A 57,671-nucleotide genomic window follows, 5' to 3' on the forward strand; every position below is an offset into this window, starting at 1 on the left:
CTGTGGTGGAGGAGGTGGTTGAGCAAGGTGGTCTTGCCCGAACCCAGGAATCCGGCGAGGACCACGACCGGAATCTGCTGCGGACCCGACGACCGACTCACGGTGCTGCCCCTTCTCGTACGACGTCCAGGCGCGAAAAATGCCGCCCCAGGATACGAGGGGCGGCCCCGCGAGGTGACCGCCGGTCAGCGGCGCCCGCGGGGCCGCGTGGGCCGGGCCTAGGCGGAGGTCAGGCAGCCGGTACGGCCACCGGTGGGACGGCGCCCACATACCGGGCGGCCGGACGGATGATCTTCGGGTCTTCCGCCTGCTCCAGAATGTGGGCGCTCCAGCCGACCACGCGCGCCGTGGCGAAGGTCGGGGTGAACATCTCACGCGGGAGACCGCAGAGTTCCATGACCACGCCCGCGTAGAACTCGACGTTGGTGTGCAGTTCGCGGCCGGGCTTCAGTTCGGCCAGGAGGGCCTCCACACGGCGCTCGGCCTCGATCGCGAAGTCGACGAGCGGGCCGCCCAACTGCTCCGCGATGCCCCGCAGCATCCGCGAACGCGGGTCCTCGGTGCGGTAGACGGGGTGGCCGAAGCCCATGATGCGGTCGCCGGCGAGAACGCGTTCGCGGATCCAGGAGTCGATACGGTCCGGTGTGCCGATCGCGTCGAGGGCGTCGAGGGCCCGGCTCGGCGCACCGCCGTGGAGCGGACCGGACAGGGCACCGACGGCACCCGTCAGAGCGGCCGCCACATCCGCGCCGGTCGACGCGATCACCCGCGCCGTGAATGTTGACGCATTGAATCCATGGTCGATGGTTGAGATCAAGTACTGCTCGACAGCCCGCGCCCGCGCTTCGTCCGGTTCCGAACCGGTCAGCATGAACAGGTAGTTGGCGGCGTGCGGGAGATCCTCCCGCGGCTCGACCGGCTCCAGGCCCCGGCTCAGCCGGTACAGCGCCGTCAGCAGCGTGGGGACGGTCGCGGCCGCCGCGAGGGTGTCCTCACGGCGGCGCTCCGCGTCGATGTCGTAGACCGGCCGGAAGCCCTTGGCCGCACCGACCAGGGACAGTGCGGTGCGAAGTCCCGACAGCGGTCCGGACCGGCCGCCGGCCGCCGCTACCGCGGGGAGCACGGCCCGCACCTCGTCGGGCAGGCGGCGCAGTGCGGCGGTCCGGGCGGCGAACGCGGACGCCTGTGCCGCGTCCGGCAGTTCGCCGTGGACCATCAGATGCCAGACGTCCTCGAAGCCGCGGGTCCGCGCGAGTTCGACGGCCGAGTACTGGCGGTAGTGGTAGAACCCCTCGAGCCCCCTGACGTCACCCAATGCGGTGTCGGTGACGACGACGCCCGCGAGCCCCCGCGGCAGGTCGACGGAGGTCGACGCGGCCCTGTTGATCGACATGTGCCCTCCCTGTAGTTGACTCGACTGTCCATGATTGATTCACTGGCTGTCAATATTGATTGAATCAATACATCGTCCATGGATACGGTTGCGACCATGAGGGATCAAGAAGCGGCTTACGGTCAGGACGGGACCCGGCTCTCCACCAGGGAGGCGGCCGAGCTGCTCGGCGTGAAACCCGAGACCGTGTACGCCTACGTGAGCCGCGGCCAGCTCAGCAGCAGGCGCGAGCCGGGAGGCCGCGGCAGCACCTTCGACGCCAAGGAGGTGGCGGCCCTCGCACGGCGCAACAGGCGTGACCCGGGAGGAAGTCCACCCGCCGGCGGTGATCTGTCGGTCCGTACGGGCATCACGCTGATCGACAAGGACCGCTACTACTTCCGCGGCGTCGACGCGACCGAGTTGGCCGCGCGCCACTCCTACGAGGAGATCGCCGAGTGGCTGTGGACCGGACGGCTGCGGCCCGGAGTGACCTTCACCGCCCCGGACACCGCCGTCACCGTCGCGCGCCGCGCGGTGAACGCGCTGCCCGAGCACAGCGGCCCCACGGACCGGCTGCGGGTGGCGGCGGTCGCGGCGGCCACCGCGGATCCGCTCCGCTTCGACCTGTCGCCGGACGCGGTCCTCGGCGTCGCCCGCACCCTCATCCCCACCCTCGTCGCCGCCCTCCCGACGCGGCGGCGCGACCATCGCGACGATGGTCCGCTCGCCCGGCGCTTGTGGGGGCGGCTCACCGGCCGGCTCCCCGACGAGGCGTCACTTCGGGTGCTGGACACGGCGCTGGGGCTGCTCGTCGACCACGACCTGGCCGCCTCGACCCTCGCGGTCCGTGTCGCCGCATCCGCCCGCGCGCACGCGTACGCCGCCGTCTCCGCGGGCCTCGGCGTGCTGGAGGGACCGCTGCACGGGGCGGCCGGCGGCCTCGCGCACCGGATGCTGCTGGATGTCCTGGACCGGGGCACCGCGGCCCCCGTGATCGCCGACGAACTGCGCGCCGGACGCCGGATCCCCGGGCTCGGCCACCGGCTGTATCCCGGCGAGGACCCGCGCGCACGTGCCCTGTTCGCCCTCCTGAAGGACGTCCCGGGTGCGGAACCGGCCCTGGCCGCCGCCCGGGACATCGTCTCGACGACGGCCCGCCACACCCCACTGCACGCCAATGTCGACCTGGCACTGGCCGTCCTCACGGTCGCCTCGGGCATGGACGCCACGGCGGGCGAGACGGTCTTCGCCGTCGCGCGTACGGCGGGCTGGATCGCTCACACCCTGGAGGAGTACGACGAACGCCCGCTACGTATGCGCCCGAGCGGCCGTTACGTGGGAGCGCGTCCGCCGCAGCCGCTCCCCCGCTGAGCCCCAAAGGGCGCCCGGTGCCCGCACCGCGCCGTCGGGCAGGCGGGTGCGTATACGCCCGCGACCCGCGCCGCCGGCGCCCTCCCGGGTGCCGCGCCGCACCCCCGACACGTTTCCCTGCGCCGGGCTGGAAGTGACCATGCGGCGAGTCAGGTTAGGCTCACCTGTGTGAGTACGTGCACGAGCGCGTCCCGGGACCTCGACGAGCCCCTCGCGGGGACCGCGGCGACCGCGAGGACATGGCTGCTCCTGGAGCAGCCCGGGCCCTGGGGTCCCAAGGCGCTCACCTCGAGCCACCTGGATCCCGGGCTCGGCCGTGCCCTGGAGGCGGCCGCGGAGGGCACCGGTGTGCGCATCGCGCTCATCCGCCGCCCCGGCCGGCACGCCGACTGCGGCACCGCTTCCGAACGGCAGGTGTATGCGGCCCACACCGTCCCCGGAAAGACCTGGCTGCACGCCGCCACGACATCCGAGCCGGCACAGTTGCTGGACCTGGACCTCACGGCGCTCGGCGGGGGCGATCCCTCCACCTTCGACGCATCACTCCAGGGCAGGCCCCACACAGGCGATCCCCTCGCGCTCGTGTGCACCAACGGCAGACGGGACCGCTGCTGCGCCCTTCTCGGCCGCCCGCTCGCGACCGAGCTGACGGCCTCCGGTGTCGACGGTGTCTGGGAGGTCACCCACCTCGGCGGCCACCGCTTCTCGCCCACGCTCCTCGTCCTCCCGTTCGGCTACGCGTACGGCAGGGCCCAGGCGCCGCACGTCAAGGAGGTCCTCCACGGCGTACGCGAAGGGCGGGTCGTGGTCGAGGGCTGCCGCGGCAGCTCCGCCTGGGAACGGCCCGCGCAGGCGGCGGAACTCGCGGTGCGCACATCGGCCCACGAGTACGCGGCGGACGCGCTGACCGTCGTCCGCACGGACGGTGCCGCACCGCGCTGGGAGGTCACCGTCGCCCACACCGACGGCCGGCTGTGGCGCGTGCTCGTGGCACAGGGCGCCTCCCTGCCGCCGCGCGCGGAGAGCTGCGGTTCGGCGCTGGGTTCGCCGGCGCGTATGGACGTGGTGTCGGTACGGGAGCTGCGTTCCGCGGCGGTGGCCGACCCCGCGCACTGCTGAGACACACGGCCCGCGCGGCGCTCCCGGACCCCCGTCGGGGCCCCACGCGCGCCCCCACAGGAGATCCACGCCACACCCCTACGGCACGGCACGCCCGTGCCCGTACCGTCGTACGCATGAGCCCCTCTCCCCCTGCGCGACGGCTGCGCCTCGGCCTGCCGCGGCGGATGTTCTCGCAGCTCCTGCTCATGCAGGTGGCGATCGCCGCGGGCGTCGCCGTGCTCGCGACCGGGCTGTTCCTGGCCCCGCTCGGTCACATGCTGGACGACCAGGCGATGCGCCAGGCCCTGGCGATCGCGCAGTCCACGGCGGCCCAGCCACAGATCGCCAGGGACCTTCAGTCGACACGGCCGTCCCCCGACGGGCCCGTGCAGGCCGAGGCGGAACGCATCCGCAAGGCCAGCGGGGCCGAGTACGTCGTGGTGATGAACATGCGGCACGTGCGCTGGTCGCACCGGGACCCCTCGCGGATCGGCAAGCCGGTCTCGACCGATCCGAGGGAGGCCCTGGCCGGCAAGGAGGTCATGGAGATCGACAGCGGCACCCTGGGGCGTTCGGCCCGTGGCAAGGTGCCGCTGCGGGACGCGCACGGCAGGATCATCGGCGCGGTCTCCGTAGGCATCGAGTACAACAGCGTGCGGGCCCGGCTGATCCACGCGATACCGGGATTGTTCGCGTACGCGGGCGCGGCCCTCGCGATCGGCGCACTGGCCGCCTATGTGATCTCGCGCAGGGTTCAGCGGCGGACCCGTGATCTCGCCTTCTCCGACATCTCCGCGCTGCTCGCGGAACGGGAGGCGATGCTGCACGGCATCCGGGAGGGCGTCGTCGCCCTGGACCCCGAGGGCCGGGTGCGGCTCCTCAACGACGAGGCACAACGGCTGCTGGGCATCGGCGACGAGGTCGTCGGCCGGTCCCTCGACGAGGCGCTCGGCCAGGGCCGTACGACCGATGTGCTCGCCGGACGGGTCACGGGCACCGATCTGCTCACCGTGCGCGGTCACCGGGTCCTGGTCGCCAACCGTATGCCCACCGAGGACGGCGGCGCCGTCGCCACCCTGCGCGACCGCACGGAACTGGAACAGCTGGGCCGGGAGCTGGACTCCACGCGCGGTCTGATCGACGCCCTGCGCGCACAGGACCACGAGCACGCCAACCGGATGCACACACTCCTGGGCCTGCTCGAACTGGAGATGTACGACGACGCCGTGGAGTTCGTCGGCGAGGTGGTGGGCGACCGCCGGGCCACCGCGGAACAGGTCACGGAGAAGATCCACGATCCGCTGCTCGCCGCCCTGCTGGTGGGCAAGGCCACGGTCGCCGCGGAGCGCGGTGTGGCCCTGTGGATCGCGGACCGCACGCTGCTGCCGGACCGGTTGATCGACCCGAGGGGGCTGGTCACGGTCGTGGGGAACCTGGTCGACAACGCACTGGACGCCGTCGCGGGCACTCCGCACGCACGCGTGGAGGTCGAACTGCGCGCCGAGGGGCGCACGGCGGTCCTCCGGGTACGCGACACGGGACCCGGAATCCCGGCCGAGCACCGGGAGTTGGTCTTCACCGACGGATGGTCGACCAAGCAGCCCCCGGCCCACGGCAAACGCGGGATCGGCCTGTCGATGGTGCGCCGTCTCGCCGAACGCCAGGGAGGCAGTGCCCATGTGGACGAGGCGGAGGGCGGGGGTGCGGAGTTCACCGTCGTCCTGCCGGAGGCGCTCGAGGAGCCCGGCCCGGCGCCGCAGGTGGGCGCCGGGGAGCGCCGGGGCCTCGTTCCCGTGCGACAGGCGCCCGCGGGCAGCGCATCCGGCATGGTGACCCCTGTTCAGGGCCCCGAGGCGGAGTCGCGGTGAACCGGCCGATCGACGTACTGGTCGTGGACGACGACACACGGGTCGCGCGGGTCAACGCCGCGTACGTGGCGAAGGTCCCCGGCTTCCGGGTGGCCGCCGAGGCGCACAGCGCGGCCGAGGCACTGCGCCGGATGGACAGGCTGCCCCGTCCGGGCCTGGTGCTGATGGACCACTACCTGCCCGACGACACGGGGATCGCGGTCGTCCAGGAGATGCGCCGGCGTGGTCACGACACCGATGTGATCATGGTGACGGCGGCCCGTGATGTGCAGACCGTCCAGGCCGCGATGCGGCACGGGGTTCTCCACTACCTGGTCAAGCCGTTCGCGTTCGCGGGCCTGCGCGCCAAGCTGGAGGCTTACGCCGAGCTGCGCCGCACCCTCGACGGCGGTGGTGAGGCCGAGCAGAGGCAGGTCGACCGGATCTTCGGCTCCCGGTCGGCCGGTTCGGGGACGGCGTTTCCCAAGGGGCACTCCCCCACCACGGCGGACCTCGTGCGCCGTGCCCTGATGAGCGCCGAGGGGCCGCTGTCCGCGCAGGAGATCGCCGATCGGACCGGACTGAGCCGCCAGACCGCCCAGCGCTATCTGAAGCTTCTGGAGCGCACGGGGCTGGCCACGCTGAGTCTCAAATACGGCGACGCGGGCCGCCCGGAGCATCGCTACGTCTGGGCGACCCGCGTCTGAGGGCACGGCCGAGGGTCAGCCGGTGGCCTTCTTGACGAACTCGGTGGTGTACGTCTTGTCGAGGTCGATCGTGGCGTTCTTGATGTTGGGGTTGAACGCCTTGAGGACCTTCTCGACGGTGCGGGGTCCGTCCTGGGGCATCACACCGTCGGTGGTGAACATCGGCAGCGTGCTCTTGATGGCGCTCGCGTAGAGCGTCTTGTCGCCCTGGGAGTAGTCGGCGGGCATCTTCGCGGCGATCTCGTCCGCGGAGTGCGTGGACATCCACTTCAAGGTCTTCACAAAGGCGTTGGCCAGCTTCTGAACCGTGTCCTTGTGGCTGTTCACCCAGTCGGTCTGCATGTAGAGGCTGGACGACGGGTACGGCCCGCCGAGCGCGTCCTGTGAACCCTGCGGGGTCCGCATGTCGACGAGCACCTGCCCGAGCTTCTTCTGCAGGACCGTGGCGACGGTGGGGTCCGTGGTCATGCCGGCGTCGATGGAACCCTTCTGGAGGGCGGAGACGAAGGTGGGGCCGGCCCCGACCGCGACCGGGCTGAACTCGCTGATCTGCACGCCGTTCTTGACCGCCAGGTACTTGGTGAGGAAGTCGGTCGAGGAACCGAGACCCGTGATGCCGAGCTTTTTGCCCTTGAAGTCCTTGGGCGAGGTGATGTCCTTGGCGCTCTTGCCGGAGACGATCTCCACCTCACCGGGCGCGTGCGAGAACTGCACCACGGACTCCACGTGCTTGCCCTTGGTCTGCAGATCGAGCGTGTGATCGTAGAAACCGACGGCTCCCTGCACCTGGCCGGAGACGAGCGCCGTCTCGGCCTGAACGCCGGCCGGTTCGCTCAGCAGTTCCACGTCGAGGCCCTCGGCGTCGAAGTAGCCGAGCCGCTGCGTCAGCATGGCGGGCAGGTAGATGACCTTGTCCAGGCCACCCACCATGATCTTGACCTCTGTGCCCTTGCCGTCGCCCTTGCTGCCGGAATCGGAGGAGGCGGTGCCGGCGGCGTCGTTGGCGCAGGCGGTGAGCGAGGTGGCGGCGAGCAGGCCGGCCGCGGCGAGAGCGGCGATTCTGGCGGTCTTGCGCATGGTGGTTCACGTCCTTGTGAGATGGCGGTGCGGAAGGAGGAACAGGAGTCCCGGGGGACGGAGCGACGGCTCCTGTGGGGGAAGGGCGGATCAGTGCCCGGAGTCCGACGGCTTCCAGCGGAAGATGCGGCGCTCGGCGAAGGTGAGCAGCCCCTCCGCCATCAGCGCGACGACCGCGAGGATGACCATCGCGGCGTACACACCGGCCGCGTTGAAGGTGCCCTGGGACTGGGCGACGAGCAGACCGACGCCCTTGGTGGCACCGATGTACTCGCCGACGATGGCGCCGATGAGGGCGAAGCCGAAGCTCACGTGGAGGCTGGTGAAGATCCACGAGGTGGCCGACGGGATGACGACCTGAAGGGTCACGCGCCGGTCGCCGGCGCCCAGGATGCGGGCGTTGGCGACGAGGTTGCGGTCGACCTCGCGGGCGCCCTGGAAGGCGTTGAAGAACACCGGGAAGAAGACCAGGACGACAGCCGACGCCACCTTGGAAGAGGGCCCGAGCCCGAACCAGATCACGAAGATCGGTGCGAGGACGATCCTGGGGATGGAATTGAGCACCTTGATGTATGGACCAAGGACATCGGCGAGGAAGGCGATCCGCCCCAGTGCGATACCGAAGAGCACGCCGGCCGCCACACCGATGACCCATCCGAGCAGCGCCTCCTGGAGGGTGACCCAGATCTGCTCGCCGAGCGAGCCGAGCGCGGTGCCATGGGTGGTCCAGGTGTAGATCTGGTCCCAGATCTTGGACGGCGCCGAGAAGTTGAACGGATCGATGACCTCGGCCCGGGAGAGCGCCTCCCAGAGTCCCAGCACGGCGACCAGCAGCAGCACACGTGCCAGCAGGACGACGGCTTTGCGTTTGCGAGCGGCACGCGCGCGCGAGTGGGCGCGGTCGGACTTGGACGTGCCGACCGTGACCGGTGCGGAGATGACGTCAGGCGACATGGGCGGCACCCCTCTCGCGGGTGATGCGGACCTCTTCGCCGAGGGACTCCCAGATCTCGCGGTAGATCTCGATGAACCGCGGCTCCAGGCGCACCGACTCCACCTTGCGCGGCCGCGGCAGATCGATGTCGAAGACCTGCTTCACGGTCGCTGGTCCGGCGGTCATCACCACGACCTTGTCGGCCAGCGCGATCGACTCCTCCAGGTCGTGGGTGACGAAGACGACGGAGGCGCCCGTGCCCTCCCACAGTTCCAGCAGCTCGTCCGACATCAGGGCCCTGGTCTGGACGTCGAGCGCCGAGAACGGCTCGTCCATGAGCAGGATCTCGGGGTCGTTGACGAAGGTCGCGGCGAGGGCGACACGCTTGCGCTGACCGCCGGAGAGCTGGTGCGGGTAGCGGTCCTCGAACGCTGCGAGCCCGACCCGGGCCAGCCACTCGCGCGCCTTCTCCCTGGCCTCCGCCTTGGGCACACCGCGGAAGCGAGGGCCCGCCATCACATTGGACAGCACGGTGCGCCAGGGGAATGTGGCGTCCTGCTGGAAGACGAAACCGACCTTGTTCCCGACGCCGGCGACCGGCTCGCCCGCTACCAGGACCTCGCCCTCGGTGGGCTCCTCCAGTCCGCTGACCAGCGTCAGGGTCGTCGACTTGCCGCATCCTGTGGGCCCGACGACGGCGACGAACTCACCGCTTTCCACGGTCAGGTTCAGGCCCCTGACGGCCGTGTGCAGACCCCCCGACGGGGTCCGGAATGTCTTGCTCGCGCCCCGTAGCTCGATGGCGGGGCTGGTGTCTGCGCTCATGCCCCGGACCGTAGGTGTGGTGCGTGCCACAACAGCAGTCTTGTGGGCGCAACCCCGTCTTCTGCTTGCAAGAGTCTGTTGTGCTCATTTTGCTCGCGCTACAACAGCGGAGCCGAAACACGGGCTTAACGCTCGCCTGGGCTTGAGGGAGAGAGGCCCGATGATTGACGTCCTGGTCGTGGACGACGACTTCCGCGTCGCCGAGATCAACGCGAAGTACGTGGGAAAGGTTCCCGGCTTCCGGGTCGCCGCCCGCGCGCACAGCGCCGCCCAGGCGCTGGCCGCCGTGGAGCGTGCCCCGATCGACCTGGCCCTGCTCGACCACTACCTGCCCGACGAGACGGGTCTCGAACTGGTCCACCGCATGCGCGAACGCGGGCACGGCACCGACGTCATCATGATCACGGCGGCCGGCGATGTGGCGACCGTCCAGACCGCGATGCGTCTGGGCGCAGTGCACTACCTGGTGAAACCGTTCACCTTCGCGGCCCTGCGCACCCGCCTGGACTCGTACGCCGCCCTGCGCCGCACCGTCGACCGGGTCGGCGGCCGGGGTGTGGCGGGGCAGGAGCAGGTCGACCGCATCTTCGGCGCCCTGCGTACCGCGCCCGTCTCCTCGTCACCCAGGCTGCCCAGCGGTCACTCGGAACCCACGACGGACCTGATCTGCGACGTTCTGCACCGGGCCGGTCAGCCGCTCTCGGCCCACGAGGTGGCCGCCAGGACGGGGCTCAGCCGTTCCACCGCCCAGCGCTATCTGCGCCACCTGGAACAGGCGGGACGGCTGCGGCTCTCCCTGAGGTACGGCGACACCGGACGGCCGGAACACCGGTACACATGGGTGGCGCCGTAGGACCACGACCCAGAAGCCCTCCCCCCGCTTGGCCCGCCCGGCGGTTCGTCGCCGGGTTCCGCAGGAGGGCGCAGGTGGCGCCGGAGCCCACGACACGGGCCCCGCCTCGTCGCGTACGGCACCGGGGGCGCCCTGCGCCTCCCCGGCGCCGGGGGCACCCTCCCACCGTCCCGGTGCCGGGGTTCTCAGACGGCCCCGGCGCCCGTGAGCGACCGCACCTCGGTCTCGGCGTGCTTGGCCTCGTCCGCCGGTTCCGCCGAGGTGACCGTGCCGAGCCAGCCCGCGAGGAAGCCGAGCGGAATGGAGACGATGCCCGGGTTCTGCAGCGGGAAGTACTGGAAGTCCACGCTCGGGAAGAGCGATTCGGGACTTCCCGACACGACCGGGGAGAGCACCACGAGTGCCAGCGCGGGCATGAGACCGCCGTAGACCGCCCACACGGCGCCCCTGTTCGTGAAGCTGCGCCAGAAAAGCGCGTACATCAGGACCGGCAGGTTCGCGGATGCGGAGACCGCGAAGGCGAGCCCCACCAGAAAGGCCACGTTGAGGTCGCGGGCGAGCAGTCCGAGCGCGATCGCGAGTCCGCCGATACCGACGGCGGCGGCCCGCGCCACCGCCACCTCGCTGCGTTGCCGGGACCGCCGCCGCCGTAGCGAGGCGTACAGGTCGTGGGCGACGGAGGCCGAGGAGGCGAGGGTGATCCCGGCGACGACCGCGAGGATGGTGGCGAAAGCGATCGCGGCGACCACGGCGAACAGGACCGTCCCGCCGGTCGAGTTCGCCCCGCCGCCCAGCTTCAGCGCCAGCAGCGGCACCGCCGTGTTTCCGGCCGCGTTGGACTCCCGCACGGCGTTCGGCCCGACGACGGCGGCCGCGCCGAAGCCGAGCACGATCGTCATCAGATAAAAGCCGCCGATGAGTCCGACCGACCAGACGACCGAGCGCCGGGCGGCGCGCGCGGTCGGCACCGTGTAGAAGCGGGACAGAATGTGCGGCAGTCCGGCAGTACCCAGCACCAGTGCCAGGCCCAGGCTGATGAAGTCGATCCGCGCGGTCCAGTTACCGCCGTACTTCAGGCCTGGCGCGAGAAACGCCTCACCGTGCCCGCTGCGTTCCGCCGCCGTGCGCAGCAGCGTGTCGAAGTCTCCGTGGAAGCGCACCAGGACGAGCGCGGTCAGCGCGATCGTGCCGCCGAGCAGGAGGACGGCCTTGACGATCTGGATCCAGGTCGTGGCCCGCATCCCGCCCAGCGACACATAGATCACCATGAGCGCGCCGACGGCGATCACCGTCCAGGCGCGCGCGGCCGTGCTCGTCCCCCCGAACAGCAGCGCCACCAGGCTGCCCGCCCCCACCATCTGCGCCACCAGGTACAGCACGGAGACCGTCACCGAGGACATGCCGGCGGCGATCCGCACCGGCCGCGCTCTCATCCGGGCCGCGATCACGTCCGCGAGCGTGAACCGCCCGCAGTTGCGCACCAGTTCGGCGACGAAGAAAAGCACCACGAGCCAGGCCACCAGGAAGCCCACCACGTACAGCATCCCGTCGTACCCGAAGAGCGCGATGAGCCCGGTGACACCCAGGAAGGAGGCCGCCGACATGTAGTCGCCCGCGATGGCAAAACCATTCTCCATGGGCGAGAACAGCCGTCCGCCCGCATAGAACTCCTCCGCCGACCCATGTCGGTGGCGACTCACCCAGGTCGTGATGGCCAGCGTGATCGCGACGAAGACGCTGAAGAGCACCAGCGCCAGGGCCTGATGGTGTCCGGTCACCGCTCTCCACCCCTGAATCCCCGTGTGAGCTCCTGAGTGTCCCAGCGCAGATCGAGGGCGGCCCGGTCCCTGCGCAGCCGAGCGTGCCGCGCGTAGGCCCAGGTGAGGAGGAACGTCGTCAGGAACTGCCCGAGCCCGGCGAGCATCGCCACGTTCACGGATCCCGCCACCGGCCGGCCCATCAGCCCGGGTGCCGTCTGCGCCGCCACGACATAGCCCACGTACCAGGTGAAGAAGACCGCGAGCCCCGGGATCACGAACCGCCGGTACCTGCGGCGCACCTCCTGGAACGCCGCACTGCGTTGAACTTCCAGATAGACGTCCGCGACCCGGCCGGTTCCTTCCCGTTCGCTGCGCGTGTGCGGCACGCCTGGAGCGGGGGCGCCCGTTCCGTCCAGTTCGCCCCAGCCGGAACCGAGCGCGTCGTACCAGGGGTCGTCGTAGTTCGCCCGGCCGTCCGCGCCTACGGCCGCGGGGGCCGGGTCGCGTCCTTCGTACTTCTCAACCGAACTCTCGGGGCCTCCCCCGCGTCTGCGGGAATGGCCATTGCTTGACGTCATGCCCAAGGATGGACAGAACGGGAAGATCCCTGACTCTTCTTCTCCGCGCTCTTCACCCCATCAGGTGACTCACCTCGACGGGGGCCGCGCCAGCCCTCTCGCGAAGGCGTAACGGACCGCCTGCGCGCGGTCCTTGAGACCCGTCTTGGCGAAGAGATTGTTGATGTGTGTCTTCACCGTGGCCGTGGAGACGTGCAGCCTGCGGGCGATCTCCTGGTTGGTGAGCCCGTCGGCGATCAGCACGAGCACTTCCGTCTCCCGCACCGTGAGCCCGTCCTGCGCCACGGAGGGTGCGGCGGGCTCGGGCTCGGGCTCCGGCTCCGACAGCCGCTCGAGCAGGCGCCGCTGGATGCCCGGGGACAGACCCGCATCCCCGGACAGCACGCTCCGAACGGCCCGCACGATCTCGTCCCCGCCCGCGTCCTTGGTCAGGTAGCCGCGCGCACCCGCTCTCAACGCCGGGAACAGCGACTCGTCGTCCGCGAAGGTCGTGAGCACCACCACCTGGGTGCCGGGATACTCTGCGCGGATGCGGCGGGTCGCCTCGACACCGTCGCAGCGCGGCATGCGCAGGTCCATCAGCACGACGTCCGGGGCGAGTTCGGCGACGAGTTTCACCGCCTCCTCCCCGTCCCTGGCGGCACCGACGACTTCGACCCCGGGAAGCAGTCCGAGCAGCATCACAATGCCCTCGCGCACCACCGTCTGGTCGTCCGCCACCACGATCCGGGCAGGCTTCCCGCTCTCCTCCTTCGTCATACGGGCACCTTCAGTGTCACCACGAATCCTTCCTCGCCCGGCCCGGCGTCCAGCGAGCCGCCCAGCAGCTCGGCACGCTCCCGCATGCCCAGGAGACCGTACCCGGCCCCCGACCCGGTCAACTCGCCCGGCGATCCGCCGGAGTCCCGCACATCCAGCGTCACTTGGTGCTCGGTGTACTCCAGCCGGATGTGCACCTTGGCACCCGGAGCGTGCTTGCGGACGTTGGTCAGTGCCTCCTGAGCGACCCTGCGGACCGCCTGCGAGGCCTCGGCGGGTAACAGCCTGCGATCACCCGAGACGGTGACGTCCGCCCCGTTCGCGGTGGCGACGAGTTCGCCGAGGTAGTCCTCGAGCGGGGACATCTCGCCCCGGAGGGCGGACAGCGCCTGCCGGGTCTCGGCAAGTCCCTCCCGGGCCATTCCCCGTGCCGCCACGACCCGTTCAAGGATCTTGTCCCGGTCGGCTCCGCCCTCGATCAACAGCCGCGCGGCCTCCAGATGCACCATCTGCGCCGAGAGGCTGTGCGCCAGCACATCGTGGATCTCCCGGGCGATCCGGGCCCGCTCCGCCAGCGCCGCCGACTCCGCCTCGGCCGCCCGGGCGGCCCGCTCCTGGGCGAGGAGCCGCTGGGCGTTGCCACGGGCCTCGGCGTCCAGGCGCAGAACGTAGCCGGCGAGTGCAATGCCCATGACCGTGGCGGCGGTGGTCAGCCACTCGTCGTTGTCCACCGCGGAGTACGAGGCGAGGGCGACCGAGGTCACGGGCAGAGCGGCAGCGAGCGGCAATCGTTCCAGGGCCGCGACGCCGCAACCGCACCAGATCACGAGGGCCGGAACCCGGAGCCCGGCGGCCTGTGCCGCGACCGCCACTCCGAGAAGCACGGTGACGACCGTCAGGGACGGCCAGAGCCTGTGCGCCAGCGTGGTGCGGAAGAAGGCCCAGGAGACCAGCGCGGTCACGAGGAGGCCCGCCCCTGCCCCGACCGCACCCCAACCGTGGAGGTGACTGCTGTTGAAGACGCCCCACAACAGCATGCCGAGCACCAACGCCCTCACGACCCAGGCGAGCAGTCGCCGGGGCTTTGAGATCCCCTCGCGGCCGAGCGCTTCGCGGGAGGGCCAGCGCATCCACGCGCTCTCCGTCATACGCGCTCCCTCCGGGTGGGCCGAGGCATGCCTTCACCGTAGGCCCAGGCAGGACGGGCCGAGGGAGCGAGGGACCGCGCACGCCAGACCAGGATTCCGGCACGGACCAGCAGCGTGCCCGCGAGGGCCAGCAGCAGCGCGGAACTGTCCTGGTGGACGCCCAGCAGCGCACCGCACGCGAAGAGAGCGACGCGCAGGGCGATGCCGGCTGTCCAGACGACCACGCTCGCCTTGGTGCTCCTGCTCCACACGGCGCCGTCCACCTCCGCCCATATGCGGGTGGTCCAAGCCCAGCCGGCCCCGGTGGCCACTCCGATGAGCAGCTCGGCCGCGAGCAGCAGGGCGGACTCGACGGGGTGACGGGCATCGAGGATGCCGGTCCCGCGCAGCGCCACGACGGTCAAACCCACGGGCAGCAACCACCAGCGCCGGTCGGTGTCGACCCGGCGAGCGCGGAACTGCCGCACGATCACCAGGGCGGCCACCGCCACGATCACCAACGCGTTGACAAGCGCGGACATCACAGCCTCCGTGAGCGGAAAGGAGCTGCCGACGGAGAATGCTGCCGGCGCCTTCGACGCTACGGAATTCCGCAGGCCGCCAGATCGGCGCACGGGTGGACCGTGGGTGGAATCCGGCATGCCCTGCGTCTCCACCCAGGGGTGGAGAGACGCCTGCCGCCGGTGGAACGAGCAGGTGCGGCGCAGCCCGGGGCCGGTCATGGGCTGAGACCTGCGCTCAGCCCATGACCGGCCCCGGTCCGAAAGGCACCGGGTGCGCCGGCTAGGCGTCGATACGCGACCGGTCCAGCGTCGCCGCCGAGCCGGAGATGAACTCCTTGCGCGGTGCCACGTCGTTGCCCATCAGCAGATCGAATACCTGTTCGGCGGCCTCCAGGTCGGAGAGGTTGATCCGCCGCAGGGTGCGGTGGCGCGGGTCCATCGTCGTCTCGGCCAGCTGGTCGGCGTCCATCTCGCCGAGACCCTTGTAGCGCTGGATGGAGTCCTTGTACCGGATGTTCTTGCTCTGCAGTTCCAGAAGCTTGTCGCGCAGCTCGCGGTCCGAGTACGTGTAGACGTACTTGTCCTGGCCCTTCTTCGGCTGGACGATCTCGATGCGGTGCAGCGGCGGCACCGCGGCGAACACCCGGCCGGCCTCGACCATGGGCCGCATGTAGCGGTGGAACAGCGTCAGGAGCAGGGTCCGGATGTGGGAGCCGTCCACGTCGGCGTCGGTCATCATGATGATCTTGCCGTAGCGGGCCGCGTCCAGATCGAAGGTGCGGCCCGATCCGGCTCCTATCACCTGGATGATGGCGCCGCACTCGGCGTTCTTCAGCATGTCCGTCACGGACGACTTCTGGACGTTGAGGATCTTGCCGCGGATCGGCAGCAGCGCCTGGAACTCGGAGTTCCGGGCGAGCTTGGCGGTGCCGAGCGCGGAGTCGCCCTCGACGATGAACAGCTCGCTGCGCTCCACGTCGTCGCTGCGGCAGTCGGCGAGCTTGGCGGGCAGCGAGGAGGACTCGAGGGCCGTCTTGCGGCGCTGGGCGTCCTTGTGCTGGCGGGCGGCGATGCGTGTGCGGGCGGCGGCGACGGCCTTCTCCAGGACGGAGCGCGTCTGCTGGGCCGCGTCACGCTTCGTGGAGGTCAGCCATCCCTTGAGTTCCTTGGAGATCACGTTCGCGACGATGCGGCGCGCCGCGGAGGTGCCGAGGACCTCCTTGGTCTGCCCCTCGAACTGCGGTTCGGCCAGGCGGACCGTGACGACCGCGGTGAGACCCTCCAGTGCGTCGTCCTTGACGATGTCGTCCTCGGCGACGCGCAACAGCTTCTTGGCGCGCAGCACCTCGTTCATCGTCTTGGTGACGGCCTGCTCGAAGCCGGCGACATGGGTGCCCCCCTTGGGGGTGGCGATGATGTTGACGAACGACCTGAGCGTCGTGTCGTACCCGGTCCCCCAGCGCAGCGCGACATCGACGCCCAGCTCCCGGGTGACCTCGGTGGGCGTCATCTGGCCGTGGTCGTCCAGGACGGGGACGGTCTCCTTGAAGGTGCCCTGCCCGGAGAAGCGGAGGACGTCGCACACCGGCTTGTCATTCGCCAGATACTCGCAGAACTCGCTGATTCCGCCGTCGAAGCGGAAGGACTCCTCGCCCTTGCTGCCGCCCTCACCGAGGCCGTACTCGTCGCGGACGACGATGGTCAGGCCGGGCACGAGGAACGCGGTCTGGCGGGCGCGCTGGTGCAGCGTCTCCAGGGAGAGCTTGGCGTCCTTGAGGAAGATCTGGCGGTCGGCCCAGTAGCGCACACGTGTGCCGGAGCGGGTCTTGGGGAGCTTCTTCGTCTTGCGCAGGCCGCTCTTGGCCTCGAACTTCGCGTCCGGGCCCTCACCCGCGAAGGCACCCGGCGCACCGCGCCGGAAGCTGATCGCGTGGGTGTGACCGGCGCGGTCGACCTCGACGTCCAGGCGCGCGGACAGCGCGTTGACCACGGACGCGCCGACACCGTGCAGACCGCCCGACGCCGCGTACGAGCCGCCGCCGAACTTGCCGCCCGCGTGCAGCTTGGTCATCACGACCTCGACACCGGACAGGCGGGTCTTGGGCTCCACGTCGACCGGGATGCCTCGCCCGTTGTCCCGCACCTCCACGGAGGCGTCGTCGTGCAGGATCACCTCGATGTGGTCGCAGTGTCCGCCGAGGGCCTCGTCGACGGAGTTGTCGATGATCTCCCAGAGGCAGTGCATCAGACCGCGGCTGTCGGTCGAGCCGATGTACATACCGGGGCGCTTGCGTACGGCCTCGAGGCCTTCGAGGACGAGCAGGTGCCGCGCGGTGTAGTTGGAACCGTCCCGGTCTGCTCCGGTGAGCAGCGCTGTGGACGGCGTGGACGTCTCGGCGGTCACGCGGTTCGCTCCTCGCTGAATTTCGGATGGGGCCCATTGGGGTAAGGGGCCGGCTTCGTTCACCGGTCCGAGGGTACCGAGGCCTGGTAGAGCCGTTGTAACGCCACCCTCGTCTCAGCCCACCCTAGTCCACAGTCGCACGGACGTTCGATCCTCACGGGGAGGTGAAGCGCATATCACGTTCCCTTCGACGCATGAACCATTTAGGCTCCGGGCACGTCCTCATGAACAACCGGCAACCCCGCCGGGAGGACGAGACAATCGACAGACAGCGCGAATCCGTACGAGACAAACACGCAATACGGCACATTCGCCGCCAAACCGGCAACAGACAGCCGGCCCGGAAAGAAATTTTCGAGGAAAAGCCGCGAGCGGGAACGTTTTCGGCCTGGTTGGATGTTGACCCTGGTACGACAGCTCGTGGAGCTAGAGAAGAGGCGACGTGACTACTGTTCTGACCCCCGCGAGCCCGCTGACGGCCGCTGACCGCTGCGACCGCTGCGGCGCCCAGGCGTACGTGCGTGTCGTCCTCCTGAGCGGCGGAGAACTGCTCTTCTGCGCCCACCACGGTCGCAAGTTCGAGCCGGAACTCAAGAAGATCGCCGCTGAGATACAGGACGAGACGGAGCGGCTCACCTCCGTTCCGGCGAGCGCCTCCGCCGAGGAACGCTGACGCCTCGCGTCCACGACGAGCCGGCGCCGAGGCCGGTGTACGGGCGGCCATCCCGATCACTCGGGATGGCCGCCCGTACTACTACCGGCGCGTTCGCGTCGGCATCCCCGTGGCACCGCCGGGTGCACTCGTCCGGCGCGGCCCACCGCACGCACGAGGCGGCTCGGTGCAGCCCGCATGGCAACCGCACACACCACGACGTCTCCGGCAGCCGGATCGCCCTGCTCAGCGGATGCCACCCAGGGCCCTGACGACCTCGGAGACCCGCGTATAGACCCCGGGGCTCCCGGCCCGCCCGCAGCCGTTGCCCCATGACACCAGGCCGATCAGGTGCCCCTTGGCGACGAGAGGGCCCCCGCTGTCCCCCTGGCAGGCGTCGTGCCCGCCATTGGGCTCTCCGGCGCACAGCATCGAGCCTGCGTCGTACTTCCCGTCCGCATCGCCGGGGTAGGCCCGTGCGCAGGTCGTATCCGGAAGCACCTGAAGGTTCGCGGCCCGCAGACTGTGCGCGTAGTCGCCGCCCCCGGTCACATCACCCCAGCCGTACACCGTCGCTGTCGTGCCCGGTGCGTAGGCGGGATCACCGGCTGCCGCCATTGCGATCACCGAGCCCGCCGGAAGCGGGGAGGCGAGGGTGAGCACGGCGAAGTCCCCGGCATTGGTGTTTTCGTTGTACCGGGGATTGACCCAGGTGGAGTGCACCGGGATCTCCGAGCCCTGCCCGGACAGAAGGTCCGTGCGCCCGGCGATGACTCTGAGATCCCGCAATTGTCCCGGTGGTGCGCCGAGGACCGCCGCACTCATACAGTGGGCCGCGGTCAGAACCGTCGACCGGCTCACCGCCACACCTCCGCAGAACTGCCCGGCCCGCGTACCCCCGAACCGGTCACGGCTGGAGACGGCGACGGTCCACGGACTCTGTGAGATATCCACCGGAAAGCCTCCGACGACGACGCTGTCCGCCATGGCAGGCGCCGGGGATCCCAGCGGTATCAAGGCTGCTGCGGCTGACAGGACCAGTGCTCGGGCGAAGTGGCGACGCATATGCACTCCTCACTGTGTAGTGTCGATAGAACACCCACAGTGATCCAGTTCGCCGGATCGCGCATACGCAAAGGGGCCGGTTTCCCCAAGGAAACCAGCCCCTCGTCGCTGTCGGGCACGGCCTGGTCGAGGTAGAGGCCTAGTCGAGGTAGTCGCGCAGCACCTGGGAGCGCGACGGGTGACGCAGCTTCGACATCGTCTTGGACTCGATCTGGCGGATGCGCTCACGGGTGACGCCGTACACCTTGCCGATCTCGTCGAGGGTCTTCGGCTGACCATCGGTGAGACCGAAGCGCATCGAGACGACACCCGCCTCACGCTCGGACAGAGTGTCGAGCACGGAGTGCAGCTGCTCCTGGAGGAGCGTGAAGCTGACCGCGTCGGCCGGGACGACCGCCTCGGAGTCCTCGATGAGGTCACCGAACTCGCTGTCACCGTCCTCACCCAGCGGGGTGTGCAGGGAGATGGGCTCGCGGCCGTACTTCTGGACCTCGATGACCTTCTCCGGGGTCATGTCGAGCTCCTTGGCCAGCTCCTCCGGGGTGGGCTCGCGGCCCAGGTCCTGGAGCATCTGACGCTGCACACGGGCGAGCTTGTTGATGACCTCGACCATGTGCACCGGGATACGGATGGTGCGGGCCTGGTCGGCCATCGCGCGGGTGATCGCCTGGCGGATCCACCAGGTGGCGTACGTGGAGAACTTGTAACCCTTGGTGTAGTCGAACTTCTCCACCGCGCGGATCAGACCGAGGTTGCCCTCCTGGATGAGGTCCAGGAAGAGCATGCCGCGGCCGGTGTAGCGCTTGGCCAGGGAGACCACCAGACGGAGGTTGGCCTCGAGGAGGTGGTTCTTGGCGCGGCGGCCGTCCTCGGCGATGATCTCCAGCTCACGCTTGAGCTTGGGGGCGAGCTTGTCGGCGTTGGCCAGCTTGTCCTCGGCGAACAGACCCGCCTCGATGCGCTTGGCGAGCTCCACCTCCTGCTCGGCGTTGAGCAGGGGGACCTTGCCGATCTGCTTGAGGTAGTCCTTGACCGGGTCGGCGGTGGCGCCGGCCGCGGCGACCTGCTGCGCGGGCGCGTCGTCCTCGTCCTCGTCCGAGAGCACGAAACCGGCGCTCTCGGCACCCTCGGGCTCTTCGCCGCCCTTGGCCTCCTCGAGAACGTCCTCCTCGAGCAGTTCGACGTCGTCCTTCTTGGCGGCCGTCTTCTTGGCCACCGTCTTCTTGGCGACGGCCTTCTTCGCCACGGTCTTCTTGGCGGCCGTCTTCTTGGCAGCGGCCTTCTTGACGGGCGCGTCCTCAGCCGGGTCGTCGGCGACCGGTGCGGCCGGAGCGGCAGGAGCGGCGGTCTTCTTGGTGGTCACCGCCTTCGCCGCGACGGTCTTGGTGGCCGTGCGCTTGGCAGGACTCTTCGCTGCGACGCTCTTACGGGTGCGCTTGGGCTCTGCGGCACTGACCATCAGCGTCACACCCTCTTCCTCGAGGATCTGGTTGAGGCTGCGCAGTACGTTCTTCCACTGAGTGGCCGGAATCTGGTCAGCTTCGAAGGCCCGACGCACATCGTCGCCGGCGATCTGCCCCTCAGCCTTTCCCCGCTCAATAAGAGCCATGACAGAGACGGACTCGGCGATCTCCGGCGGGAGCGTACGGGATGTGCTGGCCGACACGAACAACCTCTCGGAACGTTGGAAAACGGCTTCCGGCCCCGTCCACGGCGGACAGGAGCCGACCGCCGGCTTGGGGATGGGCCGACGGTGCGGGCGGGGGCCGGGAGGATGCACAGCGCCGTGAACGGCGTCCGTATTCCCTCCTCGACTGTCACCTCTTAGGTCATCGCGCAGTTCCGAAGAGTGTTACGCCCAATCTGCGTGGCCCGAGTCACACCCCGTAACCGATCATAAACGCCCAAATGTGGGCATAAGTGGTCGACCGGCGCCCTGAGTGGCACCCGGACTGCGCGACTCTCCGCACGATCACCGCGAATTGATTGCCCTGGGCAGCCAAGTCCATGACTGATGGCGGGAGTCCGACGGCCGAGAGCACCCACGGCAGCCGACAGCTGCGGTCGGCAGCGGGCCGCAGCTGCGGTCGACAGCGGACGTCCGCCAGCGCTTGGCGGGGCCGGACCGGGCGATACCGGCGGTCTCGCCGCCGGTCTCCGCCGGGCTCCGCCGTCGCCACCGGTCTCCGTCGGGCTCCGCCGGGTCCCGGGAGGATCCGACGGAGCCCGACGGCGGGGGCTCGGCGCCCGTCCACGGCGGGGCCAGGCACTGCCCGGCGGGAAGCCCGGGGCCGCTCGCGCCGACGGCTGGATGCGGTCAGTGCTCGCGGGGCGCGGGCACCACGCGCTCCACCTCGGGGTGGACGGTGAGCAGTTGACGCATCGCCCCCTCGGCGGCCGCACCGTCGCCCGAGGCGAGCGCGTCCACGATCCGGCCGTGCTGGGCCAGGGCCGCCTCGTTCGGGCGGTCGCAACCGGTGACCGGGCCGCCGGAGACCTGGAGGGCCGCCGAGACGATCCCCGAGAGGTGCTCCAGCATGCGGTTGCCGGCGACCTGGATGAGCAGCGAGTGGAATTCCGCGTCGGCGCGCGAGAACGTCAGGGAGTCGCCCTGCCCCATGGCGTGGCCCATGATCTCGACCATGTCGCCGAGTCGCTGCTGCACCTCCTCGCGGCCGTGCCCGGCGGCGAGGCGCGCCGCGAGCGGTTCGATGGTCCAGCGCAGCTCGCTCAGCTCGCGGCGCTGGTCGTCGCGCTGCGGCCCGAAGGCCCGCCACTCGATGATGTCCGGGTCGAGGAGGTTCCAGTCGCTCACGGGGCGCACCCGCGTCCCCACGTTCGGGCGGGCGCTGACCAGGCCCTTTGCCTCCAGGACGCGCAGCGACTCGCGGACGACGGTGCGGGAGACCTCGAAGCGCTGGCCGATCTCCTCGGGGACCAGCGGGCGATCCGCGCCGAGGTCGCCGGAGACGATCATCTGGCCGAGCTGCTGGACGAGTTGGCCGTGCAGCCCGCGTCCGCGGCTGCCTGCCGCACGACGGCCGACGCGGCCCAGTTCCGGTTCCGCGCCCTCCCAGGAGGGCGTGCCGACGCGGTCGGCGGAGGGCGCCTCGGCATAGGGGTAGCGGTCGAGTTCGCCCGGTCCGGCGAGGCCGGAGTCTGCTGAGCGGGCGGCGGTCATCATGGTGTGCGCAAGGGTACTCACGGATCCTTTGTCGGCGCCCTCCCCAACTCCCTTGAGGTCTTTGGTGAAAAGCACACGAAAGGGTGATCGCTCACCCTGTCGCAATTGACGCCTTATCGGAAAGAAATGGGCGTTCTCCGAGGAACTTGCGCACAGGGGAGATACAGATCGGCACGGAGGGTGGTCATCGAGCCCTGCGACGCGTGGCGAGCAGATAGATGCCGAGCAGCGCGGCCAAGGACAAGGCCAGTGCGCCGCCCACGGGTTGAGCGATCATCCGTACCGCGGCGACCAGATACCGCTCCCCGCCGAACGGCCACCCCGGCAGCGCCACCCCCCGCATCCGCGCGGCGAACCCCGCGGCGGCCGGGACGGACCCTGCCCCGAGTACTTTCTGTACGAGGGGTACGACGGCGACGGGCACCGCGAGTACCGCGGCGAGCCCGGCGATCGTGGACCGGAAGATGCCGGCCGCCAGCACACCGGCCCAGGCGCACCCCACAGAGAGTCCGGCCCAACTCGCGCTCAGGGAAAGCCAGTCGGCGGGAACCTCGGCCACCTCTCGTCCATAGACGACGTAGAGCACCTCGAAGTCGAAACCGACGGCGAGGAAGGCCAGCGCTAGCGCCGTGGCCCCTGCCACCAGGAGCTTCGCGGCGAGCAGCCCCAGGCGGCGGGGGACGCCGCCCCGGTCCGCCGCCAGAGCGGGGTGGCGGAACTCGTCACCGAAGGAGACGGCGCCGAGCAGCCCCGCGCCGAGCGCCGCAGGCGGCAGCGGGAGCTCCCGCGGCCAGGCGGCCAGCAGCCGGCCCCGTGGGGCGTGCCCGACGCGGGCGAGGAGCAGGGAGACAAGAGCGGAGGCGACGAGTACGGCGGCCGCGGTGAGGGAGACCGTGCCGATCCCGGTGGCGCGGCGCAGTTCGTACCGCAGCGGGTGCTGGGGGCTGGGGTTGGGCCGGACACTGATCGGCGGCGGCAGCGGGGGCAGATCACCGCGATCCAGAGCCTCGGCCGGGGGAGGCGGGGCGGCCCTCACGTCTGCGGCCGGCCCCATGTCCCCCATTTCGTCGGCGAGTTGGTGTACGAGGATGCCGTGCCGGAACGCGGTCTCGCCGACGTCTGCGCACGTACTGCCGTACACCGACAGCCGGTTGCCGTCCTCGTGGACGATTTTCACGGAACGCCGGGCCGTTCTGGCCTCCTTGGCGAGCAGGGCACCGAGCCGGGCGGCGTGCGGGCTTCGGACGGCCACACGGGGTCGCAGCCGGGTGCGGGCGAAGTCGGCGGCCTCCTGATCGGCGACGATCCGGCCCTCGTCCAGCGTGATGACGTGGTCGGCGGTGCGCGCGGCCTCCTTGGGGTCACCCGTGGCGAACAGGACGGTGCCGCCCCGGACGGTGTGTGCCCGTAGAAGGCCGTGCAGCCAGCGGCCTTCCTGGTCGGAGAGCCCGGCGGTGGGATCGTCGAGCACGAGGCTGTGCGGATCGGCAAGCAGGGCGCAGGCGAGACCGAGGCGGCGGTCCATACCGCGGGAGAGGGTGCCCAGGCACTCGTCGCGCAGGCCGACGAGTCCAAGCGCCTCGAGGACTTCGTCGGCGCGGTCCGCGGGCACACCCACGGCGGCGCACAGCATGCGCAGGTGCGCGCGGGCCGTGCGCGCGGGGTGACCGGGGACGTCTCCGAGGACGACTCCCACTTCGCTCGCGGGGTGAGCGAGGCGGTGCAGCGGACGGCCCCGGAAGTAGGTGATGCCGCGACCCGGCCGGAGTTCGAGCATCAACCTGAGCACTGTCGTCTTGCCCGCACCGGAGGCTCCGAGGAGCGCGGTCACCTGACCTGCGCGCGCCTCGAACGTCACGTCGTCGACGACGGGCGACAGGTCCTTGCGGGGATCGCCGGTCAGTCCGATCGCCTGAATCACTCGAAGCAAGATAGCGCGATATGTCTGTTTTTTCGGTCACCCTGACAGGCGGGCGTCGGCTCCTGCTCCGCTCCGGCCCGTACCGGAGCGCCCGGGTCCCGCGGGATGAGTCAGACCTCGGGCCGCAGCATGGGCGGGTTGAGCAGCGTGGCACCGCCCGCGCGGAAGAGCTGCGCGGGGCGGCCGCCCTGCCGGGTCGTCGTACCGCCCGTCGGGACGAGAAAGCCGGGCGTGCCGGTCACCTTGCGGTGAAAGTTGCGCGGGTCGAGGGCCACGCCCCATACGGCCTCGTAGACCCGTCGCAGCTCCCCGACGGTGAACTCGGGCGGGCAGAAGGCGGTGGCCAGCGAGGAGTACTCGATCTTCGAACGGGCGCGCTCCACGCCGTCCGCCAGGATCTGCGCGTGGTCGAAGGCGAGCGGAGCCGCCTGCTCGCCGTCCCTGCCGTAGCCGCCCTGTTGCAGCAGCTCTTCCACGGGCGCCCAGCGCGCGCTGTTGGCGTCTCCTCCGGGCCGGGGCGCGGGCAGGTCGGGGGCGAGGGCGAGATGGGCGACGCTCACCACTCTCATCCGCGGGTCGCGCTTGGGGTCGCCGTAGGTGGCCAGCTGTTCCAGGTGGGCGCCGTTGTCGAGCGCGGGTGCGGCCGGATCGTGTGCGCGCAGCCCCGTCTCCTCGGCCAGCTCACGCGCCGCCGCCTGCGACAGGTCCTCGTCCGCCCTGACGAAGCCGCCCGGGAGCGCCCACCGGCCCTGAAAGGGCGGCTCACCCCTCCGTACCGCCAGCGCGCACAGGGCATGGCGGCGCACGGTCAGCACGACCAGGTCCACGGTGACGGCGAAGGGGGGAAAGGCTGACGGGTCGTAGGGCATGCCGCGATCATAGTCGTCTGCCTGACGATAAACACTCCCCTCGCGGACCGCTTCCACAGGAGATCCGCATGTGTCCGGTACAGCTGTCGCCGGCGGCCGTTCACCGTTCGCTGACGCGTCTCCCGAGGTCACGCCCCCAGCTGTAGTCCGTCGGCCGCCTCCTCCACCATCGCGAGGCCAAGGCGCCCGACGCGCACGGAGAAGGGCGCTCCGGCGAGTCTCAGTCCTCTCAGCACGATCTCCCCCAGCGGTGCGCTGCGGACCGGGCTCAGGGTCACTGTCCCGGCCGGGGCGTCAGGGCGGATACCGACGAGCGCGGTCAGCAGCAGCACTCCGGCGGCGGCCGCGGTGGCGGCGGGGCGGCAGGCGGCCGGATGCGGCAGCGGGGCGCCCCTTTCCCTGCGCGGTTCTCCGGCGAACATCTCGGGCAGCCGGTATCCGAATGCCTCCGACGCCGCCAGCATCCCGTGCAGCAGCCCGCTCGCCTCCTTCTCGTAGCCGGCGGCGGCCAGTCCCGCGACGGCGATCGCGGTCTCCGGGACCCGCACGGCTCCGCCGCGGTGCCCGAACGGGTTGTACGACGTCTCCGTGGCGGCCAGGCCGCGCAACCCCCAGCCCGAGTCCATGGCCGGGCCGTCGAGCAGTCGGGCGAGCTGCTCGGTCCTCACCTTGTCGAGCAGCCCGGGCGCCTGCGTGCCGGCGCCGAGCAGGCCGGTGTCCAGGAGATGGGCGGCGCCCGCACCGAGATGCGGCACCAAGCGACCGTCGCGGGTACGGGCGGCCGCGGGTCTGCCGCCCGACCGGTCCTCGATCCAGAACTCCTCGCAGAACGCGCCGCGCAGCTCCTCCGCCCACCGGCGCAGTTGCGGGCCGCCGGGACGCCCGCACGTCTCGAGCAGATCGGCACCGAGCACAGCGGCCCGATGGGCGTGGGCCTGGGTCTCGCAGCGCAGCAGGCCGCCCGGCTGCGGATCCGGGAGGTAGACGCCGTCGCCGACTGTGGTGCGCAGCCACCGCAGACAGTGCTCGGCCGCGGGCAGCAGTTCCTCCGTCTCGCGTTCGGGAAGCCCCCAGCGCCGGGCCTCCGCGAGGAGCACGGGGAACAGCAGGGTGGCTTCGGTGCCCGTGCAACTCGGCGGAAGGTGAGCTCCCGCGTCCCGCCGGGGGCCCGGGATCATGCCCGAGCGGAGGCCCGGGCCGCCGAGCTGGGTGCGGGCCAGGATGCGCAGCGTGCACGCGGCGAGCCGGGTGCCGAGCGGCAGCGTCATCCGGGCCGCCGTCAGGGACTCGACGGGCGCCGGTCCGCAGCGCCACGGGGCTCCGGCCGCGATGTGGGTGTCGGAGGGGTGCAGGGGATCGCGCAGCAGCAGGGCCTGCAGGTCCTCGACACAGGTGCGCAGGAACGGCTCGACTCGGGGGTCGTCCCCGGTGGCCTGGGCCCGCGCGAACGGGCTGACCGCGGCGCGACCCACGGCTCCGGGCGGTCCGGCGCCGTCCGGCCGCACCCGCAGCTCCAGACTCCGTGTGCCGCCGGGTGGCAGCACCACCTCCCAGCGCAGGAGTCCGGCGGAGGCGAGCGCGTCGGTGGGCGGCGGGTCGGCGATGACCGCGCAGTCGCCCTTGGAACCGGACCACCGCAGCGCCGAGTCGTGCACGCTGGCGGTGAGATCGGGTCCCGGGTCTCCCGAGGCGATCGCACTCAGCTCCGCCAGGTCCGCGCCGAGGGCCACTTCCACCGGCAGGCGCAACGGGCGTGGCGCCGCGTTGTGCAGCGTGATCCGCTCGGCGCCGTCCGCGGACCGGATACGCTCCACGACGACGTCCGGATCGGGTCCGGCGTCCGGGGACGCGCGCACGGTCCCCACGAAGCGGGCACGGTCGGCCCCCATCATCCGGGCCTGCACCGGAAGCGGCTCCCGCCCCGCCACCCGCAGCAGGCAGCGGGACAGCACCCGCCGGCCCGCACGGTAGAACCCCTCCAGCCCTTGCCCGGTCAACTGGCCCTCCTGCGAGGAGATCACCAGGCCGGGCAGGGCGACGCAGATCAACGCGGTGTGGGCGGGGGGCAGGTCGGCGATGCGACGGGGCGGGGCGGGCGGGAGATGGGGCGGACCGTGGACCTGCCGGTCGGCGCGCGGCACGGAAGCCGGCGTGCCGACCGGCGCTCCGCGCCCGGCCGGTGGGGCACCGCCGGGCGCCAGGGGCGCCGAGGGGCCGTGGCCGAGCGGGCTGCCGTGGTGGGCGGGGGGTGGTGTGGGCGGGGACATGTGGCGGCTTCCTGGGCGCTCGGTACGCCTCGGGCGTGGTCGGCGCCGCGTGAGGGGCGCCGCAGGGTCGTGAGCGGTCGTCGGTGGCGTGACCCTGCTCCGGGTTCCGCCACTCAGGTGAACGGCACGGGTCCGTCGGGGGTCACGCCTGTGGGAGGGGAAGCCCGCCGAACGGTGGTGCATGGGACCGCGGAACTCACTCATGTGGCCGCTCCCCTGTACGGCGACCGGAGCCGCGGTGGGCCCCGAACGGGTTGTTCGCGCCCTCGGCCGGACGCGGCGGCCCATCGCGATGCGGGCCGTCACCGGAGGGAGTGCGGGGGTCGGCAGGGCGCCGTCGGCGGGCATCGAGCGCCCGCGGAGCACGACGGCTCGGCCTGCCGCCGCCCACCGGTCGCACCCTGCGGTGCTTACGGACAGGGCCAAGCCGCGGCGCGGAGGGCTCCTGGACTTGGGGGTCCTCCCGGGCCGTGTCACAGGGCGAGCCGGGAGGCGGCGTGGCGGTGGCGTCCGGCTCTGCCGCGGAAGCCTTCTCCCCTCCAGATCGGCCGGCTCGCTCCGTCCGCAGGCAACGACGGACGGTCTCCGGATTCAGCCCTTCGTTGCACGCCTGGTGCAGAAGGCGGGCGAAGAGGTAGTCCGGGTCCGCGCCCAGGGCCATGGCGAAGGCTTCGCGGGCCTCCAGTTCGTCCCCGGTCGACCATGCGACCCATCCGGCGAGCGTCAGCGGGGCTGCGGCATGCTCGCCGTACGGGCCGACGCAGCGGCGGGCCAGGGCTCGCCACAGCCGCAGTGCCACGGCAGCCTCGGCACCCTCCATCCACTCCGCGGCCCGGTCCCGTGTAGTGCGGTCCTGCAGACCGAGGATCAGAACCGCGGCCTCGTCGTCGGCCAGGAGCCCGTCGTCACGCAGGTCCGCCGTCGCCGTACCCGAAACGGGTGGCGCCTCGCCGAGCCGGAGCATGACCCGCTCCGCCAGTGCAAGCGTGTCAGCGGCCACGTCCTCTCGGGTGTCGCCGTCGAGGATCCGCGGGACGAGCGCACGGTTCGCGGTGTCCAGCGCAACCTCCTGTGCGTGGGCGGCCTCCGTCCGGCACGGGCTCAGCCGGGCCCTGAGCTCCTGGAGGCTGCCGCGCACCTGGATGCCCGCGTAGGTCGCGGCAGCGGCCAGGACGGAGGTGCCGGGCAGGCCCATCGGCTGCCCTTCCGGCGGGCAGCAGCCCGGGCTCGGGCAGCAGTACGACCAGAAGCGTCCGTCGGAGATGCACAGAGCCTCCACCACCGCGACGTCGAGGCCGCCGCAGGCCGTGCGCAGCGACTGGGCGAGCGGCCGGAGGCGTTCCATCACGTCGCGTCCCGTTTCGCCGCCCGAGGGTTCCTGGACGAGGTAGGCGACCATGCTCTCGGGGCGGGCGCCTCTGCGCTCGCTGCCCGCCACCAGTCCGCGGGCCAACTGCTGGGCCGCGGACGGCCAGTCCTCGGGGTGGGCGGGGATACCGAGCCGTGCCCGCCCGCCGAACCTCCCCCGCCATTCCCGGTCCTGCAGCGCGACCAGCACGATGCTGTCCTCCGGGCGGTACCCGAGCAGATAGGGCAGGGCGTCGGCCAGCTCTGCGGGGGTGCGCAGGGTGACCATGGGCTCGTCTCGCGGGCCCGAGGGGCCGTGACTCCTGTGGCCGGTGGTCTCACCGCCGCGGTGGAAGGGTCCGTCCATGTCACCGATGCCGGAGCAGCCGGCTGCTTCGTCGTGGTTCGTCATGCCGCGACCATCTCGCGGATCTTGGAGTTCCGCTTGGAGCTGTGGATAACCACGGCCATGGGCATGTCAGGGTTGTCCACAGGTCGCGGGGTCCGTTCGCACGATGTCCTGCCGATCGGGTTGCATGGACGCCATGACCGACGAACACCCGCACCCCACGACGCACGAAGCCACCCCGGCAGAAGGGGACGACGTGCGCGCCGCCGCCGGCCCCAGCGCCCCCACCACGGCCGATGGCGGTCTGCGCGCCGCCGCGGACGCCGTGCTCGCCCGGCTCGTCGGCGCGCCGACGGGCGGGGCCCGGCTGCGCGAGGACCAGTGGCGGGCCATCGAGGCCCTCGTGGCGGACGGACGCAGAGCTCTCGTCGTGCAGCGCACCGGCTGGGGCAAGTCCGCCGTGTACTTCGTCGCGACCGCGCTGCTGCGCGAGCGCGGCTCGGGCCCGACGGTGATCGTCTCGCCGCTCCTCGCCCTCATGCGCAACCAGGTCGAGGCGGCCGCCCGCGCCGGTATCCACGCACGGACCATCAACTCGTCCAACACCGAGGAGTGGGACACCATCCAGGCGGAAGTCGCCGCGGGCGCGGTGGACGTCCTTCTGGTGAGTCCGGAACGCCTCAACAACCCCGACTTCCGCGACCGGGTGCTGCCCCGGCTGGCGGCCGCGACCGGCCTGCTGGTGGTGGACGAAGCCCACTGCATCTCCGACTGGGGCCACGACTTCCGGCCCGACTACCGCCGGCTGCGCACGATGCTCGCGGACCTGCCGCGCGGCGTCCCGGTGCTGGCGACGACCGCGACGGCGAACGCGCGGGTGACGGCCGACGTGGCCGAGCAGCTCGGCACCGGGGCCGGTACGGACGCCCTGGTCCTGCGCGGGCCGCTGGACCGGGAAAGCCTGAGCCTGAGCGTGCTCCGGCTGCCGGACGCCGCCCACCGCATGGCCTGGCTCGCCGATCACCTCGGAGAGCTGCCGGGCTCCGGGATCATCTACACGCTCACGGTGGCGGCGGCCGAGGAGGTCGCGGTGTTCCTGCGGCAGTGCGGGTACGCGGTGGCGTCGTACACCGGGAAAACGGAGAACGCCGACCGCCGGCAGGCCGAGGAGGACCTGCTGGCCAACCGGGTCAAGGCGCTGGTCGCCACATCCGCCCTCGGAATGGGCTTCGACAAGCCGGACCTCGGATTCGTGGTGCACCTGGGCTCGCCCTCGTCCCCGATCGCGTACTACCAGCAGGTCGGGCGCGCCGGCCGAGGTGTGGAGCACGCCGAGGTGCTGCTGCTGCCGGGCCGGGAGGACCAGGCGATCTGGGAATACTTCGCTTCGGTCGCGTTCCCTCCCGAGGAGCAGGTGCGGCGCACGCTGGACGTCCTGGCGGGGGCGCAACGGCCGCTGTCGCTGCCCGCCCTCGAGCCACTCGTCGACCTGCGCCGGTCCCGGCTGGAGACGATGCTCAAGGTGCTCGACGTGGACGGCGCGGTGCGCCGTGTCCAGGGCGGCTGGGTGGCGACGGGCGTCCCCTGGACGTACGACACCGAGCGCTACGCCTGGGTCGCCAAGCAGCGGGAGACGGAACAGCAGGCGATGCGGGACTACGTCACCACGACCGGCTGCCGCATGGAGTTCCTGCGCCGGCAGCTGGACGACGAGGGTGCCAGGCCCTGCGGGCGCTGCGACACCTGTGCCGGACCACGGTTCCCCGACTCCGTCTCCCCGGCCGCCCTGGACGCGGCGCGCGGTGAGCTCGGCCGCGCGGGCGTCGAGGTCGAGCCCCGCAAGATGTGGCCGACGGGTCTTCCGGCGGTCGGCGTGGAGCTGAAGGGCCGTATCCCGGCCGGTGAGCAGGCGGCGCCGGGGCGGGCCCTTGGCCGGCTGTCGGACATCGGCTGGGGCAACCGGCTGCGGCCGATGCTGGCGCCCCAGAACCCGGACGGCCCCGTACCGGAGGATGTGGCACAGGCCGTGGTCGGCGTACTGGCCGACTGGGCCAAGGGGCCCGGCGGCTGGGCCTCCACAGGGCCCGACGCACAGCCGCGCCCCGTCGGAGTCGTCACCATGGCCTCGCGCACGCGTCCGCAGCTGATCCATTCCCTCGGGGCGCACATAGCGGAGAGAGGGCGGCTGCCTCTGCTGGGCTCCGTCTCGTATACAGGCGATGTCCCGCGGCTGCCTCGCAGCAACAGCGCGCAGCGGCTGAAGGCACTCGACGGGGCGCTGACCGTACCCCCCGCCCTGGCCGCGGCCCTCCAGGCGGCGGAAGGTCCCGTGCTGCTCGTGGACGATATGACGGAGACGGGCTGGACCTTGGCAGTGGCGGCACGGGTGCTGCGACGGGCCGGGGCGGAAGGGGTGTTGCCGCTGGTCCTCGCCGTGCAGGCGTGACCCTTCCTTCCCCGGGAACACACTGGGCAGTTCTCCAGCGGGGATATAGGCCACACATCAGCACAAACCAGTCGGCGGCTCCAATTGCTCGTTGCCGCATTCCAGTTCGGCGGGAAGAATTGGGGTTCCGCTCACCTCACGGCTCGTCCGTGATCCGACAGAGTTCTGCTGCGGTGTGTGCGCCCCCTTAGTCCGACCCCGCCCGCAGTGTGGGCGCGTAGCCGAAGGGAGGATCGTGACCTTCGGATTCGCGCCGTCCTCGGCGGCATCCCTGTCGGCCTCCGCCGAAGCGTCCGCCGCTTCCGCCAATCCCGTGGCCCGGATGCTGGAGCCCGCGGAGTGGGCGGCCGCCGGGATTCCGCTACTGCGCAACCCCCGCGAAGTCGTCAGTGAACTGCACGCCCTCCACCGGCCACGGCTCTCCACGGCCGTCGTGGCCGTACTGGACCCGGACGAACGGCCACAGGCGAGCGCCTCGTTCACAAGGCGTCCGGCGCCCGCGGACGGCTGGGTGTTCCGCAACGCGCTGCTCGCCCAGCTGCGCAGGGTCATCCCGCACGACCTGCGCCGCCGTACACCGGTGCGGACGGCCGTGCTGCTCTACTGCCGTGAGGGCGACGGGCGTTGGACGGAGGAGGACGGGGCCTGGATGTGGGGTCTGCGCGACGCCTGCACGTTGCACGGGCTGCGCTGCGGCGCGTACATCACGCTGACCCGCGACGGCTGGCAGGTCCTCGGCGAGGGTCGCGGCGGACGCCGCCCCAACGCGGAGTCACCGCCGGAGGCGTTCGACCTGATGGGCGGGACGCCCCCGCTGCCGCGCACCGGGGGCGTCACCTCGGAGGCGCTGCGCCGGGCCGCCGCCCGCTGAGGCCCCCGAGGGCGCGGGCCGCCGCAAGCGCCGGGCTGCCGCATGCGCCGGGCCGCGATCGAGATAGGGGTCGGGGGCGGCCCACCATACGACTGCGGAAATGGCCGCCCCCGCGGAAGTGACGATGCGACACCCGTGGCCCGAAGCCGCCGCCACCTGCAGTCCCCGTGCCACCCCTCGGCACCTGGGCGCCGGGCGTACGGGGGGCCCTGCCGCCGTGGGTGCGCAGGTGCACATGTCCCCCGTGCACCTGCCCGCGAGCGTCGTACGCCACCGCTTCAAGGCGTTCCGATAGGGCCGCAGGCCGTCGCGCCCCGGCTCCACGCATGACGAGGCGACCGCCGTGCAGGTGCCGCCCACGCGGTACCCCACCGACCGTCTCCCCCGGGCCGGGCGGCAGCCCGGCTCCGGGCTGCCGGGGCGGGACGGGCGGCGTGCGAGCGGAACAGACCGGGTCCGGCCCGCTCAGACGCCTGCGCCCAGCACCGAGTCGATCTGCTTCGGGTCACCGCAGACGATCAGCAGGGCACCGGCCCGGCCGAGCGCCAGCGGAAGCGCGGCGGCGACCGTCGCGTCGGAGCCGCCGTTGACGGCGGTGACGACCACCGGGCGGGCGGCGGCACGGGATGCGATCGAGGCGTCGGCGTAGAAGACATCGTCGCGGGCGTCGTGTTGCGCCCAGTACGAGGCTTCACCGAACGACAGCTCGTGCGCGGCCCATGGATGCAACTCGCCGGTGGTGATCACCAGTACGTCGCCGGGGGCACGACCAGACTCCAGCAGCAGGTCGACGGCTTCCTCGGCAGCGTCCAGCGCGCCCTCGGCCGAGGCCGGGATCAGCTGGATCTGCGGAGTGGCGGCGGGAGCGGGCGGCCCGGACTTGGGCACCGCAGGCTCGCGCGTCGCGCGCTGGGTCGGCATCGGCCGGATCGGCCCCGGACGGCCGGGACGCACGGGCGCCGCAGGGCGGGGGCCGGGTACGGGACGGGGGGTCGGCGCGGTACGGCCGGCGGCCGGCGTAGCGCGGGGACCCTGGGCAGTCTCGTGAATCTGAGGCTCCTCGGGAATGAGAGGCATGAGCTGATTTTTATCAAACGCCAGCGCTACTCGCGTCGGCGGGTGGCATATGAGTGCGATCGGAATGGGTCAGAAGTCGAAGCCGAGCTGACCTTCGATCTCCGGCACGTTTCCGTCCGCCCAGCTGCGGACCTTCTTGAGGTGCCGCCACTGGGGCAGCGCATCAAGATACGCCCACGACAAGCGGTGGTACGGGGTGGGGCCCCGCTCCTCCAGCGCGGCCTTGTGCACCGGCGAGGGATACCCGGCGTTGGCCGCAAAACCGAAGTCTGCATGGTCGAGACCCAGTTCGGCCATCATTTTGTCGCGGTGGACCTTGGCGATCACCGAGGCCGCGGCGACGGCCACGCAGGACCGGTCGCCCTTGATCACCGTACGCACCTTCCAGGGAGTGCCCAGATAGTCGTGCTTCCCGTCGAGGATGACCGCGTCGGGCCGGATGGGCAGCGCCTCGAGGGCACGTTCCGCCGCGAGCCGGAGCGCGGCCGTCATCCCGAGCTCGTCGATCTCCTCGGGGGACGCATGACCGAGGGCGTAGGCCGTCACCCACTGCTCCAACTCCCGGGCGAGCGTGGTGCGTCGCTTGACGGTGAGGAGCTTGGAGTCGGTGAGACCCTCGGGCGGTCGGCGCAGGCCCGTTACCGCGGCGCAGACGGTGACGGGACCGGCCCAGGCACCGCGCCCCACCTCGTCGACACCGGCGATGACCTTCGCTCCGGTCGTTGCGCGAAGGGAGCGCTCGACGGTGTGAGTAGGCGGTTCGTACGGCATGGCGCCCTTAGCCTACGCTGCCGGGATCCCCTCGCGACACCCAGGTTTCCCCGGGCAACGGCACGCCCGCCGGCGAGCGTCGGCGACCGCACCCAGGGGCCGGTCACGGCTCCTCCCGGACGGGCTTTCGGACGCGGTTCAGCCGCGTTCCGGCCGTAGCAGCGGAATCATCAGCTGATCGATCATTTCCTCGATATCCCGCTCCCCCCATTCACTTCCGCACATCTTTGCGCGATACATCATCATGGCTGGAATGGCGTCGAAGACGTATCCGTTCACAGCGTCGGCGCGCACCTCCCCCCGCTCGATTCCTCGGGAGATGACCTCATGCAGCAGCCTGAGGGTCGGCTCTACGACCCCGTCGAAGATCACACCATGGAAGCGCTCGGCCTGCACTGCATCGCACTCGTGAATTACGGAGCGAAGTGCGAACCCAGAGCGTGAGTACATCGCCTCACGCGCCTGCCGGCACAGCTCCAGCAGGTCCTCGCGCACGCTCCCGAGATCCGGCGCCACATCGAAGCGCGGCAGCCCGGACTGGAGCGCATCGGCGACGAGGTCCTCCTTGGACGACCAACGGCGGTAGACCGCGGCCTTGCCGGTCTGGGCACCGGCCGCGACGCCCTCCATCGTGAGGCCGTTCCAGCCGACCGTGCTGAGCTGTTCCAGGGCGGCGTCGAGGATCGCGTGCTCGAGCACGGCACCGCGCCGGCGAAGGGAGGCCGGCTGGGCGGAGGCGTCCGTCCAGGGCGAAGTACCCATCTGTGTTTCTCCGTTGAGCATGAGGAAGCGGGGATTCCGGGGAAGGGGGCGAAGGCGGGGAGGCATCGCGCGGCAATGAAATCAGTGAACGCTTGCGTTCACTGACGGGGACTCACTACCGTTTGACGCGACAGTGAACGCTGGCGTTCACTAACGCACTCATGGGGGACCCATAGTGACAACCTCTCCGTTGATCCAGGAAAGAAAGCCGACAGCCGCCCGCCGCGAGGGGCGTCCCGGCATCGCGCTCACCGTCATCGCGGCCTGCCAACTCATGGTGGTACTCGACGCGACGATTGTGAACATCGCGCTCCCGCACATTCAAGACGCGCTCAAGTTCAGCACGACCGACCTGACATGGGTGGTCAGCGCGTACACCCTCACCTTCGGTGGCCTGCTCCTTCTCGGCGGCCGGGCCGGGGACATCCTCGGCCGGCGCCGGGTCTTCATGACAGGCATCCTGCTGTTCACCTTCGCCTCGCTGCTCGGCGGATTCGCCCAGGAACCCTGGCAGTTGCTGGCCGCGCGCGCCTTGCAGGGCATGGGTGGCGCGATAGCGTCGCCCACTTCGCTGGCGCTGGTCACCACCACCTTCCCCGAAGGCCCGGAACGCAACCGGGCCTTCGGAGTCTTCGCCGCGGTCTCGGCCGGCGGCGGCGCGATCGGCCTGCTGGCCGGCGGCATGCTCACGGAGTGGCTCGACTGGCGCTGGGTCCTCTTCGTCAACGTGCCGATCGGCGTTCTGATCGCTTCGCTCACCCCGCTCTACATCAACGAGTCCGAACGCCACCCGGGACGCTTCGACATCGCGGGCGCGCTCACCTCGACGGCGGGCATGGCGTCCCTGGTGTACGGCTTCATCCGTGCCTCCGAGAACGGCTGGCGGGACAGCGTCACGATCGGCTCGTTCGGGGCGGCCGTGGTGCTGCTGCTGGCGTTCGGCTTCGTCGAGGCGCGGGCGAAGGAGCCGATCACCCCGCTGAGGATGTTCACCGAACGCAACCGCTCGGGCACGTACGTGATCATGCTGAGCCTGGCCGCGGCGATGTTCGGCATGTTCTTCTACATCGTGCTGTTCGTGCAGAACGTGCTGGGATACTCACCGATCTCGGCCGGTGTGGCATTCCTCCCGGTGACGGTGGCGATCGTGATCGGCGCGGGTCTGTCGCAGCGGTTCCTGCCGGTGCTCGGCCCCAAGCCGTTCATGCTGACCGGGGCGACGCTCGTCGCGACCGGGCTCGGCTGGCTGACGTTCATCAGCACCGGGAGCTCCTACGTCTCCGGTGTGCTCGGCCCGATGCTGCTGTTCGGCCTCGGCATGGGTCTGAACTTCGTGACGCTGACGCTCACCGCGGTCTCGGGGGTCGCCCAGCACGAGGCGGGCGCGGCCTCCGGTCTGCTCAACGCGACGCAGCAGGTGGGCGGCTCGCTCGGGCTGTCGATTCTGACCACGGTCTTCGGTACGGCCAGCCGGAACGAGGCGGAGAAGCAGGTGCCGAAGTTCCTCGCGAGCGGCACGGCCGAGCAGAAGGCGGAGTTCGCGAAGACACACCAGTTGCCTGCTCCCTGGGGGCACGAGGTGCTCGCCCACGGCATCGGGACGGCCTTCCTGCCGGCCGCTGGGATGGCGCTGCTGGCGCTGGTCACGGCCGCGGTGGTCATCCGCGTACGCAAGAGCGACCTGGAGGCCCTGTCCGGCGCGGCGGGTCCCGCGGCGGGCTGAGACGCCGGGGGCCCGCGGCGGGCTGAGGCGCACCGGGTTCCGTCGCGGGCCGACACGCGCCGGGTGCCGCGGCAGGCCGGTACTCGCCGGGTACCACGGCGGGCCGGGGGTTTCCCTCCGCCCCCGCCTCAGCCCCCGCCTCCGTCCCACCGGAGGCGGGGGCTGAGGCGGGAGGCAGGAGCCGAGGGCGACGGGATGTCGCCCGCAGGAACGACGGCCGGAGTGCTGGTCCGGCCGTCCGCGGCACGACATCCCGTAGCGAGGCGGTCGGAGCCCGGCAGGGGCCCTCGCCTACGCGAGTGGTTTGGCTGCCTACGCGAGTGGTTTGGCCGCCTACGTGATCGCCGGAGCCCAGCCCGGCAGCGGCTCCACCCGGTCGACCCACTCCCCGGGCGGCACCCCGGCCTTCCCCGAAGCGACCACCGAGCCCACGATGGCGCAGGTCGTGTCCATGTCGCCGCCCACCTGGGCGGTGGTCCAGAATCCGCGCTCGTAGTCACCGAGGGCGCGCGCGGCGGACCACAGCGCGAAGGGCACCGTGTCGTGCGCCGTCACGCGCCGCCCACACCCCAGTACGGCGGCGACGGTCGCCGCGTCGCCGTAGTCGAGCATGTCCCGGGCACGCCGCAGGCCCATGCCGACGGCGCTCTTCGGCACGAGCGCGACGACCCCGTCCAAAAGCGCCTCGGCGCTCGGCGGTCCCGCCGGATCGGCGGCCAGCGCGGCGGCCGCGGCGACGGCCATCGCTCCCACCACGGCCTCGCGGTGCTGATGCGTCGGATAGGCGGAGATCTCCGCCTGGTGCGTGGCCTGCTCGGGGTCGTCCGCGTACCAGGCACCCAGGGGAGCGGCCCGTACCGCGGCGCCGCTGCCCCACGAGCCGTGGCCCCGGAACAGCGAGGCGGCCAGTTCCCGCCAGTCGTCGCCGGCGGCGATCCGCTCCAGCAGCAGGTCGATCGCCGGTTCGTGCCGGCGGGCGGCACCGTGGTGCTCCGCCAGGGACCGTGCCAGGGCGTCCTGGTCCACACGGCGGTGCGCGGCCACTACGGCGACCACGGAGCAGGCCATCTCCGTGTCGTCCGTCCATGGCCAGGGGCCGGGAGGCAGCTCGCGGCGCTGGAGCAGCGGATAGTTCGCGGGAAGGAAGAACTGTGCGCCCAGCGCGTCCCCCACCGCCAGTCCGCGCAGGGCTGCCAGGGCGCGTTCCAGACGTCCGTCGGGAGAGGAGTCAGCGGTCATCTTCCTGCCACTCTATCCCGTGATCCAGTACGGGTCCGGATCGCGCCAGCGGTCGAACGGCCGGTCGAGTGTGTATCTCCCGTCCTCCCCGAGGACGAGCATGCGCATCTCGCCGTTCCCGGGGTTGGAGAGCGACTCGAATTCGGCGACCGTCCAGTGGAACCAGCGCATGCAGAACAGCCGCATCGCCAGGCCGTGCGTCACCAGGAGCACGTTCGGCGGGTGGTCGGGGGCCTCGAAGCTCCGGAAGAGGCTCTCCAGGAAGCCGCCGACCCGATCGTAGACGTCGGCGCCGGACTCCCCCTGGGCGAAGCGGTAGAAGAAGTGTCCGTACGCGTCCCGGTACGTCTTCTGCACCCTTACGTCATCGCGGTCCTGCCAGTTGCCCCAGTCCTGCTCGCGCAGCCGGGGCTCCTCGCGGACGCGGACGAGCTCGGGGTCCAGGTGGAAGGCGCGGAGCGTCTCGTGAGTGCGGCGGTAGGGGGAGACGTATACGCTGACGCGCTCCCTGCCGAAGATCTCCCGCAGCCGTTTGCCCGTCTCCTCCGCCTGCCGCCATCCCCTCTCGGTGAGCGGAAGGGCGTGGTCGGGCTCGCGTTCGTACACGGAGTCATCGGCATTGCCCACCGACTCGCCGTGTCGGACAAGGACGATGCGCCGTGGTCGTGCCATGCCAAAACCCTAGATCGAGTGACGGCCGAACGGGCACCGGAAGAGCCTCCATACGGCACAGGTCACACAGGTGACCTCCGCCCCCCACTCGATCCGGACCGCAAACTCGGTCGGAAACGAACAGGCCGGTCCGCGGTACCGGTCCCGCACCCGGTCGCCCCCTCCTGGCTCGCGCGCGAGCGGCCCTCACACCGTCCAGGTCGGCTCCAACTCCACGATGTCGCCGGTGAGCGCCGCGACGTCCGCCTCCGTCTGAGCCCTCAGCGCCAGTCGCTCCACGCGCTCCTCGCGGTACTTGCCGTGCTCCGCCGCCGACTGCCACATGGACAGAATGAGAAACTCATGGCCCGGCGCCTCGCCGAACAGTCCGCGGATCATGCCCGGCGAGCCCGCCATGGCCGGGTTCCAGACCTTCTCCTGCATCAGGGCGAAGTGCTCGGCCCGCTCCTCGTGTACCCGGCAATGGGCGACGCGTACCACGTCGGCGTCCGAGAATCGGGGCTCGAAACCGGTCTTCACGTCGAAGCGGTAGTCGAAGAGCCGGACCTGCTGGTCCTTGAACGTGCCCGACTGCGACGCGGCCAGGCGGTCGTGGGAGCGCGCCATGAACGAGTCGTAGAAGGCGCGGCTCTCCCAGAACGCGAAGACATGCGCCACACCGGGCCTCACCCGGCTGAAGCCCCCGCCCTGTCCCCGGAAGCCCGGCTCCCCCGGAAGCCCCGCCCACTTCCGCTGCCCCCGTTCGAAACCGCGGCGGTCCACCACGGTGCAGCGAGTCCACTTGACCAGCACCGCGCCATCGTAAGGCCCCATCGCGTGGCGTCGGTCACGCTCGGGCGCAGTACACCCGGGCGAGCGCTCCGGCGCACCGAGGCACAATGGACAACTGAGCCCTGACACAGAGGAGTTCACGCGGGGCCGCGCCGACGGGGAGGGATGAGAGATGACCGGTCTCAACAAGGGCATCGCCAAGGCCGAGCTGGCACTGAAGTGGGACCCGAGTCCGAACAGTCAGTCGCCCACCGATCTCGACATCGTTGCCGCGACCTACTTGGCGGACGATCCCTATGGGGCTCCCGCCTATGTCGTGCACTTCGACAGCCGCTCCCCCGACGGCACGATCTCCCTCAACCGCGACAGCCCGGACGGCAAGGGCTTCGGCTGGGACGAGGTCATGACGCTCGAGCTCTACCGGCTCGACAGCCGGTACGCGCGCGTGGTGGCCGGCGTCGTCATCCAGCAGCGCGCCGGCCGCATGACGTTCGTCGACGTCCTGAATCCGGCGCTGCGGCTGCGTGAGGGGTACACCGTGCTCGCCGAGGACGACTTCGGCGGCGTTCTGGGGTCGACGGCGGCGACGGTGGCCGAGTTCGTCCGCGACGGCTCGGGCGAGTGGATGTTCCGCCCGGGGATCCACGGATACGACACGGATCCCGAGGGCTTCGCCCGTGTGATGGGCGGGTCCCCGTCGACTCCCGAGCCGCGCGAGTCCTGAGCCGCCCGGGGGCCCACTCGGGGACCGTCGCCCCCGAGGACTCTCCCGGAAGGGAGCCCCCGACGCCGAAGGGCGGCACGACCGCCGGCCGTACCGCCCTTCGAAGGATGCGGTCAGCTGCAGCCGCTCGTCGAGCCGCAGCCCTCGCAGATGTAGCAGGAACCGGCCCGCTGCATCTTCGTGCCGCAGGAGAAGCACAGCGGGGCGTCCGCCTGGATGCCCAGCTGCATCTCCACCAGCTCGGCGCTGGTGTGCGCCTGCTTCGGAGCCGGCTCGGCCGTCGCGGCCTCGGCCTTCGGAGCGACGACCGCCTTCAGCTCCTGGGCGCGCGGGGCCGACTGGGCCAGGCCCTCGACGTCGACCTCTTCCTCGGTGGGCTCGTACGAGCCGGTCTCCAGGTGGCGCTGACGCTCCTCGGCGGAGTGGATGCCGAGCGCGGAGCGCGTCTCGAAGGGCAGGAAGTCCAGGGCCAGGCGGCGGAAGATGTAGTCGACGATCGACTGCGCCATCCGCACGTCCGGGTCGTCCGTCATACCGGCCGGCTCGAAACGCATGTTGGTGAACTTCGAGACGTACGTCTCGAGCGGCACACCGTACTGAAGACCCACCGAGACGGCGATGGAGAAGGCGTCCATCATGCCCGCGAGCGTCGAGCCCTGCTTGGACATCTTCAGGAAGACCTCACCCAGACCGTCGTCCGGGTAGGAGTTGGCGGTCATGTAGCCCTCGGCGCCGCCGACGGTGAAGGAGGTGGTGATGCCGGGACGGCCCTTGGGGAGGCGCTTGCGGACCGGTCGGTACTCGACCACCTTCTCGACCTTCGGCTCCGCGACGGGCTCCTCGGCCTTCTCCTGCGCGGACTCCTTCTTCTTCGCGGAGAGCGGCTGGCCGACCTTGCAGTTGTCGCGGTAGATCGCGAGCGCCTTGATGCCCAGCTTCCAGGCCTCGAAGTAGATCTCCTCGACCTCCTCGACGGTCGCCGACTCCGGCATGTTGACGGTCTTGGAGATGGCGCCGGAGATCCACGGCTGGATGGCGGCCATCATGCGGACGTGGCCCATCGGGGAGATGGCACGCTCGCCCATGGCGCAGTCGAAGACCTCGTAGTGCTCGTGCTTGAGGCCCGGCGCGTCGATCACATTGCCGTGCTCGGCGATGTGGGCGACGATCGCCTCGATCTGCTCCTCCTGGTAGCCGAGGCGGCGCAGCGCCTGCGGCACGGTGCCGTTGACGATCTGCATCGAGCCGCCGCCGACCAGCTTCTTGAACTTCACCAGCGCCAGGTCCGGCTCGACACCGGTGGTGTCGCAGGACATGGCGAGACCGATGGTGCCGGTCGGCGCGAGGACGGACGCCTGGGAGTTGCGGAAGCCGTTCTTCTCGCCGAGGCGGAGGACGTACTGCCAGGCCTCGGTGGCGGCGGCCCACACCGGGGTGTCCAGGTCGTCCATGCGGACGGCCGTGGCGTTGGCGTCGGCGTGCTGCTTCATGACACGCAGGTGCGGCTGCTCGTTGCGGGCGTAGCCGTCGTACGGGCCGACGACCGCGGCCAGCTCCGCGGAGCGCTTGTACGCCGTGCCGGTCATCAGGGAGGTGATGGCGCCGGCCAGGGCGCGGCCGCCGTCGGAGTCGTACGCGTGACCGGTCGCCATGAGGAGGGCGCCGAGGTTGGCGTAGCCGATGCCGAGCTGGCGGAAGGCGCGGGTGTTCTCGCCGATCTTCTGGGTCGGGAAGTCCGCGAAGCAGATCGAGATGTCCATCGCGGTGATGACCAGCTCGACGACCTTGGCGAAGCGCTCGACGTCGAAGGACTGGCTGCCCTTGCCGTCGTCCTTCAGGAACTTCATCAGGTTCAGCGAGGCGAGGTTGCAGGACGTGTTGTCCAGGTGCATGTACTCGCTGCACGGGTTCGAGCCGTTGATGCGGCCGGACTCCGGGCACGTGTGCCAGTGGTTGATCGTGTCGTCGTACTGGATGCCGGGGTCGGCGCAGGCCCAGGCCGCCTCGGCCATCTTGCGGAAGAGCGCCTTGGCGTCGACCTCCTCGATGACCTCACCGGTCATCCGGGCGCGCAGGCCGAACCTCCCGCCGCTCTCGACGGCCTTCATGAAGGTGTCGTTGACGCGGACCGAGTTGTTGGCGTTCTGGTACTGGACGGAGGTGATGTCGTCGCCACCGAGGTCCATGTCGAAGCCCGCGTCACGGAGGGCGCGGATCTTCTCCTCCTCCTTGACCTTGGTCTCGATGAAGTCCTCGACGTCCGGGTGGTCGACGTCCAGGATGACCATCTTGGCGGCGCGACGGGTGGCACCGCCGGACTTGATCGTTCCGGCGGAGGCGTCGGCGCCGCGCATGAAGGACACCGGGCCGGAGGCGTTGCCGCCGGAGGAGAGCAGTTCCTTGGAGGAGCGGATCCGGGAGAGGTTCAGGCCGGCACCGGAGCCGCCCTTGAAGATCATGCCCTCTTCCTTGTACCAGTCGAGGATCGACTCCATGGAGTCGTCGACGGACAGGATGAAGCAGGCCGAGACCTGCTGGGGCTGCGGGGTTCCGACGTTGAACCAGACGGGGCTGTTGAAGCTGAAGATCTGGTGCAGGAGGGCGTACGCCAGTTCGTGCTCGAAGATCTCCGCGTCGGCGGGCGAGGCGAAGTAGTTGTAGTCCTCGCCGGCCTTCCGGTAGGTCTTCACGATGCGGTCGATCAGCTGCTTGAGGCTGGTCTCGCGCTGCGTGGTGCCGACGGCACCACGGAAGTACTTGCTGGTGACGATGTTGACCGCGTTCACCGACCAGAACTCGGGGAACTCGACGCCACGCTGCTCGAAGTTGACCGAGCCGTCGCGCCAGTTGGTCATGACGACGTCACGGCGCGCCCACTCGACCTCGTCGTACGGGTGCACGCCGGGGGTCGTGTGGATGCGCTCGACACGCAGTCCCTTGGTGGCCTTGGCGCCCTTCGCTCGGGAACCTCGTGCCGGACCGCTCGCCGTCTCTGTCATGCCGCCTCCCTGTATCAGGCAAAAACGCCCTGACGTGCCCTTTTCTTCCCAAGGCACGGTGTTGTGTCTGCTTGTCACGCGCGTCGTACGCCGGCACGCGTGACGGGTCTGTGTGCGCCCCCGACGGAGCCGGTACCCCCCGGCTCTCCCGTCAGTCGGCGGCGGTGGCGGGCACGGGGACGTCGGCCGTCCCTCCGGACCCGCGGTCGGTTCCCCGGCGCTCCGCGACAGTGTTCTCGTGGTCGTCGTCGTCCACGGCGGGATGCTCCCGCTGCTGCTCCCTGAGTTCCGTGATGGCGGCCTCGAAGTCCTCCAGCGAGTCGAACGCCCGGTAGACGGACGCGAACCGCAGATAGGCGACGAGGTCGAGCTCCTGCAAGGGGCCGAGTATGGCCAGACCCACGTCGTGGGTGGTCAGCTCGGCGCTCCCGGTGGCCCGCACCGCCTCTTCGACCCGCTGGCCGAGCTGGGCGAGTGCGTCCTCGGTGACAGGCCGCCCCTGGCATGCCTTGCGCACGCCATTGATGATCTTGGTGCGGCTGAAGGGCTCGGTGACTCCGGACCGCTTCACCACCATGAGCGAGCACGTCTCCACGGTCGTGAAACGACGGGAGCAGTCGGGGCACTGGCGGCGCCTGCGGATGGACGTGCCGTCGTCGGTCGTACGACTGTCGACGACGCGGCTGTCGGGGTGCCTGCAGAAGGGGCAGTGCATGGCTCCAACCCTCCTTTTCAGCACGACTCATTGACCTCGTGGGCCTCATGGGCCCCTCGAAGCAGCCCCAAGCATAGGCGATCTCCCGAGGCGGGGAGACCGCGGGGACCACAACTTCTGGGCCACTGTCGCAATCCAACCACTACATGTAGCGATTGGCTCGCACATGTGGTGGCGACACGCCCACGGCGGATGGATTGGCACATGCCCCGTGGCCCTACCGGATCAGGCCAATGCGCGAATACGGTGAACGCCGCATGAAGAAGGGGGCCGGTACAACGGCCGACGGGCGCGGGGTGGCAGACTGGGCACCTGCCGCGGCGGCCCACAAGGCCCTCACTCCGGCGGTGAAGAGTACAGCAATGAGTGCTTTCACCCTTCTCCGCCGCCGGCTCGCTCGAGCGGGGGACCCCCACGGAGCGGGCATCGGCCATACACCCGGAGCCCCGATCACGTCAGGTAATTCGCCGTTTTTCACTCGAACGTGTGTTTGGCGCAACCTTTCGAAAGCAACTACCGTTGTGCTGCACGGGAGACCATCGAGAGGGGCCGACGTGACCACCACCGCAGACAGTGCCACCATCACTGCCCAGGACCGCTCCCAGGGCCGACTCGAGCCGGTGCATGCCATGAACGAAGCCACGAACCACGAGGGGCCCAAGCGGTCCCTGCCGGGCCGACCTCCAGGCATCCGGGCGGACAGCTCCGGGTTGACCGACCGGCAGCGCCGGGTGATCGAGGTCATCCGGGACTCCGTGCAGCGGCGCGGCTACCCGCCGTCGATGCGGGAGATCGGCCAGGCCGTGGGGCTCTCCAGTACGTCGTCGGTGGCGCACCAGCTGATGGCTCTGGAGCGCAAGGGCTTCCTGCGCCGCGACCCGCACCGCCCGCGCGCGTACGAGGTGCGCGGCTCCGACCAGTCGCCCTCCGTGCAGCCCACCGACACCGCGGGCAAGCCCGCCGCGTCCTACGTACCGCTCGTCGGCCGAATCGCCGCCGGTGGCCCGATCCTCGCCGAGGAGTCGGTCGAGGACGTGTTCCCGCTCCCGCGGCAGCTCGTGGGCGACGGTGAACTCTTCGTGCTGAAGGTCGTCGGCGACTCCATGATCGAGGCCGCGATCTGCGACGGCGACTGGGTAACGGTCCGCCGCCAGCCCGTCGCCGAGAACGGCGACATCGTCGCCGCGATGCTCGACGGCGAGGCCACGGTCAAGCGCTTCAAGCGCGAGGACGGCCATGTCTGGCTGCTCCCCCACAACGCCGCCTACCAGCCCATCCCCGGCGACGAAGCCACCATCCTGGGCAAGGTGGTGGCGGTGCTGCGGCGGGTGTGACACCGTCGCGGTGGGCGGACCTTCGACCGCCCCCATGATCCGGGCCCCGGGACCCCTGCGCCGGTTCCGGGGCCCTGCGCTGTCCGGTGCGCCGGGCCCTGTCCTGTGCGGCGGGCACGGCCCCGGTCGGTCACGCACCCTCCGCCTTCGCCGCCGCGTCGATGGCCGCCAGCGACTTGCGCACCTGATGACGGTCGGTCGTGTACCAGAAGGCGGGAAGTGACGCCTTCAGATAGCCGCCATAGCGGGCCGTGGCGAGCCGCGGGTCCAGCACGGCGACCACACCGCGGTCCCTGGAGGCCCGTACGAGCCGGCCGGCGCCCTGCGCCATCAGCAGCGCGGCGTGCGTCGCGGCCACAGCCATGAAGCCGTTGCCCCCGTCGTCCTCCACCGACTTCTGGCGGGCGCTCATCAGCGGATCGTCGGGGCGCGGGAAGGGGATCTTGTCCATGACGACCAGTTGGCAGCTGGGTCCGGGGACGTCGACCCCTTGCCAGAGCGAGAGCGTGCCGAAGAGGGAGGTCTTCGGGTCGGCCGCGAAGTTCTTGATCAGCTCGCCGAGGGTCTCCTCACCCTGGAGAAGGATCGGGAACTCGGGGATGCGGGTGCGCAGCTCCTCGGCGGCGAGCTGGGCCGCCCGCATCGAGGAGAACAGGCCCAGTGTGCGGCCGCCGGCCGTCTGGACGAGTTCCGTCAGCTCGTCCAGCATGTCCGAGCGCTCGCCGTCCCGTGCGGGGCGGGACAGATGCTTCGCGACATACAGGATGCCCTGCTTCGGATAGTCGAAGGGGGAACCGACGTCGATGCCCTTCCACTTCGGCAGGTCCTCCCCCTCCGTACCCTCGGGGGCGAGGCCCAGGGATCCGCCCACGCCGTTGAAGTCGCCGCCCAGCTTCAGCGTGGCGGAGGCCAGGATCACCGAGCGGTCCGCGAAGAGCTTCTCCCTGAGCAGCCCCGACACCTTCAGCGGGGCGACCCGCAGGGACGCGCCGAAGCGGTCGTGACGCTCGAACCAGACGACGTCCCACTCGGAACCGTTGGTGATCCGCTCCGCCACGTCGTGCACGCTCTCCACGGAGGCCAGCGCCTGCTTGCGGACGGCGTCCTCGTCCTGCACCGATCTGTCCCGGGTGGTGCCGAGCGCGGAGATCACCGCACGGGCCGCGTCGCGCAACGCCATGAGGGCGTACCCGAGATCCTCCGGGATCTCCTCCAGGCGGCCCGGCAGGGCCAGTTCCATCAGCCGCTCGAAGCCCTCGGCTGCCGTCTGGAGCCGGTCCGCGGCCTTCTCGTCCACGAGCTTGGCGGCGCGGCGCACCGCGCGGTTGACCTGGCCGGGAGTGAGCTCACCGGTGGCGACCCCCGTCACCCGGGAGACAAGCTCGTGGGCCTCGTCGACGATCAGCACCTCGTGCTGCGGAAGGACCGGCGCGCCCTCGATGGCGTCGATCGCGAGCAGCGCGTGGTTGGTGACGACCACCTCGGCGAGCTTGGCACGCTCGCGGGCCATCTCGGCGAAGCACTCGGCGCCGTAGGCGCACTTCGAGGCGCCCAGGCACTCCCGGGAAGACACCGACACCTGGGCCCAGGCGCGGTCGGAGACTCCCGGAGTGAGGTCGTCTCGGTCGCCGCTCTCCGTCTCCTGGGACCAGTCGCGCAGCCGCAGCAGGTCCTGACCCAGCTTGCTGCTGGGGGCGGCGGCCTCGAACTGGTCGAAGAGGCCGTCCTCCTCGTCCTGGGGCATGCCCTCGTGCAGACGGTGCAGACACAGGTAGTTCGAACGCCCCTTGAGCATCGCGAACTCCGGTCGGCGGCGCAGCAGCGGATGCAGTGCCTCCACCGTGCGCGGCAGGTCCCGCTCGACGAGCTGACGCTGAAGCGCCAGGGTGGCGGTCGCCACCACCACGGGCTCCCCGTGCGCGAGCGCGGGCACCAGATAGCCCAGCGACTTACCGGTACCGGTGCCGGCCTGGACCAGCAGATGGGTGCCGTCGTCGATGGCCTCCGCGACGGCTTGGGCCATGGTCACCTGGCCGGGGCGCTCCGTGCCGCCGACGGCTGTGACGGCTGCATGCAGGAGTTCGGGGAGTGAGGGCTTCGTCATAGCCTGACCACCCTACGGCCCTGCACCGACAACAGGGGGATCAAGGCCGCGGCGCACGAGGCGTCCGCGGGTGGTGCGGGGAGTGGGGAGGGTTCCGCGGGTCGGTGAGTACGGGTGCGCCGGCCGGTCCGAGCGGAGCAGGCAGACGGATTCGGCACGAGGGCTCCCCGGCTCGGAACTCACACAGAGCACGCTTCGTTACGCAGAGTGATGGCAATGATGGCAGTGACGACCGTGATGGCCACTACAGCAGACGGCACAGGATCCGGTCCCGGACCATGAGGGCGGCCCGCTTGCCGGGCAGGTCCATCTCGGCGGAGAACCGGAAGCCGGCACTCAGGAAGGCGGCGATGGAGGGGGTGTTGCGAAGGTCGGGTTCGGCGACGACGCGAGCACAGGCGGGGCGCCGGTCGAGGACGAGATCGGCGACGGCGCGCAGGAGGGTGGAGCCGAGGCCGCGTCCCCGGGTGGAGACCTCACCGATGAGGAGGTGGATCCCGGTGTCGTGGGGACGGGCGGGATAGTGGCGGGCCAGGGGGTCGAGGTCGGCGCGGTAGATCTCCCAGTAACTCATCGGGGTGCCGTCCAGCACGCCCAGGCAGGGGACGCTGCGTCCGTCACCGTCGAGTTGGGCGCGCAGGTGCCGCTCGGTCACCGCCTCGCCTCCGGCGAGCCCCCAGAACACGGCGGCGACGGGGTCGTTCATCCATCGGGCGACAAGCGGGAGGTCGCGGCCGAGATGGACGGGGACGAACTGGAAGACGCCCGCGGGGGTGGTGGTCGGGCCCCAGTCGGCGACGTGACCGAGGAGGGCGTCGTCCTGCGGGACGGCGGATCGGACGGCGGGTGGGGTGGCTGCGGTGGCCGCCCGGTCCGGGTCCCCGGCCGGCGTGGGTCGGGCCGTCCCGCTGCGGCTCGCCTCCTCCTCCGCGCACAGCGCCTGGAACCCGTCGGGCAGCCGGAGGTCGAGGGTGTCCTCGCCGTCGGGTCCCGAACCGGGGCCCCGGCTGGGGACGGGGACGGCCTCGCCGCGGGACACGGGGTCCGTGCCGGTGTGGGACCCCCTGGGTGCGGAGGTGGTGCCGGCGTCGGTGCTCGCATCGGTGGCAGACACGACGACGCTCCTCTCAGACGACGGGGTGGGGCATGTTCCTCAGGGATGAAGGGGGTTGGCGATGGTGACGTAGACGGACTGGGTGTCCACCGGGCCGACGAGCTCGTCGAGGCCGTGCAGCCGGGTCAGCAGGTTGGCCTTGCAGCGCAGGACGGGTGAGTCGAGCAGGCGGGCGGGCAGGGATGTGCGCAGCCGGCGGGGGCCGGTGGCCGCCTCGGTGAGGAAGCGGCGGAACGCGGCGAGCAACAGCGCCTCATGGACGAGGCGTTGCGAGCCGAACGCGCCGATGAGACCGAGCACGTTGTTGATGCCGAGGTAGTAGGCGAAGCGCTCGTCGGTGACCTCGTCGGAGACGAAAGTGTCGCTGTGCTCGCCGATGCCGGGCAGCCGGGAGTGGAGTTCGCCGCGGCGGGACTCGCGGAAGTAGTAGCCCTGGTTGTCCCGGTAGCGGCCGCCCGCGGGCCAGCCCTCGGGGTCCAGCAGAAGTACGGTGTTCTGCTGGTGCGCCTCGAGAGCGATGCCGGCCTCGCCGTCCAGCCAGAGCACCGGGCGCACCACCTGTGCGAGGTAGCGCAGGAACCACTCGGTGGCGACGGCACCGAGCGGGCGACCGGTACGCCCGGCGAGGCGCGTGATGATCTCCGCGAGCCGGGAGGAGCGCGCAGGGCGCTGCTGCTCGGCGTTCCGGGCCCGGCAGCCGGGGGCGACGAGTGCGGCGATGCACGACGCGTTGTCCGCCGGGGTGAACGGATTGTGGCGGATCATCACGTCCAGGCCGCTCACGGGGTCGCCGTAGGGGTCGTCGACGGCGAGCCAGGCGGGGTCGCGGACGATGTCGAAGCCGGGGTGGGCCGACTGCCACTGCTCGCCTAGGCCGCTGCGCAGCAGGCGGTGCACCTCGACGCCCCGGTGGAGTTCCTTGCGGAGGTTCTCGCGGCGGGAGTTGGTGATGCGCAGGCCCAGCGACAGCTTGAGCATCGCGGGGGCGCCCGAGCGGTAGACGGTACGGACGGAGGAGGTGGGGTGCCAGGGTTCGCCGTGTGGGCCGAGATCCCGGAGCAGTCCGGCGTCCAGGAGGGCTCTGACCGCCGGTCGGTGCCGGATCTCGCGCGCCTGCCAGGGGTGCAGCGGTAGTGCGGCGAAGCCGTCGGGCAGGGGGAGCGCCGGTCCGGCGAGGCCTTGGGTCAGCCGGGCCGCGGGCATGGGCCGGCCGCGCTCCGTCCACGCCGAGTCGGTGGCGAGTACGGAGGGGGCGACCGCGAACCAGTGCAACGGGAAGGCGCCGCGCCGTTCGGGCGAGTAGAGGCGGTCCTCGGTGTCGGACAGCCCCTCGCGGCTCTTGGGCGTGGGGTGCAGGGGGTGCCCTGGCAGCAGCGCCTGCTCGGCCGAGAGGAAGACATCGGCCGCGCCCGCCGGGCGCGCACGGCGCTCCGCGAGGTAGGTGGCGGTGCGGTGCGCGGAGTCGGCGACACGGCGCACCAGGTCGGCGACGTGGCTCGGCGCGGAGCCCTGCAGGTGTTCCGCGCCGGCGGCTTGTGCGGGCCCCGGTGCCGATGGCGGTGTGGTGGAGGGTGCTGTTCCTGTGGTCTCCCGTGCCAGCAGTGCCGCCACGGTCACCGCGTCCACGGGCGGGGCCCACCCCGGTGCGCCCGCGAGGCGCGGTGGGCCGAAGCGGTGCCAGCCGGTCGCGGACCAGTAGCGGACCGGGGCGAGAAGGGCCGCACCGCTGGCGGGGAGCGGGATGCGCAGGACCGCATCGTCGGGAGCGCCGAGGCCCCTCTCGCGCACCCAGCAGCGCAGCAGGTTCTCGAGGGTCGCGGCCTGGGCCGCCGTGTGCGGGTCGGGGTGTTCCAGCGGGTCGGGGGCGCCGTCGGGTTCCGGAACCGCTGACTTCTGCCGGGGGATGGTGTCCGACGCCGGTGCGGGCGCGGCGGTCTCGGTGCGGTCGGGCTCCGGCTCGGGGAACGGCGGGCCGCCGTCGGACGTGGGCGTGACGTTCAAGGGCGTTCCTCGGAGGTCGTTCGAGTCCGTAGGGCGAGGGACGAGGGGCTAAGGGTGAAGGGCGTGGACAGTGGGGCCAAGGGTGAAGGCGGGATGTGGCGCACAGGCGTGCGGGGGGGGTGCGAGGGGTGCGGCGGGTGAGGCGGTTGTGACCGGGCGCCGGTTCCGATGGAGGGCGCGCGGGCTCAGGGCCGGACGGCGCGGACGGGTTCGCGGGCGACCGCCGCCACCGCGTCGGCGAGCCGGTCCAGGACCGCACTCGTCTGCTCGTCGCTGATCGTCAGGGGTGGGAGCAGCCGCACGACGCTCTCATGCCGCCCGCCCAGCTCGACGATCAGGCCACGCCGCAGGCATTCCCGCTGGACGGCCGCGGCCAGCAAGGGGGCGGCGGGCCGAGGCCCGGCATCTGCGGAATCGGCGCCCGAGGAAGGTGCGCCGCCGGAATCGGCGCCCACGGGAGGGGCATCCGGGGCGTCGGGCAGCGCCGGTTCGGGTGCGGACTCCGGGTCGACCAGCTCGATACCGATCATCAGCCCCCGGCCGCGTACATCTCCGATGCACGGGAACTCGTCGGCCAGTGCGCCCAGTTGGGCGAGCATACGGGTGCCGAGCGAGGCGGCGCGTTCGGCGAGGCGGTTCTCCCGGACGTAGGCGAGGGTGGCCGTGCCGGCGGCCATGGCGAGCTGGTTGCCACGGAACGTGCCGGCGTGCGCACCGGGTGGCCATACGTCGAGTTCGTCGCGGTAGACGACGACGGCGAGCGGCAGACTGCCGCCGATCGCCTTGGACAGAACCATCACGTCGGGGATCACGCCGCTGTGCTCGACGGCCCAGAACCGCCCGGTGCGTCCCACGCCCGTCTGCACCTCGTCCGCGATCAACGGGATCGACCGGCTCTCGGTGATCTGCCGCATACGGCGCATCCAGGCATCCGGCGCGGGATTCACCCCGCCCTCGCCCTGGACGGGTTCGAGGATCATTCCGGCGGGCAGCGGCACACCCGACTTGGCGTCGTCGAGGACGGACTCGGTCCAGCGGGCCGCGAGTTCGGCGCCGTTCTCGCCGCCGACACCGAACGGGCAGCGGTAGTCGTGCGGATACGGCAGGCGCGTGACCCGCACATCGGTCGCGCCTCCGGACACCTCGAGAGCTCCCGCGGTCATCCCGTGGTACGCCCCGGTGAAGGCGAGGATCCCGTCCCGGCCGGTGGCGATGCGCACCAGTTTGAGCGCGGCCTCCACGGCGTCCGTCCCGGCCGGACCGCAGAACTGCACCCGCGCGCGGTCGGCGAAAGCCGGCGGCAGTGTGCGGAACAGCTCGCTGGTGAAGGCGTCCTTGACGGGCGTGGCGAGGTCCAGCGCGTGCAGCGGCGCCCCGGAGTCGAGGACCTTGCGGATGGCCTCCAGGACGACGGGATGGTTGTGCCCGAGGGCCAAAGTGCCCGCGCCGGAGAGGCAGTCGAGGTAGCGGCGCCCGTCGGCGCCCTCGATGGTGAGCCCGCGGGCCCGCACGGGAACGATCGGGAGGGCGCGGGCGTAGGTGCGCGCCGCGGATTCGCGCGCCGACTGCCGGCGCAGAATGCCCTCGTGCGCCGAGCGCACTCCCCGGGTTGCCAAACCCCCTTCACGCGCTGGGCGCTGCGCCTCCGCTCCCGTGCTCCCCTCCGGCTCGCCCTCCACCGGCACCACCGCAGTCTCCGTCACGGTCACGACGTCAGTTCCTCCCACTGTTCAGAGGGGACGGGGTGAGGGTCCGGGCGCGAATGGCAGGTCACCCCGTACGTATCAACGACGTGAACGGCCTGTGGAAGCGGGTGAACTGAAGATCGTTGCGGGTGACCCCGACGCGGCCGCCGTGCACCCGCCCGGGGTGGGTGTCAGGCCGTGCTCCCAGGCCGGCTCTGCCGGACCGACGGCTCCCCAGCGGGCCCGCTCGTCCCAGGGGCGCCGTCCTCGGGACCCAGCGGGCGCTCCTCCCAGGCGAGGACTCGCCAAGCCCGGCCGGGAGCGCCCGAAAGTACGACGACACCGGTGTTGCGCAGTCGGTGAGCGGCTGCGAAGTCGATGTCTATGTTCTGCGCCCGGGCTGCCGCCCACATGCGGATCGCGGCGCCGTGGCTGACCATGGCGACCGTCCCTGCTCCCGTGCCGGCGGCTTCCTCGACGACGGCGTCGAAACGCTCCAGGGCCTCCGCACCGGTCTCACCGCCCGGCATCCGGCGCCCGAGATCCCCTGCCGACCACGCGAAGGCGGTGGTGAGGTAGATGTGGACGGCCTGATCGTCGCCTCGCATCTCCAGATCGCCTGCGGACAGCTCCCGAATCCCCTCTCGCACTCGGACCTCCAGCCCGGTCGCGGCGGCCAGCGGTGCCGCGGTGAGCCGCGCGCGGAGCAAGGTCGACGCGTAGAGCGCGCCGATGTCCTCCGCCCCCAGCGCCGCCGGAAGTGCGGCAGCCTGCCGCTCCCCCAGCGCGGTCAGCGCGGGCCCTGGCTCGGCGGTGTCCAGAAGGTGCTTCAGATTCGAGGGGGTCTGGCCATGACGGATGAGCAGCAAGCGCATATGAGGGTCTGTCTCCAGGGAGGCCGGCTGGGAGGTTTCACTCTGCCACCAACCGTCGGCCTTCGGACGATGGCCAGGTCAGACGGCTTGTAGCCGAACCGTTGCCGTTCCGTGGGAAGTCGCCCACAGCGGACGCATAGTGTGGGGGCCGTTCAACACCGGCTCGCCACGGGGGAGTTCAGACCATGCGACGCATACGCCCGCTCGTCACCGTTCGCCGGGAAGGGAGCGCGCGCGGCAGGACCTCCCCGGTGCTGGCGGCCGTCGGACTCGCCACGGCGCTGGCGCTGACCGCGACCGCGTGCGACTCCGGCGGCAGTTCCCGGGCGAGCGGCGGGGCCAGCGCGTCCGCATCCTCCGCCGGCGACGGAAAGATAAAGATCCCGGACGACATCAAGCAGAAGCTCAGGGAACACGGGATCGACGTCGACAAGTGGAAGAACGGCGCCTGGAAGAAGTGGAACAAGGACGACTGGCTGCGCGAGGCCGACGACTTCATCAACCCGATCATCAAGGATCTGTGGAACCCGGACCGGATGCGCAAGGCCCATGACCCCGGCAAGGTCGTCGACGCCGACGACCTCTCCGGCGACCAGGGCGTCACCGACCCGACTCCCGCGCCGGTGGAGGCGCAGGCCGTACCGGCCGCGTACCACGCCCATGCGCCCGCGGCGGGCAAGGTGTTCTTCGACTCCCCCAAGGGCACGATGGTCTGCTCGGCGACCGTGGTGAAGGACCCGGCGCACCCCGGCAAATCCGACCTCGTGTGGACGGCCGGCCACTGTGTGCACGCCGGCAGGCAGGGCGGCTGGTACCGCAACATCGCGTTCGTGCCCGCGTACAACAACGCCGGGCGGACGGCGGCCGAGCTGAGGTACACGCCGCGGCAGGAGGTCGCGCCGTACGGCGTCTGGTGGGGTGACTGGGCGCAGACCTCGCAGCAGTGGATCGAGCAGGGCGGCGAGACCGGCGGGCAGGGCGCGTCGTACGACTTCGCCGTCATCCATGTGACGCCGGAGAAGGGCAACGGCGGGAAGTCGCTGGAGGAGACGGTCGGTGCGGCACTCCCGGTGAACTTCAACGCGCCGGCCGTACCGAAGGTCGACGGCATCACGGCGACCGGCTACCCGGCCGCGGCACCGTACGACGGTCAGAAGCTCTACCAGTGCCAGGACAAGCCGGGCCGGCTCTCGCTCCAGCGGACGGACCCGACGATGTACCGCATCGGCTGCACCATGACGGGCGGTGCGTCCGGCGGCGGCTGGGTGGAGACGGACCCGGACGGCAGGCCCGCGCTGGTCTCCAACACGTCGATCGGTCCGGTGACCGCGGGCTGGCTGGCCGGACCGCGGCTGGGCGCGGTGGCCAAGCGCGTGTACGACTCGGTCTCCGAGAAGTTCGCACGTCAGTGAGAGTGCGTGACGGGTCACGCCGGACCGTGGGCGGTCTCCGCGGCGGCCGATGGCCCGGGAACACGCGAAGGCCCGCTCCCCGACGGGGAGCGGGCCTTATGGCCCTGCGGGGCGAAGGTCAGAGCGCGGGGAGCGCAACGTAGGGCGCCAGCTCCGCCGCCAGTTCCTCGTGCACCCGCACCTTGAGCAGGGTGCCCTCCGGGGTGTGCTCCTCGGAGATCACCTCGCCCTCGGAGTGGGCGCGCGCCACCAGACGGCCCTGCGTGTAGGGCACGAGCGCCTCGATCTCGACCGCCGGCCTGGGCAGCACGTCGTCGATGTACGAGAGCAGCTTCTCGATGCCCCGGCCGGTGCGTGCCGAGACCGCGATGGAGTGCTTCTCGACCCGCAGCAGCCGCTGGAGCACCAGCGGGTCGGCCGCGTCCGCCTTGTTGATCACGACGATCTCGGGGACGTCCGTGGCGCCGACCTCCCTGATCACCTCACGCACCGTGGCCAGCTGCTCCTCCGGGTTCGGGTGCGAACCGTCCACCACGTGCAGGATCAGATCGGAGTCGCCGACCTCCTCCATGGTGGAGCGGAAGGCCTCGACCAGGTCGTGCGGCAGGTGCCGGACGAAGCCGACCGTGTCGGCCAGGGTGTACAGCCGGCCGCTCGGGGTCTCGGCCCGGCGCACGGTCGGGTCGAGGGTCGCGAACAGCGCGTTCTCGACCAGGACGCCCGCGCCCGTGAGGCGGTTGAGCAGGGAGGACTTTCCGGCGTTGGTGTAGCCCGCGATGGCGACCGAGGGCACCTTGTTGCGCCGGCGCTCCTTGCGCTTGATCTCACGGCCGGTCTTCATGTCCGCGATCTCCCGGCGCATCTTCGCCATCTTCTCGCGGATCCGCCGCCGGTCCGTCTCGATCTTGGTCTCACCGGGACCACGGGTCGCCAGGCCGCCGCTGCCGCCACCCATCTGCCGGGACAGCGACTGACCCCAGCCGCGCAGCCTCGGCAGCATGTACTGCATCTGGGCGAGCGCGACCTGCGCCTTGCCCTCTCGGGACTTGGCGTGCTGGGCGAAGATGTCCAGGATCAGGGCCGTACGGTCGACGACCTTGACCTTGACGACGTCCTCGAGGTGGATCAGCTGGCCGGGGCTCAGCTCACCGTCGCAGATGACCGTGTCCGCGCCCGTCTCGAGCACGACGTCCCGCAGCTCCTCGGCCTTGCCGGAGCCGATGTAGGTGGCCGCGTCGGGCTTGTCGCGGCGCTGGATGACGCCGTCGAGCACGATCGCGCCGGCGGTCTCCGCGAGGGCGGCGAGCTCGGCGAGCGAGTTCTCCGCGTCCTGCGCGTTCCCCGAGGTCCACACCCCGACGAGCACGACGCGCTCCAGGCGCAGCTGCCGGTACTCGACCTCGGTGACGTCCTCGAGCTCGGTGGACAGGCCCGCGACTCGGCGCAGGGCCGCGCGCTCGGAGCGGTCGAACTGGTCGCCGTCCCGCTCTCCGTCGATCTCGTGGCTCCAGGCGACGTCCTCTTCCATCAGGGCATCGGCCCGAAGACCTTCGGGGTAGGCGTGCGCAAAGCGCTTGGTGTCCTGGGAAGGGGAAGAAGAGGAGGTCATTTGGTCCTTACGTCCTTGGGGATCCGTATGCGGCGATGGCACGGGCCGTCTCGGCCGCACCGCTCGTCAAAGGTCACAACGCTCGGGCTGCCCGGGACATTCCCGTCGCCCGGCCTGGGGCGCACCGCCGACCCGACGATGGTCGCACGGCACGGCCCGTCTCGTCATCCGAGTTCCCGACCCGCCTCGGGGGCTCAGACGGGGCCGCTCTTCCAGTCCGGGTGCCCCGGCATCGGCGGGGTCTTGCGGCCGTACAGCCAGCCCTGGAAGAAGACGCTCAGATCGCGCCCCGCCTCGCGGGACGCCAGCTGCTCGAAGTCGGCCGTGGTCGATGTGCCGTCCCGGTGCAGGGAGGTCCAGGCCCGCTCCAGGCGCTCGAAGGCGGGGCGCCCGATCTCCTGGCGGAGGGCGTACAGCACGAGCGCGGAGCCGTCGTAGACGTTCGGCCGGAAGATGCTGATCTTCTGGCCGTGCCGCGGCGGCTCGGGGGCAGCGGGCGGGCCCCCGCTGGCGCGCCAGCGGTCGGACAGGGTGTACGCCGCCTTCATGCGCTCCTGGAGCGGGCGGTGCCCGCCCTCCTCCGCGTACAGAGCCTCGTACCAGGTGGCGTGTCCCTCGTTGAGCCACAGGTCGGACCAGGTGCGCGGGCTGATGCTGTCGCCGAACCACTGGTGGGCCAGTTCGTGCACCATGACCGACTCGACGTACCACCGGGGGTAGGCGGGCTCGCTGAACACGCCTTTCTCGAAGAGGGAGAGCGTCTGCGTCTCGAGTTCGAAGCCGGTCCGTGCCTGGGCGACCAGCAGGCCGTAGGTCTCGAAGGGATACGGGCCGACCTTCTTCTCCAGCCAGGCGATCTGGCCGGGTGTCTTTGCCAGCCACGGTTCCAGCTGCGCCTCGTCCTTGGCGGGGACGACGTCGCGGACGGGCAGTCCGTGCGGGCCCTGGCGGTGCAGCACGACGCTGCGGCCGATGGAGACCTGGGCGAGTTCGGTGGCCATGGGGTGCCGGGTGCGATAGGTCCAGGTCGTGGCGCCGTGGGTGTGCCGGGTGCCCGCCGGCAGGCCGTTCGCCACGGCGGTGTAGCCGTCCGGCGCGGTCACGTGGAAGGTGAACAGCGCTTTGTCGAAGGGGTGGTCGTTGCAGGGGAAGACCTGGTGGGCGGCGTCGGCCTGGTTGGCCATCACCAGCCCGTCGTCGGTCTGCACCCAGCCGCCCTCCCGGCCCTTGTCGGACACCGGATCGCTGGTGTGCCGCACGGTGAGGAGCAGCACGCCGCCCTTGGGGAGCGGGGCGGCCGGCGTGATCACCAAGTCCTCTCCCGCGCTGGTGAAGTCCGCGGGCGCGCCGTTGACGTCGACGGACGCCACCGTGCCGTGCGTAAAGTCGAGGTTGATGCTCTCCAGGCGCTGGACGGCGCGTGCCCGGATCCTGGTGACGGCCGTGAGCGGCTTGTTGTTGCTGCCGGGGTACGTGAACGAGAGGTCGTACGACAGCACGTCGTAGCCGGGGTTGCCGAGCGACGGGTAGAGCCGGTCGCCGATGCCCTGGGGCTCGGCGGACCGGGGGGCGCTCGCGGCGATCAGACCGCCGGCGACGGCACAGGCGAGCAGGGCTGCCCGGGCACGCCGGGCACGGGGGATCAAGGAACGGAGGGTGTGCGGCATGGACCACGGCTACCAGCGCGCGTGCACCACGCGGTGACGGCGCGCGACGGGCCCACCCGAACGGATTCAACTCCGGCCCCCTGCACCCCCGCCGACGCCGGGCGGACGGCCGGGGTGACGTCTAACGGGCGGCCGCCGCGGCGTGCTGGGCGCGGCTGACGTCGTACACGCCGGGCACGTTCCGCATCGCGCGCATCAGGGCCG

General features: G+C 71.1%; 46 protein-coding genes (2 of these 46 cut by a window edge). 12 read left to right on the forward strand and 34 right to left on the reverse strand.

All coding sequences use genetic code 11. The features are described from left to right. Positions 1-101, reverse strand: partial view of a GTP-binding protein gene (locus ABZ876_RS26415; protein WP_361786038.1) — the 5' portion only. It extends 1,036 nt beyond the left edge of the window; 101 of the gene's 1,137 nt are visible here — the first part of the coding sequence; its start codon is at positions 99-101; its stop codon lies off the left edge, out of view. 128 nt (positions 102-229) lie between these two features. After that, the gene (locus tag ABZ876_RS26420; RefSeq protein WP_361786041.1) at positions 230-1,393 is read right to left on the reverse strand and encodes a citrate synthase/methylcitrate synthase; all 1,164 of its coding nucleotides are present in this window, start codon (positions 1,391-1,393) and stop codon (positions 230-232) included. Between the two features lie 96 nt (positions 1,394-1,489). Between ABZ876_RS26420 and ABZ876_RS26425 the strand changes: the two genes are divergently transcribed. From ABZ876_RS26425 to ABZ876_RS26440, 4 genes are all read left to right on the forward strand, one after another. Continuing rightward, complete coding sequence (locus tag ABZ876_RS26425) at positions 1,490-2,746, forward strand: citrate synthase (protein ID WP_361786044.1); 1,257 nt, start codon at positions 1,490-1,492, stop codon at positions 2,744-2,746. A 168-nt stretch (positions 2,747-2,914) separates the two neighbouring features. Next, on the forward strand, positions 2,915-3,865 hold the full coding sequence (locus tag ABZ876_RS26430) for a sucrase ferredoxin (RefSeq protein WP_361786047.1): 951 nt from the start codon (positions 2,915-2,917) through the stop codon (positions 3,863-3,865). Positions 3,866-3,981: 116 nt separating this feature from the next. Next, complete coding sequence (locus ABZ876_RS26435) at positions 3,982-5,715, forward strand: sensor histidine kinase (protein WP_361786050.1); 1,734 nt, start codon at positions 3,982-3,984, stop codon at positions 5,713-5,715. After that, positions 5,712-6,401 carry a response regulator gene (locus tag ABZ876_RS26440; RefSeq protein ID WP_361786053.1) on the forward strand — a complete coding sequence of 230 codons (690 nt, stop codon included), beginning with the start codon at positions 5,712-5,714 and terminating at the stop codon, positions 6,399-6,401. The genes ABZ876_RS26435 and ABZ876_RS26440 overlap by 4 nt, the downstream gene beginning before the upstream one ends. Positions 6,402-6,416: 15 nt before the next feature. Here ABZ876_RS26440 and ABZ876_RS26445 read toward each other — a convergent pair whose 3' ends face one another. The 3 genes from ABZ876_RS26445 to ABZ876_RS26455 all read right to left on the reverse strand — a co-directional run bounded on the left by ABZ876_RS26445 (position 6,417) and on the right by ABZ876_RS26455 (position 9,237). Beyond that, complete coding sequence (locus tag ABZ876_RS26445; RefSeq protein WP_361786056.1) at positions 6,417-7,478, reverse strand: ABC transporter substrate-binding protein; 1,062 nt, start codon at positions 7,476-7,478, stop codon at positions 6,417-6,419. A 90-nt stretch (positions 7,479-7,568) separates the two neighbouring features. Then, positions 7,569-8,432 (reverse strand): ABC transporter permease, encoded by an 864-nt coding sequence (locus ABZ876_RS26450; protein ID WP_361786059.1) that lies wholly within the window; start codon positions 8,430-8,432, stop codon positions 7,569-7,571. Further along, entirely contained in the window at positions 8,422-9,237 is an 816-nt protein-coding gene (locus tag ABZ876_RS26455) for an ABC transporter ATP-binding protein (protein ID WP_361786062.1), read from the reverse strand. Before ABZ876_RS26455 ends, ABZ876_RS26450 begins: the two co-directional genes overlap by 11 nt. A 160-nt stretch (positions 9,238-9,397) precedes the next feature. Between ABZ876_RS26455 and ABZ876_RS26460 the strand changes: the two genes are divergently transcribed. After that, complete coding sequence (locus ABZ876_RS26460) at positions 9,398-10,090, forward strand: response regulator (RefSeq protein ID WP_361786065.1); 693 nt, start codon at positions 9,398-9,400, stop codon at positions 10,088-10,090. 185 nt (positions 10,091-10,275) lie between these two features. On the opposite strand, the gene ABZ876_RS26465 is transcribed toward ABZ876_RS26460, so the two are convergent. The 6 genes from ABZ876_RS26465 to ABZ876_RS26490 all read right to left on the reverse strand — a co-directional run bounded on the left by ABZ876_RS26465 (position 10,276) and on the right by ABZ876_RS26490 (position 17,242). Then, positions 10,276-11,868 (reverse strand): cation acetate symporter, encoded by a 1,593-nt coding sequence (locus tag ABZ876_RS26465; RefSeq protein WP_361786067.1) that lies wholly within the window; start codon positions 11,866-11,868, stop codon positions 10,276-10,278. Continuing rightward, the gene (locus ABZ876_RS26470; RefSeq protein ID WP_361786070.1) at positions 11,865-12,428 is read right to left on the reverse strand and encodes a DUF485 domain-containing protein; all 564 of its coding nucleotides are present in this window, start codon (positions 12,426-12,428) and stop codon (positions 11,865-11,867) included. The genes ABZ876_RS26465 and ABZ876_RS26470 overlap by 4 nt, the downstream gene beginning before the upstream one ends. Before the next feature lie 69 nt (positions 12,429-12,497). Then, positions 12,498-13,187: a response regulator transcription factor gene (locus tag ABZ876_RS26475; protein ID WP_361786073.1), complete on the reverse strand. Its 690-nt coding sequence runs from the start codon at positions 13,185-13,187 to the stop codon at positions 12,498-12,500. After that, positions 13,184-14,335: a histidine kinase gene (locus ABZ876_RS26480; protein WP_361786076.1), complete on the reverse strand. Its 1,152-nt coding sequence runs from the start codon at positions 14,333-14,335 to the stop codon at positions 13,184-13,186. The genes ABZ876_RS26475 and ABZ876_RS26480 overlap by 4 nt, the downstream gene beginning before the upstream one ends. After that, entirely contained in the window at positions 14,332-14,856 is a 525-nt protein-coding gene (locus ABZ876_RS26485) for a DUF1453 domain-containing protein (RefSeq protein WP_361786079.1), read from the reverse strand. The genes ABZ876_RS26480 and ABZ876_RS26485 overlap by 4 nt, the downstream gene beginning before the upstream one ends. Before the next feature lie 262 nt (positions 14,857-15,118). Beyond that, a complete protein-coding gene (locus ABZ876_RS26490) occupies positions 15,119-17,242 on the reverse strand; it encodes a DNA topoisomerase IV subunit B (RefSeq protein ID WP_361786082.1) in 2,124 nt (707 codons plus the stop codon). 442 nt (positions 17,243-17,684) lie between these two features. Between ABZ876_RS26490 and ABZ876_RS26495 the strand changes: the two genes are divergently transcribed. After that, positions 17,685-17,915 carry a hypothetical protein gene (locus tag ABZ876_RS26495; protein WP_361786085.1) on the forward strand — a complete coding sequence of 77 codons (231 nt, stop codon included), beginning with the start codon at positions 17,685-17,687 and terminating at the stop codon, positions 17,913-17,915. 225 nt (positions 17,916-18,140) lie between these two features. On the opposite strand, the gene ABZ876_RS26500 is transcribed toward ABZ876_RS26495, so the two are convergent. The 7 genes from ABZ876_RS26500 to ABZ876_RS26530 form a co-directional block, all read right to left on the reverse strand. Continuing rightward, a complete protein-coding gene (locus tag ABZ876_RS26500; protein WP_361786088.1) occupies positions 18,141-18,959 on the reverse strand; it encodes a serine protease in 819 nt (272 codons plus the stop codon). 139 nt (positions 18,960-19,098) lie between these two features. Continuing rightward, positions 19,099-20,625, reverse strand: a complete 1,527-nt coding sequence (locus ABZ876_RS26505) for an RNA polymerase sigma factor (protein WP_361786091.1) — start codon at positions 20,623-20,625, stop codon at positions 19,099-19,101. A gap of 651 nt (positions 20,626-21,276) precedes the next feature. Further along, positions 21,277-22,164 carry a FadR/GntR family transcriptional regulator gene (locus ABZ876_RS26510; RefSeq protein WP_361786094.1) on the reverse strand — a complete coding sequence of 296 codons (888 nt, stop codon included), beginning with the start codon at positions 22,162-22,164 and terminating at the stop codon, positions 21,277-21,279. A 163-nt stretch (positions 22,165-22,327) separates the two neighbouring features. Then, on the reverse strand, positions 22,328-24,064 hold the full coding sequence (locus ABZ876_RS26515) for an ABC transporter ATP-binding protein (protein ID WP_361786097.1): 1,737 nt from the start codon (positions 24,062-24,064) through the stop codon (positions 22,328-22,330). Between the two features lie 110 nt (positions 24,065-24,174). Then, positions 24,175-24,933, reverse strand: coding sequence for an NUDIX hydrolase (locus ABZ876_RS26520; protein WP_361786100.1), 759 nt, complete (start codon positions 24,931-24,933; stop codon positions 24,175-24,177). A gap of 128 nt (positions 24,934-25,061) precedes the next feature. Next, entirely contained in the window at positions 25,062-27,200 is a 2,139-nt protein-coding gene (locus tag ABZ876_RS26525) for a glycogen debranching N-terminal domain-containing protein (RefSeq protein ID WP_361786103.1), read from the reverse strand. A gap of 196 nt (positions 27,201-27,396) precedes the next feature. Further along, positions 27,397-28,959 (reverse strand): DUF4192 domain-containing protein, encoded by a 1,563-nt coding sequence (locus tag ABZ876_RS26530; RefSeq protein ID WP_361786105.1) that lies wholly within the window; start codon positions 28,957-28,959, stop codon positions 27,397-27,399. A gap of 133 nt (positions 28,960-29,092) precedes the next feature. Between ABZ876_RS26530 and ABZ876_RS26535 the strand changes: the two genes are divergently transcribed. Together ABZ876_RS26535 and ABZ876_RS26540 are read left to right on the forward strand one after the other, a co-directional pair. Next, on the forward strand, positions 29,093-31,342 hold the full coding sequence (locus tag ABZ876_RS26535; protein WP_361786108.1) for a RecQ family ATP-dependent DNA helicase: 2,250 nt from the start codon (positions 29,093-29,095) through the stop codon (positions 31,340-31,342). A gap of 235 nt (positions 31,343-31,577) precedes the next feature. After that, on the forward strand, positions 31,578-32,213 hold the full coding sequence (locus tag ABZ876_RS26540) for a hypothetical protein (protein WP_361786111.1): 636 nt from the start codon (positions 31,578-31,580) through the stop codon (positions 32,211-32,213). A 465-nt stretch (positions 32,214-32,678) separates the two neighbouring features. On the opposite strand, the gene ABZ876_RS26545 is transcribed toward ABZ876_RS26540, so the two are convergent. The 3 genes from ABZ876_RS26545 to ABZ876_RS26555 all read right to left on the reverse strand — a co-directional run bounded on the left by ABZ876_RS26545 (position 32,679) and on the right by ABZ876_RS26555 (position 34,823). Further along, a complete protein-coding gene (locus ABZ876_RS26545; RefSeq protein WP_361786114.1) occupies positions 32,679-33,290 on the reverse strand; it encodes a hypothetical protein in 612 nt (203 codons plus the stop codon). Between the two features lie 69 nt (positions 33,291-33,359). Continuing rightward, positions 33,360-34,061, reverse strand: coding sequence for a ribonuclease HII (locus ABZ876_RS26550; protein WP_361786117.1), 702 nt, complete (start codon positions 34,059-34,061; stop codon positions 33,360-33,362). A gap of 138 nt (positions 34,062-34,199) precedes the next feature. After that, the gene (locus tag ABZ876_RS26555; protein WP_361786120.1) at positions 34,200-34,823 is read right to left on the reverse strand and encodes a TetR/AcrR family transcriptional regulator; all 624 of its coding nucleotides are present in this window, start codon (positions 34,821-34,823) and stop codon (positions 34,200-34,202) included. A gap of 175 nt (positions 34,824-34,998) precedes the next feature. On the opposite strand from ABZ876_RS26555, the gene ABZ876_RS26560 reads away from it, so the two are divergent. Beyond that, positions 34,999-36,546: an MFS transporter gene (locus ABZ876_RS26560; protein WP_361786123.1), complete on the forward strand. Its 1,548-nt coding sequence runs from the start codon at positions 34,999-35,001 to the stop codon at positions 36,544-36,546. A 333-nt stretch (positions 36,547-36,879) separates the two neighbouring features. On the opposite strand, the gene ABZ876_RS26565 is transcribed toward ABZ876_RS26560, so the two are convergent. From ABZ876_RS26565 to ABZ876_RS26575, 3 genes are all read right to left on the reverse strand, one after another. Then, a complete protein-coding gene (locus ABZ876_RS26565; protein ID WP_361786126.1) occupies positions 36,880-37,785 on the reverse strand; it encodes an ADP-ribosylglycohydrolase family protein in 906 nt (301 codons plus the stop codon). A gap of 12 nt (positions 37,786-37,797) precedes the next feature. Beyond that, positions 37,798-38,457 carry a histidine phosphatase family protein gene (locus ABZ876_RS26570; protein ID WP_361786129.1) on the reverse strand — a complete coding sequence of 220 codons (660 nt, stop codon included), beginning with the start codon at positions 38,455-38,457 and terminating at the stop codon, positions 37,798-37,800. A 186-nt stretch (positions 38,458-38,643) separates the two neighbouring features. Then, entirely contained in the window at positions 38,644-39,249 is a 606-nt protein-coding gene (locus ABZ876_RS26575) for a YdbC family protein (protein ID WP_361786132.1), read from the reverse strand. A gap of 151 nt (positions 39,250-39,400) precedes the next feature. Here ABZ876_RS26575 and ABZ876_RS26580 point away from each other — a divergent pair, with 151 nt between their 5' ends. Then, positions 39,401-39,952, forward strand: a complete 552-nt coding sequence (locus tag ABZ876_RS26580) for a TerD family protein (RefSeq protein WP_361786135.1) — start codon at positions 39,401-39,403, stop codon at positions 39,950-39,952. Positions 39,953-40,065: 113 nt separating this feature from the next. Here the strand turns inward: ABZ876_RS26580 and ABZ876_RS26585 are convergent, their stop codons facing one another. Next, positions 40,066-42,951: a vitamin B12-dependent ribonucleotide reductase gene (locus ABZ876_RS26585; protein ID WP_361786138.1), complete on the reverse strand. Its 2,886-nt coding sequence runs from the start codon at positions 42,949-42,951 to the stop codon at positions 40,066-40,068. Between the two features lie 151 nt (positions 42,952-43,102). Then, positions 43,103-43,666 (reverse strand): transcriptional regulator NrdR, encoded by a 564-nt coding sequence (gene nrdR / locus ABZ876_RS26590; protein WP_361786141.1) that lies wholly within the window; start codon positions 43,664-43,666, stop codon positions 43,103-43,105. A 554-nt stretch (positions 43,667-44,220) separates the two neighbouring features. Here nrdR and lexA point away from each other — a divergent pair. Next, entirely contained in the window at positions 44,221-45,000 is a 780-nt protein-coding gene (gene lexA / locus ABZ876_RS26595) for a transcriptional repressor LexA (RefSeq protein WP_361786144.1), read from the forward strand. Positions 45,001-45,130: 130 nt separating this feature from the next. On the opposite strand, the gene ABZ876_RS26600 is transcribed toward lexA, so the two are convergent. The 5 genes from ABZ876_RS26600 to ABZ876_RS26620 all read right to left on the reverse strand — a co-directional run bounded on the left by ABZ876_RS26600 (position 45,131) and on the right by ABZ876_RS26620 (position 52,779). Further along, positions 45,131-47,104 (reverse strand): ATP-dependent DNA helicase, encoded by a 1,974-nt coding sequence (locus ABZ876_RS26600; protein ID WP_361786147.1) that lies wholly within the window; start codon positions 47,102-47,104, stop codon positions 45,131-45,133. Between the two features lie 244 nt (positions 47,105-47,348). Then, positions 47,349-48,143, reverse strand: a complete 795-nt coding sequence (locus ABZ876_RS26605; RefSeq protein ID WP_361786304.1) for a GNAT family N-acetyltransferase — start codon at positions 48,141-48,143, stop codon at positions 47,349-47,351. Positions 48,144-48,257: 114 nt separating this feature from the next. Continuing rightward, a complete protein-coding gene (locus ABZ876_RS26610; RefSeq protein ID WP_361786307.1) occupies positions 48,258-50,123 on the reverse strand; it encodes an IucA/IucC family protein in 1,866 nt (621 codons plus the stop codon). A gap of 281 nt (positions 50,124-50,404) precedes the next feature. After that, positions 50,405-51,835 carry a diaminobutyrate--2-oxoglutarate transaminase family protein gene (locus ABZ876_RS26615; RefSeq protein WP_361786310.1) on the reverse strand — a complete coding sequence of 477 codons (1,431 nt, stop codon included), beginning with the start codon at positions 51,833-51,835 and terminating at the stop codon, positions 50,405-50,407. A gap of 260 nt (positions 51,836-52,095) precedes the next feature. Beyond that, positions 52,096-52,779, reverse strand: coding sequence for a histidine phosphatase family protein (locus ABZ876_RS26620; RefSeq protein ID WP_361786150.1), 684 nt, complete (start codon positions 52,777-52,779; stop codon positions 52,096-52,098). A 185-nt stretch (positions 52,780-52,964) separates the two neighbouring features. On the opposite strand from ABZ876_RS26620, the gene ABZ876_RS26625 reads away from it, so the two are divergent. Continuing rightward, complete coding sequence (locus ABZ876_RS26625; RefSeq protein WP_361786153.1) at positions 52,965-54,191, forward strand: hypothetical protein; 1,227 nt, start codon at positions 52,965-52,967, stop codon at positions 54,189-54,191. Between the two features lie 118 nt (positions 54,192-54,309). Here ABZ876_RS26625 and hflX read toward each other — a convergent pair whose 3' ends face one another. The 3 genes from hflX to ABZ876_RS26640 all read right to left on the reverse strand — a co-directional run. Further along, positions 54,310-55,800: a GTPase HflX gene (gene hflX, locus ABZ876_RS26630; protein ID WP_361786156.1), complete on the reverse strand. Its 1,491-nt coding sequence runs from the start codon at positions 55,798-55,800 to the stop codon at positions 54,310-54,312. A 194-nt stretch (positions 55,801-55,994) separates the two neighbouring features. Next, positions 55,995-57,467, reverse strand: a complete 1,473-nt coding sequence (locus ABZ876_RS26635) for a M1 family metallopeptidase (protein WP_361786159.1) — start codon at positions 57,465-57,467, stop codon at positions 55,995-55,997. Positions 57,468-57,588: 121 nt separating this feature from the next. Continuing rightward, positions 57,589-57,671: the 3' portion of an HD domain-containing protein gene (locus ABZ876_RS26640; RefSeq protein ID WP_361786162.1), read on the reverse strand. Its footprint extends 2,116 nt past the window's final position; 83 of the gene's 2,199 nt are visible here — the last part of the coding sequence; the start codon falls outside the window, past its right edge; the stop codon is at positions 57,589-57,591.

This window comes from Streptomyces sp. NPDC046931 (assembly GCF_040644655.1).
In the GTDB taxonomy this organism is placed as follows: Bacteria; Actinomycetota; Actinomycetes; order Streptomycetales; family Streptomycetaceae; genus Streptomyces.

Bases quoted from the DNA above. Each gene is read 5' to 3' on its own strand.
- ABZ876_RS26420 (WP_361786041.1), bottom strand. From the start codon at position 1,393: ATGTCGATCAACAGGGCCGCGTCGACCTCCGTCGACCTGCCGCGGGGG.
- ABZ876_RS26425 (WP_361786044.1), top strand. From the start codon at position 1,490: ATGAGGGATCAAGAAGCGGCTTACGGTCAGGACGGGACCCGGCTCTCC.
- ABZ876_RS26435 (WP_361786050.1), top strand. From the start codon at position 3,982: ATGAGCCCCTCTCCCCCTGCGCGACGGCTGCGCCTCGGCCTGCCGCGG.
- ABZ876_RS26445 (WP_361786056.1), bottom strand. From the start codon at position 7,478: ATGCGCAAGACCGCCAGAATCGCCGCTCTCGCCGCGGCCGGCCTGCTC.
- ABZ876_RS26450 (WP_361786059.1), bottom strand. From the start codon at position 8,432: ATGTCGCCTGACGTCATCTCCGCACCGGTCACGGTCGGCACGTCCAAG.
- ABZ876_RS26455 (WP_361786062.1), bottom strand. From the start codon at position 9,237: ATGAGCGCAGACACCAGCCCCGCCATCGAGCTACGGGGCGCGAGCAAG.
- ABZ876_RS26460 (WP_361786065.1), top strand. From the start codon at position 9,398: ATGATTGACGTCCTGGTCGTGGACGACGACTTCCGCGTCGCCGAGATC.
- ABZ876_RS26470 (WP_361786070.1), bottom strand. From the start codon at position 12,428: ATGACGTCAAGCAATGGCCATTCCCGCAGACGCGGGGGAGGCCCCGAG.
- ABZ876_RS26475 (WP_361786073.1), bottom strand. From the start codon at position 13,187: ATGACGAAGGAGGAGAGCGGGAAGCCTGCCCGGATCGTGGTGGCGGAC.
- ABZ876_RS26480 (WP_361786076.1), bottom strand. From the start codon at position 14,335: ATGACGGAGAGCGCGTGGATGCGCTGGCCCTCCCGCGAAGCGCTCGGC.
- ABZ876_RS26485 (WP_361786079.1), bottom strand. From the start codon at position 14,856: ATGTCCGCGCTTGTCAACGCGTTGGTGATCGTGGCGGTGGCCGCCCTG.
- ABZ876_RS26500 (WP_361786088.1), bottom strand. From the start codon at position 18,959: ATGCGTCGCCACTTCGCCCGAGCACTGGTCCTGTCAGCCGCAGCAGCC.
- ABZ876_RS26520 (WP_361786100.1), bottom strand. From the start codon at position 24,933: ATGCCCTACGACCCGTCAGCCTTTCCCCCCTTCGCCGTCACCGTGGAC.
- ABZ876_RS26525 (WP_361786103.1), bottom strand. From the start codon at position 27,200: ATGTCCCCGCCCACACCACCCCCCGCCCACCACGGCAGCCCGCTCGGC.
- ABZ876_RS26530 (WP_361786105.1), bottom strand. From the start codon at position 28,959: ATGACGAACCACGACGAAGCAGCCGGCTGCTCCGGCATCGGTGACATG.
- ABZ876_RS26535 (WP_361786108.1), top strand. From the start codon at position 29,093: ATGACCGACGAACACCCGCACCCCACGACGCACGAAGCCACCCCGGCA.
- ABZ876_RS26545 (WP_361786114.1), bottom strand. From the start codon at position 33,290: ATGCCTCTCATTCCCGAGGAGCCTCAGATTCACGAGACTGCCCAGGGT.
- ABZ876_RS26550 (WP_361786117.1), bottom strand. From the start codon at position 34,061: ATGCCGTACGAACCGCCTACTCACACCGTCGAGCGCTCCCTTCGCGCA.
- ABZ876_RS26555 (WP_361786120.1), bottom strand. From the start codon at position 34,823: ATGGGTACTTCGCCCTGGACGGACGCCTCCGCCCAGCCGGCCTCCCTT.
- ABZ876_RS26565 (WP_361786126.1), bottom strand. From the start codon at position 37,785: ATGACCGCTGACTCCTCTCCCGACGGACGTCTGGAACGCGCCCTGGCA.
- ABZ876_RS26570 (WP_361786129.1), bottom strand. From the start codon at position 38,457: ATGGCACGACCACGGCGCATCGTCCTTGTCCGACACGGCGAGTCGGTG.
- ABZ876_RS26580 (WP_361786135.1), top strand. From the start codon at position 39,401: ATGACCGGTCTCAACAAGGGCATCGCCAAGGCCGAGCTGGCACTGAAG.
- ABZ876_RS26585 (WP_361786138.1), bottom strand. From the start codon at position 42,951: ATGACAGAGACGGCGAGCGGTCCGGCACGAGGTTCCCGAGCGAAGGGC.
- nrdR (WP_361786141.1), bottom strand. From the start codon at position 43,666: ATGCACTGCCCCTTCTGCAGGCACCCCGACAGCCGCGTCGTCGACAGT.
- ABZ876_RS26600 (WP_361786147.1), bottom strand. From the start codon at position 47,104: ATGACGAAGCCCTCACTCCCCGAACTCCTGCATGCAGCCGTCACAGCC.
- ABZ876_RS26620 (WP_361786150.1), bottom strand. From the start codon at position 52,779: ATGCGCTTGCTGCTCATCCGTCATGGCCAGACCCCCTCGAATCTGAAG.
- ABZ876_RS26625 (WP_361786153.1), top strand. From the start codon at position 52,965: ATGCGACGCATACGCCCGCTCGTCACCGTTCGCCGGGAAGGGAGCGCG.
- hflX (WP_361786156.1), bottom strand. From the start codon at position 55,800: ATGACCTCCTCTTCTTCCCCTTCCCAGGACACCAAGCGCTTTGCGCAC.
- ABZ876_RS26635 (WP_361786159.1), bottom strand. From the start codon at position 57,467: ATGCCGCACACCCTCCGTTCCTTGATCCCCCGTGCCCGGCGTGCCCGG.